The following is a 57,457-nucleotide window of genomic DNA, read 5'->3' as shown; positions in this document are numbered from 1 at the left end:
CGGTTCGGCTCCAGCCGGGCATGCATGAGATACACGTTGTAGCTGTCCCACGCCGAGAGCATGAAGTACAGATCCTCCCCGGTCGACCACGGATGGATGAACCCGCCGTAGGACTTCGGGTAATCGGCGGTGGACACCAGCGGGATCGCGTCCGTCCACGCGCCTTGCGGGCTTGCCGCGGTTCGCAGCACGATCGCGCCCCGCGCGGAATCGAGGTAGACCATCTGCCACTGCTCGGTCTCCCGGTCGTAGCGCACCGAGAGCTCACTGGCGATGCCGAGCACCAGCGGGGTGGCCTCGTTCTCGGCGGCGGGCGCCCAGGTGCCGCCGACCCAATATTGATAGGCGGACTTGTTCAGCACCTGGTACTTCGGCACGCGCGCCAGCGCGATCGTGCCGATGCGTCCGTTGGGGGTGCCGAACATGTAGACGTAGTCACCCTGCGGCACCATCGCCGCGACCTGGAACTTGCCGAGCCCGAACAGGTTCTCCCACTTGGCGTGCTGGTCTTTCTTCCAGGTGCGCCCGCGGTCGTCGGAATAGGCGAGGCCGCCGTAATTGGTCCACCACAGACCCGGTATGCGGCTCCATCTGTTCACCGACATGTAGCTGAGGTACTGCCGGTTCCCGATGGCGAACCCGGAGGTCGGGATGGTGGTGGTCTCCCAGTTCTTGATCTTGCGGCTGCCCAGGATCTCGGCGGCGTGGCAGCGGCTGTCCTGCGCGAAGGTGTCCAACGTCAGGCCGTCGGACAGCTCGCGGTCGGTGCTGAAACCGATGACGTTGCTGCGCCAGTCCTGGTCGTCGTTGCCCGCGCCACCGACGCCCCAGCCCTTGCCGAAGGTGTCGCCGAAAACTACGGCGACTTCGCCGGGTTCGGTCTCCCACATCAGGCCGAGATCGGTTCCGTCGACCTGCCAGCGCATGTCGGTGCGGTTCTGCGAGCCGTGCCCGGTCACCTGCCCGACCAGCCGTACCGAGTCGACGGTCGGCGCGGCCACCGGAGCCGCGAGTGGGCCGGGTTCGGCCGGATGCACCACCTGTGGCGGAGCGGGCTGCGGCTCCTCGCCTGGGCCACCCGGCACCGGGACCGGAATCGGCTCGGTCTCCGGTTTGAACTCGATGCGCGGCAGTTTGACCGGCGAGCCGGAACCGGAGGCAGACCCGGAGCCGTCGCTCGAGCCGGATCCGTTGCCCGAACCGGGTCCCGAAGAGGAGCCGGAGGAACCGGTTCCCTCGTCGGTGCCGGTCTCGGGCGTCGGACTGGGATCGGGATCGGGCGCGGGAGGCGCTGGGTGGTCCCGGATATCCGGGCACGGGTTGTCACAGGGGTTCTCCGGCAGCGGGTCCGGGACGATCCGCGTGTTGTCGTGCGGTGGGTCGGGGACCGGCACCGGAGTGAGTTCGGGAATCGGGACGGGAATGTCGATCTGCGGCGGCAGCGGTGGCGGCGGAGGCTGCGCCGGATCGGGCTCGCGGTTGAGCGGGTCGAAACCGACCTCGCCGCAATTGTTGACCGGCGGCGGTGCCCACGGAAACGGCGCGGCCTGCGCGGCGGGAGTCGGTATGGCGAGGGCGCCGACGAGCAGTGCGCCGAACAACGCGGGTGCACAAGGCGATTTGCTTCCGGATGCGCGCATCAGGTCGGCCCGGCCGCGCGCGTCAGGCGATCGGATGTCCGCTGGCGGACCGGGTCTTCCACGCGCTCAGCAGTTCTCGTACCGCATCGGGGTTGTGCACCGGAGAACCCATGTCGTGTTGACTCCTGTCGGTCGGCTGCTGACGTGCCAACTTACCGGAACAACCGCCGGAAACGGCGACGGCGAATCGAAAAGCCCCGCGTGATGGAACCGGCGCCGGGCCGCGTGCGTCCAAGGACATATGAACGAGATCGAGTACGTGTTCGGTACCGGTGACGGAACCGTGCACGTCTGGACCACCGAGGCCGACCTGGAACTCGGCGGCACGGGCACGGCCGACGCGGTGCGGCTGGACTTCGACGGGGACGGCATCGCCGACGACGCGCTGTGGGACTCGGCCGGCTCGGGCCGGGCCGACATCGCCGCGCTGGATCTCGACGACGACGGCGTGCTCGACCACTTCTTCACCGATCCCACCGGGCTCGGCACGTGGAACCATCAGATCACCGGCCTGCCCGGCGATACGGCGAGCGAGCCGCTGGAGTGGACCGTGCGCACGGAAGCGGAGGCGCAGGATCGTCTGCTCGGCGCAGCACGATTACCGGATTCCCGGCAGGATTCCGATGGTTCGGAGACCGGCGCGTTGCCCGAGCACCTCGCACACTGGCTGAACCGCGACCGGCGCGACCCCGGCGACGATCCGTCGCTCAGCTGACCGCGCGGCGGCGCGTGTTGCATGCGATGGAAACGATTCCCGCGGCGTAGAGGGCGGCCCCGGCCAGCACCACGATCGCCGATCGGCCGTCGTCCGGAACGACCAGGGCCGCGATCACGATCGCCAGCACGAACGCGAGATTGAACACCGTGTCCTGCAGCGCGAACACCTGGCCGCGTCGGGCGTCGTCGATGTCGATCTGCATGGTCGCGTCACCGGTCAACTTGATCGTCTGCCCGGCGAGTCCCAGCAGGAACGCACCGATCAAGAGCAGTTCGTGCGCACGCTCCACCGCGGCGTCCGACTCGGCGAACCCGATCGGCGTGACCAGCGTCAGTTGCACCAGCATCGCGGTGATCAGACCGGCGACCACGGTGCGCGCCCGTCCCAGCCGGGGAATGAGCAGCGGCGCGACGAGGGCGGCCACCAGCATGCCCGAGGCGGTGGCGGCGATCGTGACGCCGAAACCGACGAGGCCTCCGCTGAGTCCGGAGCCGTCCACCGGGGTCTGGCGCAGCACCAGCACCATGATCAGCGTATTCGTGCCGAAGACGATCCGATGGGTGCCGATGCCCAGCATGGCCGTCGTGACCGCTTTCGATTCCCACACCGCCGTGGCCCCGGTGCGCAGACCGGTGGCGATCGCGTGCACGGTGTTCTCGTCCTGTGCCGCGCCGGGCGCTGGGCCGAGCACGCGCGGCCGGAATCCCGCCGCCAGCGCCGCGCCGAGCAGCGAGCCGACACCGCTGATCGCCACCGCGACGGCCGAGGCGAAATCTCCCGCCCCGATCAGCCCGATCACACCCACCGCGACGGCCGCACCCGCACCCGCGCACCCGGAGGCGACCGTGGCCAGCACCGAGTTCATCGGCACCAGCCACGCCTGCGCCAGCACCCGCGGCAGCGCGGCCGAGACGCCGGCCATGACGAATCTGCTGACGCCCACCACCGCCAAGGCCAGCAACAGCAGCGGTGTCTCGCCGACCCCCGCCAGCAGCCCTCCGCTGACCAGCGCGATCAGCACCGCGCGCAGCACGTTGGCCACCAGCAGCACGGAGCGCCGGTCCCAGCGATCCAGCAGCGCGCCCGCATACGGTCCGATCAGCGAATACGGCAGCAGCAGCACCGCGAAGCCCGCCGCGATGGCCAGCGGATCGGTCTGCCGCTCGGGGTTGAACAGGATCGCGCCCGACAACGCCGCTTGGAACATCCCGTCGCCGAATTGCCCGGCGAAACGCACCACTGCCAGCCGCGACACGCCCGGGCTCTGCCGAAGTGTTGCGAGCAGCCCACCCGGCCGTTGCTCCGCGGGAGTGCGGCCTTCGGCGTGACCAGTCGACACGTTCGCGAGCGTACTGTGTTCGCCGACCGGGCCGCACGCTCGCGCGTCGGCGCCTGCAGCTCTTCAGACCCGGTCGACCAGCGTGCTCACCGTCGCACGCATGTCCGGCGCCATCGGCAGCTCGTCGAGCGTGCCCGCGTCGATCCAGGCGAACGCGTCGTGCTCGCCCGGCGCGAGGGCGACGTCGCCCGGCTCCGCCTCCACGACGAAGCTGTATTTCCGCACTTTCGACTTGGTCCGGGTGGCGTAATCGAATCCACCGAGGAAGTCGACGACCGCGCGCATCCGCAGCCCCGTTTCCTCCAGCAATTCCCGTTCGACGCACTCGGCGAATGTCTCCCCCGATTCGACGCCGCCGCCGGGCAGTTCGTACATACCGCCGTGATAGTCGTCGGCGACGCGGCGCACCACCAGAAGCCTGCCCTCGCGGAACACGGCGACGCCCACCACGAAATGCGCGATGCCATCGCGCCGTGCTTCGCTGCGGAGTTGCTGTTCGATCCGGGCGAGGTCATCGAGGTCCAGCACGTCGCTACCTCCGGTTGTCTTTGTGGCGCTTGGCAATCGGGGCCGGCCCGGGATATCCGACCAGGTGGTCCGACGTTTCGACGTACCGGTTGGTTCTGCTCGCCTCCCGTTCACCTTCCGGTCGCTCGCGTAAAATGCCGAGTGCGGCACAATTTACTAGGAATGCGGAGTACCGCGGCGGAAGTGCTCCTACCCTGAATGGCGATCGGTGCACGGTCCCGAGAGGAGGACCATGATGTCCACACTCACGACACCACACATCGATGTCCACCGTGGCGGTGACCGCATGAAGACGCGGGTCTCCTGGCTGGATTCGAAGCATTCGTTCTCCTTCGGGGAGCATTACGATCCCGACAACACCCACCACGGCTTGCTGCTGGTCAACAACGAGGACATCGTCTCGCCCGGGCAGGGATTCGATACCCACCCGCATCGGGATATGGAGATCGTCACCTGGGTGCTCGGCGGCAGCCTGGTGCATCAGGATTCCCTGGGCCACAGCGGTGTCATCTATCCCGGGCTGGCCCAGCGCATGAGCGCGGGCACCGGCATCCTGCACTCGGAGAAGAACGACTCGTGGCGCTTGGACGGCCGCATTCCCGAACACGAGCAGCCGGTGCACTTCGTGCAGATGTGGGTCGTGCCAGACGAGCCGGGGCTGACCCCCGGCTACGAGCAGCTCGAGATCGACGACGCGCTCGCGGGAGGCGATCTGGTCACGGTCGCCTCGGGCCTGCCCCGCTACCGCGATCGCACCGCGATCGCCATCAACAGCAGCCATTCGGCGCTGCACGTGGCGCGCATGGCGAGCGCGGAGCCGGGCGCCGAGCAGGTGATCGAGCTACCCGACGCGCCGTACCTGCATTTGTTCGTAGCGCGCGGCGAGGTGGACATGGAGGGCGTCGGCCCGCTGTATGAGGGGGACGCGGTGCGTTTGACCAGGTCGGGCGGCCAACGGGTGGTGGCGCGGCAGCCTTCGGAAGTTCTGGTTTGGGAGATGCACGCGCGGCTCGGCGCCCAGTAGCCGGTTGGCATTAACATCCGTCCGCGGGATGCGCGATCAGTAGGCGACCGCCGCGCACCCCGGACCACCTCGTCCGGACCGAGCATCGCGAGGCACCGACGGAGAGGAAGTCCATGTCGCAATATCCGCCCCCGCCGCCCGGCCAGTACCCGCCGCCGGGGCAGTATCCACAGCCGCCGGGCGGCCAGTACCCCGGTCAGCCCGCCTACTGGCAGGAATCACCGAAGGGCCGCGGCCTGGCGATCACCGCGCTGGTGCTCGGCATCCTCGCGTTGCTGTTCTTCTGGACGATCATCGGCGGCTATGTCTGCGGCATCTTCGCGGTCATCCTGGGCATCGTCGCCGTATTCAAGGCCCGCGCCGGCACCGCGGGGGGTATGGGCATGGCGATCACCGGTATCGTCCTCGGCGCGCTCGGCATCGTGGGCGCCGTGCTGCTCACCGTCGTGGGTTACAGCTTCTTCGTCAACTCGGGCGGCAAGGACTTCGTGGACTGCGTGAACAAAGCGAACAACGATCAGTCCAAGATCGAGCAGTGCGAGCGCGAGTGGAATCAGAAGCTGCAGGACAAGTACAGCGTCACCCTCACTCCGCCGCCCGCGCCGACGCCCCGGTAGCCGCGGCGCACGCCCGGGTCGTGGCGATCACCTCGGCGAAGTCGCGACGAAAGTCGCGGTCGGGCGCCACGATCCAGGTGCGGTAGCCGCCGTGCTCGTCGGCTGGTGACGGCAGCACGATGTGGCTGCCGGGCAGTGCGATCGACGCGCAGATCCGGAACAGGTCGGCGAACAGCCCGGTGTCCAGGTACGAGTTGTCGGTCGGGCCGGTCAGGAAGGTCCAGCGGTGCGCGCGCGGATGCGCGATGACCGGGCCGGGCCGGACCTCGGGTCCGTCGGCGAGCCGCTCGAGCACCCGACGGCCGAACTCCGCGGGCATCACAACCGCTCCGACCGAGCCGACTTCCAACATGATGCGACCAAGGATCGGGTCCACGAGTCCGTACAGCCCGTGGTCGTCGCGATAGCGACGGCAGCGAGCGAACGCGTCCTGGATCGACGGGAAGTCGGTGGACGCGAGATGCCTGCCCGATTCGATGCGCGATGTACCCATGACGAACAACCTCGCCTCGCAGTGGTGGGACGCGTGCTCGGAAGAATCGATCGCTGTCTCGACCCTAGTCCGGGGCAAGTCGCTTGACAATAGTCACCGTACCGCGCGTCGGAGTGGGCGTAGCATGCCCACACATGGCACCCGTCTCGCCTACCGTTGCCCGCTGGGAGTTGGTGCTTCGGCTGCGTGAACTGCGGGAACAGCGTGGTTTCGACTCCGCGGGCTTCGCGCGGCGGGTGGGCTTCACGCCGGCCAACTGGTCACACGTGGAGAAGGGCAGGCGGGTGCTCACCACCAAGACCATCGGCCCGGTGCTCGAACTGCTCGACGTGGAGGCCGAGGAGCGCGTGGAATTGCTGGCCTTGCTGGAGGCCAGCAAGCAGCGCGGCTGGTGGGCGAAGTCCTCGGCGTTGATCGGACCCGAGCTGCAACGGCTGTACGGCATGGAATACGGCGCGCAGAGCATCCGCAGCTATGACAGCCTCGTCGTACCGGGGTTGTTGCAGACCGAGGACTACGCGCGCGCGCTGATCAGCGCCGATGTGATGATCCGGCCCGTCCAGGTCGAGCAGCTGGTGGCGATTCGGATGCGGCGCCAGGAGCGGTTGCGCGGTGCGGATCCGGTGGAACTGACCGCGGTCTTCGGAGAGGGCACGCTGTTGCAACAGACCGGAGGTCCGGACGTGCTGCGCGGGCAGTTGGAGTATCTGGCCGAGCTGATCGAGGAACTGGACACCGTCGAGGTCCGCGTGATCCCGTTCGCCGCGACCGCGGGCGCGGTGCTCGGCGGATCCAGTTTCCACCTCATCGACTTCGCCGGCGAGCAGCTGCCGACCTTCGGCTGGGTGGAGAGCGCGGTGTTCGGCGGGGCGGTCGAGGACCCGGATCTGGTCCGCGATCTACGCTTCGCCTACCTGCGCGGGGTGGACCAATCGCTTTCGCGAGTGGAGTCATTAGCCCTGATCAGGCGCTATTCCCGCGTGTAAAATCCTGCCCATGGCCATCACCGCACGGCCGGCACGCACCGGCTGGTTCACATCGACCAGATCGAACAATGGCAACCAATGCGTCGAGGTTCGGTTCGATGATGATGCGGTGCTCATCCGTGACAGCAAATATCGCCGCGATCCGGCAAACCGCCCCGCCGAAGAGCCCGTCATCACCGTCACAGCAGCCGAATGGAGCGCGTTCCTCGACGCGGTACGCACCCGCGGGCGATCGAATGGCGAACTGTGCGCGCACCCTGCCGCCGACGGTCACACCGCACTACGCCACGGCGGCGTAACCCTCGTCTACACGCCGGAGGAGTGGAATGCCTTCCTGCTCGGCGCGCACGACGGCGAATTCGATCGGATCGTCTTGCCTGCTTGATCTCCCCGAAGCGGTCGCACGCCGCGCTTGCTCGTCTCGTTCCGTACCGGCTGCATGGGTACGGCGCGGATGAGACGATCGCACCGAAACGGCGTCCGCGTGGCCTGCTCCGCGCCGCCGTCCTGGACGTGAAACCCGACCCTGGGAAAGTCGCGAGAAATTTCGACGGCGGATGTCGAGAACGTCGTGACGGCTCCGTCCCAGGATCGAGCGACCAACCGGGGTCGCGATCCGAAGGGAGAATGTCATGGCCAAGTACCTGCTCCTCAAGCACTACCGAGGCGCCCCGGCGGCCGTCAACGATGTACCGATGGACCAGTGGACGCCCGCCGAGATCGAGGCGCACATCAAGTACATGAACGACTTCGCTGCTCGCCTGGAAGGCACCGGCGAGTTCGTCGACGGCCAAGCGCTGGCACCGGAGGGCGCATGGGTCCGCTATGACGGCGAGGGCAAGCCCCCGGTGACCGACGGCCCGTTCGCGGAGACCAAGGACCTGATCGCGGGCTGGATGATCATCGACGTCGACTCCTACGAGCGCGCCGTCGAGCTGGCAGGCGAGTTGTCCGCGGCGCCGGGCGCGGGCGGCAAGCCCATCCACGAGTGGCTCGAGGTGCGGCCGTTCCTGACCGCCGCGCCGACTGTCATCGAGTGATGGACGCCGGCGCGGTGGACGAGGCTCGATTGCGGGATCTGATCCCGGGTGTCCTGGCGGCCCTCGTCCATCGCGGGGCGGACTTCGCGACCGCGGAGGACGCCGTGCAGGAAGCATTGGTCCGTGCCGTCGAGACGTGGCCGGGCCGACGCCCCGACGACGCCAAAGGCTGGCTGATCACCACGGCGTGGCGGTGCTTCGTCGATCTCGCCCGATCCGACCTCGCGCGGCGCCGCCGCGAACTCCGGGTCTGCGACGAGCCGCCACCGGGACCGACCGCCTCCGTGGACGAAACGCTGCAGCTCTACTTCCTGTGCGCGCACCCGAGCCTCACCCCCGCGTCGGCCGTCGCGCTGACGCTGCGGGCCGTCGGCGGCCTCACCACGCGCCAGATCGCGCAGGCGTACCTGGTGCCCGAAGCGACGATGGCCCAGCGGATCAGCCGGGCCAAACGCACCGTCAGCGGTGTCCGTCTGGATCGTCCCGGCGATCTGCGCACCGTGTCGCGGGTGCTGTACCTGGTGTTCAACGAGGGGTACAGCGGCGACGTGGATCTCGCCGCGGAGGCGATCCGGCTGGCCAGGCAGCTGGTCGCGACCACAGGAGACCCGGAGGTCGCGGGACTGCTCGCCCTGTTCCTCCTGCACCACGCGAGACGCCAGGCCCGCACGCGCGCCGACGGCAGTCTCGTGCCACTGGCCGAACAGGACCGTGGGCTGTGGCGGCGCGACCTGATCGCCGAGGGCGTGGCCGTGCTCCAAGCCGCGCTGGCCCGCGACCGGCTGGGGGAGTTCCAGGCGCAGGCCGCCATCGCGGCCTTGCACGCCGACGCGCAGACCGCCGACGAGACCGACTGGGTGCAGATCGTCGAGTGGTACGACGAACTGGTCCTGCTCACCGACAGCCCCATCGTGCGGCTCAATCGCGCCGTCGCCGTCGGTGCGGCCGACGGACCGCGGGCCGGGCTCGCCGCGCTCGCCGAACTCGACCCGGCGCTCCCCCGGTACACCGCCTCGTCCGCGTATCTCCATGAGCAGGCGGGTGACGTCGCCACGGCGGCGCGGCTCTACGTGGAGGCCGCGGCGCAGGCGCACAACGTCGCCGAGCGCAACCACCTCACGCTCCGGGCGGCCACCCTCCGCCACCGTCTCTCGGCCGAAGGTGGCTGATCGGCCGCACGGTCTCGCCGGCATCGGATGCGGCGACTACTGGACAGGAAAGACGGATGGGACTTGTCGCCCACGGCAGACGCACGCGCTTTGTCGGCATACTGGACATCGTGACTTCCGAACCGACCCGTCCTTCCGGCATCGATCTGTCCTACCTCGACGAGGGCGTGCGGGTACAGGACGACTTGTTCGCGCACGTCAACGGCAAATGGCTGGCAGACCACCAGATCCCCGCCGACCGGGCCGTGGACGGCGCCTTCCGCGCGCTGTACGACCAGGCGGAGCTGGACGTTCAGGCAATCATCCAGAATGCCGCCGCCGCCGACGCCGAACCGGGTAGCGAGGCGCGCAAGATCGGTGACCTGTACTCCAGCTTCATGGACACCGACGCGGTGGGCGCCGCCGGGCTCGCCCCGATCGCCGCCGAACTCGCGGCGATCGCCGAGGTCGGCGACAAGGGGACTTTCGCGGCCCTGCTCGGCCGGTTGCAGCGCACCGGCGTCGGGGGCGCCGTCGCCGTTTTCGTCGACACCGACGACAAGGACTCCAACCGCTATCTGGCGCACGCCACCCAGTCCGGCATCGGCCTGCCCGACGAGTCGTACTACCGGCAGGACGAGTTCGCCGAGATCCGCGCGAAGTACATCGCGCACATCGACCGCATGTTCGCCTTGGCCGCCGCGGACCCGCAGGTCGCCGGACTGCTGCCGGACGGACTCGACACCGTCGGCGCGCGCGTCTTCGAGCTGGAGCGGAAACTGGCCGCAGGCCACTGGGACGTGGTGCGCCGCAGGGACGCCGAACTTCGCTACAATCTGACCACCTTCGACGCGCTGGCGGCGGACAACCCCGAATTCGACTGGGCCGCGTGGACGGCCGCGCTCGCCGAAGGCGTGGACGCGGCAGGGCCCGAGCTGTTCGCCGAGGTGGTGGTCCGCCAGCCCGACTACCTGCGCACGTTCGCGCGGCTGTGGGCCGACGAGCCGCTCGCGGACTGGCAGGCGTGGGCGGCTTGGCGGGTGCTCCGCGCGCGTGCGCCGTATCTGACCGACGCGGTGGTCGAGGAGAACTTCGACTTCTACGGCCGCACGCTCACCGGCGCTGAGGAGAACCGGGAGCGCTGGAAGCGCGGCGTCTCGCTGGTGCAAGACCTGCTCGGCGAGGCGGTCGGAAAACTCTACGTGGCCGAACATTTCCCGCCGGAAGCCAAGGCGCGCATGGTCGAGCTGGTGGCGAACCTGCAGGAGGCCTACCGCCGCAATATCGCCGAACTGGAGTGGATGGGCCAGGGCACCCGGGTCGCCGCGCTGGCGAAGCTGGAGAAGTTCACCCCCAAGATCGGCTACCCGGACAAGTGGCGCGACTACTCGGCCCTGGTGATCGACCCGGCCGATCTGGTCGGCAACTACCGCAGGGGCTACGCGGCCGAACACGATCGGGATCTGAACAAACTCGGCGGCCCGGTCGACCGGGACGAGTGGTTCATGACCCCGCAGACGGTGAACGCCTACTACAACCCGGGCATGAACGAGATCGTCTTCCCGGCCGCCATCCTGCAACCGCCGTTCTTCGACATGAACGCCGACGACGCGGCCAACTACGGTGGCATCGGCGCGGTGATCGGCCACGAGATCGGGCACGGTTTCGACGATCAGGGCGCGAAGTACGACGGCGACGGCAACATGGTGGACTGGTGGACCGACGAGGACCGCGCCGAATTCGCCAAGCGGACTACGGCTCTGATCGAGCAGTACGACGTGCTCTCCCCCAAGGATCTGCCGGACGAGCACACGGTGAACGGCCAGTTCACCATCGGTGAGAACATCGGCGACCTCGGCGGCCTGTCCATCGCGCTGGAGGCATACAAGATCTCGCTCGGCGGCGCTGCCGCCCCGGAGATCGACGGGCTCACCGGACTGCAACGAGTGTTCTACGGCTGGGCGCAGGTGTGGCGCACGAAAGCCCGTGCGGAGGAGGCGATCCGCCGTCTCGCCACCGACCCGCACTCGCCGCCGGAGTTCCGCTGCAATGCGGTCGTGCGCAATATCGACAGCTTCCACGAGGCGTTCGAAGTCGAGCCGGGCGACGCGCTGTACCTGGAACCGGCTGAGCGCGTGAAGATCTGGTAGGCCCCGAGCCGAGGCGGTCCGGGTGACCGCCTCGGTGGCGCGGCGGTCAGCGCAGGCGTTCTTCCGTGCCCGCGTCGAAGAAGAACACGTCCTCGGCTCTGGGCCGCAGGTACAACCGGTCGCCGAGCCGCACCTGGAAGCGGCGGTCGACGCGCGCGACCACCTTCCCGGAGCGGCTGCTCCAGTCCTCGGCGATGCCGTGGCTGTAGACGAACGACTCCGCGCCGAGTTCTTCCAGCAGTTCGGCGTCGACCGCCAGGCCGTCGGCGGGTTCGGCGGTGACCTCCCACGACTCGGGCCGGATCCCGACCACCACCCGGTCGCGGGATTTCGCGCCGGGCGGCAGCGGAATGCGTAGGTCGCCGAGTACCGCCGCACCGTCGCGCACCGGCGCTTCCAACAGGTTCATGCCCGGCGAGCCGATGAATCCCGCGACGAAGGTGTTCACCGGATCGTCGTAGAGCACGCGCGGTGCGGCGATCTGTTGCAGCTTGCCTTCGCGCAGCACCGCTACCCGATCACCCATGGTCATCGCCTCGACCTGGTCGTGGGTGACGTACACCGTGGTGGTGCCGAGCCGTTTCTGCAGTGCCGCGATCTGCGAGCGTGTACTCACCCGCAGTTTCGCGTCCAGGTTGGACAGCGGCTCGTCCATGCAGAACACCTGGGGACGCCGGACGATGGCCCGCCCCATGGCGACTCGCTGCCGCTGCCCGCCGGACAACCGGGCGGGCTTGCGGTCGAGCAAGTGCTCGAGTTCGAGCATCTTCGCCGCTTCGTGGACGCGCACCAGCGTGTCGGCCTTGTTCATGCCCGCGTTGCGCAGGGCGAAGCCCATGTTCTGCGCGACGGTCATGTTGGGATACAGCGCGTAGCTCTGGAACACCATGGCCACGTCCCGTGCCCGCGGCGGTAATCCGGTGACATCCTTGCCGCCGATCAGGATGCGCCCCTGCGCGACGGATTCCAGACCCGCGAGCATGCGCAGGCTGGTCGACTTGCCGCATCCCGACGGACCGACGAGCACGACGAACTCACCGTCGGCGATGTCCAGTTCGAGCTGGTCGACGGCAGGCGCGTGCGCGCCGGGATACCGGTGCGTGACGCCTTCGAACTGCACGGTGGCCATGCTTGTCGGTCTCCTCGGGACGGGCGCTACTTCGGCAGCTTCGGTGTGATCTGCCGATCGATGATCGCTTGCAACTGGGTGGTCACGTTCGCGAACGTGGCGGCTACGTCGGCGTTCTGCAGACCGATCTGCTCCAAGCCGGTGCCGATGATCTGGTCGCCGCCCGGCACGAACACCCGGGCGTAGTCCTGGGACCTGGTCGACGGAAGCTGATCGATCGCGACCTTCGAGTTCGGGTTCTTCGCGAGGAAGTCCTGCTCGCTCGGATCGTTCACGGCCGACTTGCGCACCGGCATGTAGCCCGTTCCCTGCGAGAAGTACGCGGTGTTCTGCGCGTTCGTGACGAACTCGATGAACTTCAGCGCGTTCACCTTTCGCTCGTCGGAGATGCGCGCCGGAATCGCCAGGCCCGCGCCGCCGGTGGTGACGCCGGGTCCGTTCGGATGCGGGAGGAAGGCGGTGCCGAAGGTCAGCTTGCCCTCGGCGTTCTTCTGGATGCCCCGCAGGTCGCCGGTCGAGGCGATGGTCGAAGCGATCACGCCGGTGCCGAAGTCCACCGCGATCTGCGGCTTGATGCCCGCGTACTTCTTGGCGTTGATCATGTTGCGCAGGAACGTGCCCGCCGCGATGGTGCCCGGGTCGTTGAACTTCAGCGTCCACTTGTCCGAGTACGCGCCGCCGAAGGTCCAGTTCGGGCCCTGGAAGGTCCAGGCGAGGTAGTTCTTGGCGTCACCCCAGCCGTGCGCGAGCTTGCCCTCGCCGACGACTTCCTGCAGTTTCGGTCCCCACTCGTCGAACTCCTGCCAGCTCTGCGGGCCGCGGTCGGGCAGGCCGGCCCGGTTCCACACGTCCTTGTTGTAGTAGAACAGCGGGGTCGAGCGGGCGTAGGGCAGCGCGTAGTGCTTGCCGTTGAACAGGTAATCGGCGACCAGCGAGTCGACGTAGTCGTCCAGGCGCACGCCCGCGTCCGCGAAGTGGCCGTCGAGCGGTTCGATGGTGCCGTTCAGCGCGTAGTTGAACCACCAGACGTCGGAGAGCACCACGATGTCCGGCAGATCTCCGCCCGACAGCGCCGCGTTGAACTTCTGCGACACCTCCTCGTAGTTCTTGCCCGCGTCGACCAGGTTCACCGTCAGGTCGGGGTACTTCTCCTGGAAGCGACGGATGAGCTCGGTCTCGAGCTCTTTCGATGTGCCCGGGTGGTTGGACCAGAAGGTCAGGGTCTTGGCGTCGCCGGACTGCTTGCCGCCGCCTCCGGTGCCCGCGCACGCGGTCAACGCCGCACCTGCCGTGAGCGCTCCGGTCAGCCCGAGGAATCCGCGCCGGGTCAGCGCCGGGAACTGTGCAGTGGACACGTGGTTTCTCCTTGATCGGTTAACCCTTGACCGCACCGGAGGTGAGGCCTTTGATCATGTGGCGTTGCAGCACCAGAAAGACCACGAGGATCGGCAGCATGGTCAGCAGAGTTCCCGCCATGACCGGTCCCCAGTTGGTGACGCTCGGGTTCTCGGTGTTCTGCAGCAAGGTCAGGCCGACCGGCAGGGTCGCGACCGTCGTGTCGTCGGCCATCAGGAAGGGCCACAGATACTCGTTCCACTCGTTGACCAGCGTCACCACCGCGAAGGCGACCATGGTCGGTCCGGACATCGGCAGCACCACCCGGGTGAGCAGCCGCCACCAGTTGGCACCGTCCATTCGCGCCGCCTCGATCACTTCCGAGGGCAGTGAGAGGAAGTGATTGCGCATGAGAAAGGTGCCGAAGGCGACACCGCAGAGCGGAACGATGATGCCCTGGAACGTATTCCGCCAACCGAGCTGAGCGATCAGCGCGTAGTTGGAGATCACGGTGATCTGGTTGGGCACCATCAGCGCCGCGATGATCACCAGAAACACCACCGTTTTGCCCGGAAAGCGCAGGAACACCAGGCCGTAGGCGCTGAATACGCCGAGCACGAACTTCACCGCTGAGACGATGCCGGTGACGATCAGCGAATTGCGCAGGAAGGTCCAGAACGGCAGCGTCGTGGTGGCCTCCCGGTAGTTCTCCGGGTGCCAGCTGTGTGGCCAGTACACGGCGGGCTGCACGTAGATGTCCGGCCGGGCTTTGAACGAGGTGATGAAGATCCAGAACAGCGGGACACCCACGATGATCAGCACGCAGGCCATCGCGCCGTAGCCGAGCAGCGTCACCGCCCGCTGTCTGCGCCGGTAGGAAAGCGTCTGCACGCCGGTGTCTTTCACTGCTGTCCTCGATCCATGACGCGCACCTGTACCAGCGTCACCACGAGCAGCACCAGGAACATGATGGTGGCCACGGTCGCGCCGTAGCCGGCCCGGAAATTGCGGAAGGACTCCTGGTAGACCTGGTAGACCATGGTCGTCGTGCCGGTGCCGAGCGGTCCGCCGCGGGTCATCACATTGATGATGTCGAAGACCTGCAACGAATTCAGCAGCACCGTGATGGACAGGAAGAAGGTGGTCGGCCGCAACTGCGGCAGCAAGACCTTGGTGAACGTCGTCCAGCGGCTCGCGCCGTCGATCTGCGCGGCTTCCATCAGGTCGGTCCGGATGCCTTGCAGGGCGGCCAGATAGATGACGAAGGTGTAGCCGAGGTTCTTCCAGACGTAGGTCACCGTCACCATGAACAGCGCCCACCGCGGGTTCTGGTAGAAGTCCGGCACCTCGTGCACGCCGAGCCGGTGCAGCGCGTCCTGGATCAGGCCGAAGCTGGGATCGAAGATGAACTGGAAGGCCACGCCGATGGCGGCGCCGGAGATGACGAACGGCGCGAAGATCGCCGAGCGGACCATATTGCGGCCGAACAGCTTCCGATCCAGCAGCAGCGCCAGCGCCAGTCCGAGCGCCATGCTGCCCGCCACCGCGGCGAGGGTGAAGACCACGGTGTTGCCGACGACGTCCCAGGAGTCCGGCCTGCTCCACCATTCGCGGTAGTTGTCGAAACCGACGAAGGTGGCGACCGGATCGGAGATGTTCCAGTCGAACAGCGACAGCCGGATGTTGTCGATCAGCGGCCGGTAGACGAACAGCGCCAGCAGCGCGAGATTCGGCAGCACCAAGACCAGGAACAGGGCGTAGTCCGGCCAAGGACGGTGGCGCAGACCGCGTCCCGGTGGCTGCGGCAGTACTCGCTCCGGCCTGGTACGCACGGCGGTGACTTTACGGACCGGCGCAAACAGCCGGTTACGATCGCCCGCCGACGCGCTGAACTTCTCGCGCACGGGCCAAGTAGAGCAAAAGCCGAACACTACGATCGGCTACTTCGAGCAATTGATCGTAATGTTCGGCTTCGCGCCGCTGCGGGGTTACCGCGACTTAATTCCAGTCCCCCAGGCCGTCACTCGCGCTGAGCGTGCCGCCCTGGGTGTTCTCCACGATGACGGGGTCGCCGCGGCGCGCGTTCTCGAAGAACCACTTGGCGTCCTCCGTGCTGACGTTCAGGCAGCCGTGGCTGGCGTTGGAGACGCCCTGCTGAGCGACCGACCACGGCGCGGCGTGCACGAAGATGCCGCTGTTGGAGATGCGGGTCGCGTACTCGACCTCGAGCTTGTAGCCCTCGGGGTCGGTGACCGGAACGCCGTAGGTCGACGAATCCATGGTCATCTTGCGCAGCTGCTCGCCGACGATGTAGGTGCCGTTCGGCGTCTCGTGCTTGGGCTTGCCCATCGACGTGGGCATCTCCTTCACCACCTCGCCGTTGCGGGTGATGGTGATGGTGTGGGTGTTGTCGTCCGCGGTGGTCACGAAGGCGTCGCCGATGCGGAAGGAGCTGGTGGTGCCGCCCGCCTGCACCTGCACGTCGGTGTTGTCCGGCCAGAACTCGTCCGGCCGCCAGCGCACCTGCTTGTCGCCGCGCCAGTAGAAGTGTCCCGGCGCGGCCTTGGAGGAGGTGATCTTGATGGCCTTCTCGGCGGCGGCGTGGTCGGTCACCGGTTCCTTGAAGGTGATGATGATCGGCTGCGCGACACCCACGACCTCGCCGTCGGCGATGTTGATCGAGGGCGGGGCGAAGTTCGCCTGCGGCTCGGGTTCGGTGGCGGCGGCGGCCGAGCCGGTGCCGATCCCCGGGATCGGTTCGGCCTGGGCAGGCGCGACGAGCAGAACACCGGCTGCCGCGATCGCGGCGGACAGCAGGACGCCCTCGCGCATCCGGCGGGCTAGCCGCGCTCCCTTGCGCGGAGCAGGCAACGACCCGGTGTGCAAAGCGGCATGCATAGGTTTCTCGTCCATTCCATCTCTCGCGCGCACGCGTACGCACGCGTAGCGAGATATTTCATTTCAGCGCGGAGCCAGAAGAACGCCCCACTGGTATCGAGGGCCCGACCCGTCGTCCATTCCTACCGCCCCGGCGCGCTCCTGAGCCACCTGCGTTTCAGAGTGATGCGTCAACCCTGCTGGTTGTGGTGTGAGTCACAAAGACTTGGATCGGGTATCGAAGCGGGCAAACGTGCCGGTCACGACGGATCGGGCGATCGCGGGCCGGAGTCGCGGGGTACCTGAAAGTTGGTTCACGGCAAACGTATTAGTGACGAAGCTCACTGACGACGTCGAACGAAATCGGACGATGCGGACCCGTCGCGATATTGTGCGGCACCGAGAGGGGGACGCTTCCGCGCGCATACCGCGGCGTGAGCCGCAGGCGTACCCGGCTCAGGATGGTGGCCAGCGCGATCCGCAACTCGTAGTCCGCGAGGGCCGCGCCGACGCAGCGCCGATGGCCGCCGCCGAACGGCGCGAACTCGAAGGGCCGGTAGCGGCGCTGGGTGAAGCGGGCCGGGTCGAAGCGGCCCGGGTCGGTCCAGACTTCGGGATCGGAGTGCAGCAATGGGACCGCTATCCCCATGGTCCGGCCCGGTGCGAGCGCGACGCCGCGCAGCGCGAACGGCTCGGTCAGCCGGCGCAGGATGATCGGCACCGGCGGGTGCAGACGCAGCGTTTCCAGGCAGACGGCGTCGAGGTAGGGCAGTGCGGCCAGCTCCGCCGGGTCGGCCTCCTGACCCGCGTCGCACAGCTCCCGGCGCAGGCGGGCCAGCGCCCGCGGGGCGCGGTGCAGCCGGAACAACGCCCAGACCAGGGTGGTCGCTGTGGTCTCGTGCCCGGCCACCAGCAAGGTGCGTATCTGCTCGCACAGCTCGTCGTCGGCGTCGTCGGGATAAGCGGACAGCAACATGTCGAGCACGTCGGTGTGCGGCTCGGCGGGATGCCCGCGGCGATGTGCGATGTCGGCGCGGATCAACCGATCCAGTCGCTCCCGCGCGGCGCGGAACCGGTCCCACGGGCCGTGCTGTCCGCGGCGCAGCACGGGCAACAGGAGCAACGGCCCGGAGAACGCCGTGATGAAGTCCGTCACCGCGGCGGTGTACTCCGCTTGCCGCCGCGCGTCGCGTGCACCGAACACCACCGTCGCGATCACCCGGAGCGTGAGGGCGCGCGCCGCCGCTCGCGCATCGATGCGCGCGCCAGCCGCCCATTTTTGACCGCTCTCCCCGGCCAGCTCCCGCACGGTGGCCTCCTGGATCAGCGCGCCGTACTCCCGTATCCGGGCACCGTGGAAGGCGGGTGTGAGCAGCGCGCGGTCGCGGCGATGGCGCTCGCCCGAAGCCAGGATCAGCGACGCGGCGCCGACCATCGGTTCGATCGGATTCGGACGCGGCGGCTCGGAGAACGCCACCGGCGAGCGGAACAGCTCGCGTGCGCCGGCGGCCGTCCCGGTGAACAGCACCGCACCGAAGCCGGGAAATCGAACGTAGAACGGGTCACCCTCCCGCGCCCGGCGCCAGCGGAAGTACCGATCGAAATCACCGCCCGCGGCCAAGGCGTGCAATACGGTCGCGCGCGGCACACGCGGTCCGGCGCGGCGGGCACCCGCCTCGGTTCGTAGCATGCGCACATCCATACCGAGGAACACGAGGCCGCGGCCGGAGCGGTTCGACGCTAGCCAGCGGCCTGCTTGTGCTTGCGCACCGTGGCCTGCGCCGTCGCCGCCAGCCGCGCGAGCCTGGCGTCGCCGAGCGCGGTCACCATGCTGCCGAGCCCGTTGGTGATGAACGCGATCGACATGCGGAGATCCGGATCGGCGTACGCGCCGGACCCGCCGACGCCGTAGTGTCCGAACGCGTGCCGGGGCTGCTGCTTGGACATCAGCACCGGGCGGTGATAGCCGAGCGTGAAGTGAATCGGCACACCGAGTACGTAGTCACGGCTGTGGGTGGGCTGCGCCTGGCTGATCGTCTCGATGGTCCGCGGTTCCAGCAACCGCACGATTTGCTCGGGGCCGACACCGTGCACCTTCCGGTCCGAGTGGGCCGCGTACACCACGCCGCCATTGGCCAGGGCGCCGTACATCCGCGCCAGTGCGCGCGCGGAGAACACGCCGTTCCAGCCCGGCATCACCGAGTCGTGCACCCGTGGGTCGCGGACCAGCTCGTCGAAACTCTCCGGCATGCCCGCCTCGGCGAGGCCGCGCACCGGTCCTACCCAGGACAGCACGGAGGAGGCGGTGTTCCAGCGGATGCCAGGCGGGCCGAGGTGGCGGTAGATCTTGGCGATCCGGTGGCGCTCGGATTCCGGGACGCGGAACCAGTACTCGTCCATGCCCAGCGGCTCGGCGATCTCGGTGCGCAGCACCTCGGTGAACGGTGCGCCCGTCGCCCGCTGCACGAGTTCGGCGACCAGCCAGCCGAAGGTGATCGCGTGATAGCCGGAGGTGCGGATGCGCCGGGGGTCGGGCGGGCTCTCGGCCAGCGCACGGACCACGGCGTCGTAGTGCAGGATGCCCTCGCGGCCGGGAACCAGGCCGCGCACCCGGTGCAGACCGGCGCGGTGGCAGAGCACGTCACGAACGGTGATGTCGTCCTTGCCGTGCGCGGCGAACTCCGGCCAGTACTCGGCCATCGGGACGTCGTAGTCGATCAGACCCCGTTCGGCCAAGCGGTGGACGACGGTGGAGGCCACGCCCTTGCCGGTGGAGAAGGTCAGCGCGACGGTGTCGCCGTTCCAGCGCCGCTCCTTGTCCGCCCAGCCTGCCCAGATGTCGACCACGGGCTTGCCGTCGAGGTAGACCGCGAGCGCCCCGCCGCCGCGGGCCGGCTGAGCGAACAGGCCGAAGAACTGATCTGCCAGCCGGATGAAATGCGGATCGACCAGCATTTCGTGCGGTGCCGCCAGCTTTCCGCCTGCCGAGTCGGCGGGCTCGAAGTCGTCCGCCGCCATTGCCGAAACCATGGGGTCACCTCCTGACCGCCGTTAGCCGGGCTGGTCAACCAGGGTAACCCGTTCAATGGGTCTGCCAGAGCCCAAAAGGCGTAGCGAGGCACGCGTCGCCGCTGTCGGCGTTCCACGCGAAGGCCGCCGCGCCCAGGCAGACGACCGTCTGTTCGGCGGTCGTCACCCCCGCTCGCGACCCTTCCAGCGCGATCGAGATCGCGAACGTCCGTACCGCCGGGTCCGTGGTCGAGGTCATGGCGACGGCGTCCGGCCCGAAGCCGACCGCCACGGGAACCCCACCCGCGCCTTCGCTCGCGCCGACACCTCCCGCCGCGCCGATGCCGATGGCCGTCGCGCCCGAGGTCGCGTTGGCGTAACCGACCCCGTCGATCCCGGTGGCGCCCGCCCTGCCGTAGCTATCGGTCGCCGCGCGGCAGGCTGTCGCCCCATCGATCAGGGTGATATCGGTCCCGTGTTCGGATCGGCAGTACACATCGGCGGCGGCCGCCATACCCGGAGCGACGAGGGAGCCTCCCATCGCTGCGGTCGAGCACACGATCGCGCTGATCAGCTTCACCGGGGACTCCTCTCACACCAGAAATCCCACCATACCCAGAGCTGTTGACGGCGGTTCGTTTCCGGCTCCGGCTCGACGCGCGCTCGGTCGATGGTGTATTCATGGCGTGGTATTTCAAGCGCAGCCATGGCAACTTCGGATTTCGGGGGCGTGAGTTCGCCGGCGTTACAGCTCGGGAGGACTGTACGTGTCTCGTCAACTGACCTGGGGGCGTCTCGCCTTCGCCGGACTGGCCATCGCGGCCGGATTGTCGCTGGTCGGCTGCACTTCCACGATCAACGGCACCGCCCAGCCTGCCGTGGACGGGACGATCGACGCGGTATCGGTGACCAACACGCCGAAGCCGTCCTCGGGCAGGCCGACGACGAGCGCCAGCAAGCCGACGACGAGCAAGCCGAGCGGGAGCACCGATTTCGACGCGAGCATCGGCGACTGCGTGAAGCTCGGCGGCACCACCACCAACGCCACCATCGAGAAGGCGTCGTGCGGCAGCCGCGAGTCGAACTACAAGGTGATCGACAAGAAGGCGAAGAGCTCGCAGTGCAGCAGCGACGCCGACAACTACTACGCCGAGACCATCAACGGCATCGAGCAGGGTGCGCTGTGCCTGGACATCGACTGGGTGGTCGGCGGCTGCATGGACGTCGGCGGCGACGACCCCAAGCGCATCGACTGCACCGGTTCGTCGCCGGTGAAGGGCGTCAAGGTGGTCAAGCGCGTGGACAGCGCCGATGACGTGAACGTCTGCGGCAGCGGCACCGGATACGTCTACGACAAGCGCCGTTTCGTCATCTGCGTCCAGGAACTCTGACCCGGACTTCCCAACGCCTGCCTGCCGCTAGGTTGGGGTAGGTGGACACCACCGAGCTACCGCGGCTGCGGTCCGGCACCGGGCGCTGGATTCTGCTGGCCACCATCCTCGGCTCGTCGGTCGCTTCGCTCGACGCGACGGTCGTGAACATCGCCCTGCCGCGGATCGGGGAATCACTGGACACGGACGTCGCCGGGCTGCAGTGGACGTTGAACGGTTACACCCTGACCCTCGCCTCGTTCATCCTGCTCGGCGGCTCGCTCGGCGACAAGCTCGGCCGCCGCCGGGTCTTCGTCTGGGGCACCATCGGTTTCGCGCTCACGTCGGTGCTGTGCGGTGTCGCGACGTCGATCGGACTGCTGATCGCCGCCCGGATCCTGCAGGGCGTCGCGGGCGCGATGCTCACGCCGGGCAGCCTGGCGCTGATCTCCTCGTCCATCGATCGCCGCGATCAGGGCGCGGCGATCGGTCTGTGGTCCGGCTTCGGCGGTGTGGCCGGCGCGCTCGGGCCGTTCCTCGGCGGCTGGCTCATCGAGATCGCGGGCTGGCGGTCGATCTTCTTCCTCAACGTTCCGCTGACCCTCGTCGTCGTGCTGGTCGCGTTGCGGCATGTGCCCGAGAGCCGGGACCCCGACGCCGCTCCCGAACTCGACGTGCCCGGCGCACTGGTGGTGGCGCTGGCGCTCGGCGCGCTGACTCTCGGACTGATCGACAAGATGCCCGTACTCATCGTGGCAGGCGTCGTGCTGCTGGCGGCGTTCGTCGTGATCGAACTGCGCAGCGACCACCCGTTGGTGCCGCCCTCGCTGTTCGGCTCGCGGGTGTTCACCGCGGCGAATCTCGTGACGCTCGCGGTCTACGCCGCGCTCGGTGGCGTGTTCTTCCTGTTGGTGCTGGAACTGCAACTGGTGGCGGGGTACTCGCCGCTGATGTCCGGCGTCGCGACCGTGCCGATCACGCTGATCATGCTGGCGCTGTCGGCTCCCGCCGGACGCTGGGCGCAGCGGCACGGGCCGCGCATTCCGATGACCGCCGGGCCGCTGCTGGCGGCGGCCGGTCTGGTGCTGTTGCTGCGCATCGGGCCCGACACCACATACTTCACCGATGTGCTGCCCGGCGTCCTCGTCTTCGGGTTGGGACTCGCGGCGCTGGTCGCCCCGCTCACCGGTGCGGTGCTCGGCGCGGTGCCCGCGAGCGAGGCGGGCATCGCCTCGGGCGTGAACAATGCCGTCGCGCGCACCGCGCAGCTGCTCGCCGTGGCCGCGCTGCCCGGGCTCGCGGGCATCTCGGGCGCGCTGGGTGATCCGGCCGCCTTCGACAGCGGCTTCGCCACCGCGATGTGGCTGTGTGCGGGCCTGCTGGTGACCGGCGCGGTGCTCGCCGCCGTCTTGCTGCGCCCCGTGCGGCGCGCACCGACGCTCGACAGCGTCGACTGCATGCCACAGTGCGCGGTCGCGGGGCCGGCGGTGGCGCCCAGCGAAAAGTGAGCGGCCCGAACGGATCGCTCCGTCCGGGCCGCCTCGTGGGAGTCGTTCGCGATCAGATCGGGACGTAACCCGCGCCGACGCCGCCGCGCGCGTTGATATCGGCCATGACCGCGCTCATGTTGGTCCCGACCTCAGGACCGAAGCATGCGATGGCCAGGTAGGCGTTCACCATGCCGACCAGCGTCGTACCGACGACGACCGGCGCACCGGAGTCGCCTTCCACCACGCACATCTGGCTCCAGGTCTCGACGTTCGTCCGGAAGACGTCACCCCAGGCGAGACCGCAGGTGTTGCCGGTGGTGCGCCCTTCCTTGCAGACGATCTGCGGGAAGCTGGCCGGTGCGCCGATTCCGGTGATGGTGACGTTGCCGACCCGGTTCACCGGGGTGATCTTGCCCGGATCGAACTGGATGACGGCGTAGTCGAGATCGTGGTTGGAGTAGGCGAAACGGCCGATCACGCCCGAGCCGCGATCGGCTTCGGCGTAGACCTGTGCCCCCGGGTCGCCGCAGTGGCCTGCGGTCAGGCCGACCAGACGTCCCGCGTTGTCGTGGCCGACAGTCGTGACCGTGCACTCGAACTGGTTGTCGATGATGATGCCGGATCCACCGCCCAACACCGGCGGGCCCGGGTCGGCGTTAGCGGCCCCTGTGCCCGTGCCGAGCAGCGCCGCGCCCAGGGCGACGGCGAAGGCGGCGTTGGCCACCTTGGCGAGTTTGCTGAACATGTCCCTCCAGACGTCGGAAGCCCGCACGATATCAATCTGTCGCACCCATCGTGTCAGTAATCGGTCTCGGGCGCGTCACCACTACCGGGTTGTCCCCGCTGCTCCGCGCTTCAATCCTATTTCATACAACTGTGACCAAGTGTATCTTTCGAGCCTAATAGCGATTAGCTATCGCAATTGTGAAAAGGACGTGGACGTTAGTGACTCGGTGATAGTAAGGAGGCGTCGCGTTGGTCTCCGGAAACAAATCTGATTTTCGATGAGAATTATCCAAAGTAATTCGCCGAATCGCCGGATGCGACCCGTCATTCACGCAGTTCGGCTGTAGGTTGTGCCAGAGCTGGGCCGCTCACCTTTGGGGTCGTTCCCAATGTTCCGCGCCTTAACCATTGCTTTTCGGCGACGGTGAGGAACATCTATGACTGCGATCACAAGTGGATGGTGTGTTCTGCACTACTCCGTAGTAAGGTGCGTCAAGCAAACGAGTCGTCGGGGCAGCCAACCGGCGTCGAGGAGGATTAGCCAGTGCAGTCGACCGAGAGTCCACCATCAGGGTCACGGTTCAGTGGTGCGGTCGATTGGACGAGATCTTACTGGCAAGATCATCCGAAGCGTTCGCTGGAGACCTTCGGCAGGCAGATCACGATGGGCTTCGCCGCCGTCGCCGAACTGTTCGTCTCGATATTCCGCAGGCGCTTTCCCTTCGCCGAGTTCGTCCGCCAGTGCGCGTTCATGGCCAGCGTCTCCGCGGCGCCCACCCTGCTGGTCGCCATCCCGATCGGCGTCATCGTCTCCATCCAGGTCGGCTCGGTCGCAGGCCAGGTCGGCGCCACCTCGTTCATCGGCGCGGCCAACGGCCTCGGCATCATCCAGCAGGGCGCCCCGCTGGTCACCTCGCTGATGATCGCGGGCGCCGTCGGCTCCGCGGTCTGCGCCGATCTCGGCTCGCGCACCATCCGCGAGGAGATCGACGCCATGAAGGTGATGGGCGTCGACCCGATGCGCAGGCTGGTCGCTCCGCGCCTCGGCGCCGCCATGCTGGTGAGTGTGCTGCTGTGCGGCTTCGTCGTCTTCGTCGGCTTCCTGACCGGCTATATCTTCAATATCTTCGCGCAGAACGGCACGCCGGGTTCCTACGTCGGCACCTTCTCCTCGTTCGCCGTGACCACCGATCTTCTTGTCGCGCTGATGAAATCGCTGATTTTCGGTCTGCTGGCGGCGATCATCGCCTGCGACACCGGATTGAACACCCGGGGCGGCCCCGGCGGTGTCGCGAACTCGGTGAATTCCGCCGTGGTGAGCTCCGCCATCATGCTGTTCGGGGTGAACCTCATCATCACCCAGGTTTACAACGCACTCTTCCCGTCACAGGTGGTCTGAGCCGGTGTCATCAACCTATGTACCGCCGCTGCTGCGGCCTCTCCAGGCATTCCGGAAATCCGCGCAGGCTCCGGTAGATCTGCTCGCCAGGCTCGGCCACCAGGTGTTCTTCCTGTTGCGCTCGATCGGCTCGATTCCGCTGGCGCTGAAGCACTACCCCAAGGAAGTGTGGCGCCTGCTTTCGGACGTCACCTGGGGCAACGGCAATCTCGTCGTCGGCGGCGGCACCATCGGCGTCGTCGTCATTCTGAGCGCGTTCGGCGGCATGACCGTCGGCATCCAGGGCTACAACTCGCTGAACCTGCTCGGCCTGAGTCCGATCACCGGTGCGATCTCGGCGTTCGCCACTACTCGCGAACTCGGCCCGCTGCTGGCCACGCTGGCCTTCGCCGCTCAGGCGGGCTGCCGCTTCACCGCGCAGCTCGGCGCCATGCGCATCTCCGAGGAGATCGACGCGCTGGAGTCCATCGCCATCCGGCCGCTGCCGTATCTGATCAGCACCAGGATGTTCGCGGCGATGGTCGCCATCATCCCGCTCTACTGCCTCGGCCTCACGATGGCCTACGTCTCCTGCTCGCTGACCGTGCAGCTGATCGGCGGCACCGCCACCGGCACCTACCAGCACTACTTCTATCAGTTCCTCGTTCCGACCGACGTCATCTACTCGCTGATCAAGGCGATCCTGTTCGTCGCGATCACCACGTTCATCCAGTGCTACTACGGCTTCTTCGCCTCCGGTGGCCCCGAGGGCGTCGGTGTGGCCGCGGGCCGCGCGATCAAGATGTGCATCATCGCGGTCGTGTTCGCGAACCTGTTCATGACATTGGCGATCTGGGGCGTCAACCCCGGCATCCGGATCTCGGGGTAGACACCAGATGATCATTGATCCCAGTGGGCGCGGACCCACGATGCGGCAGCTGCTCATCGCAGGCGTGTGCGGTCTGGTCGTGTTCGCGTTGGTGCTCGGCTTCCTGATGCTGCGCTACAAGGGCTACTTCCAGGAGAAGGTCAACGTCACCGCGAACCTGACCACCACGGGTGACGGTCTGCCCGAGCAGGCCGACGTCAAGTTCCGCGGCGTGCTCGTCGGCGCGGTGAAGACCGTCGACGTCGCGGCCAAGGGCGAGCTGCAGAAGGTCCGGATCGAGATGAAGCCGGAGTTCGCCGGTGACATCCCGGCCAACGTGACCGCTCGCGTGGTGCCGAGCAACCTGTTCGCCGTCACCTCCGTCGAACTCGTCTTCAACGGTCCCGCCGACCAGTACCTGCACGAGGGCTCGGTCATCGAGGAAGACCGCAGCAAGGGCACCATCGCGCTGCAGGACACGCTCACCACGGTGCGCAACATCCTCGACAAGATCGATCCGGTGCAGTTCGGCCGGGTGCTCGGCACCCTGTCCCAGGCGCTGGACGGCAGCGGCCGGATGCCCGGCTCCACCGTCGAGCGGCTCGACCGCTGGCTGCTGGCCGTCGACGAGTCGATTCCCGATCTCGGTGTGCTGCTGGGCGACTTCTCCGCCTCGTTCAACGCGCTCAACCAGTCCGCGCCCGAGCTGGTCGACGTGCTCGGCAGCTCGGTGCAGACCGCGCGCACCATCGCCGACCGGCGCAGCGAGCTGGTCTCGCTGATCACCGGCACCAGCGGAACCATCGACACGGTGAACGACCTGTTCGCCCGTAACCCGAACGTGGGCATCGAGGTAACCGCGGGGACCAACGACATGTTCGGCGCCCTCGCCGCCGACCCCGACGCGATCACCAGGAGCCTGCTGAACCTCAGCGAGACCATGCGCCGGATGGACACCACGTTCACCTGGGGTCCGCAGAAGCAGCAGGTCTGGGACGCGGGCATCACGCTGACCCCGTACCGGCCCTACACCGTGGCCGACTGCCCGCGCTACGGCCAGCTGGTCGGACCGAGCTGCTACACCGCTCCCGCCGTGGCCGATGTCGGCGAGCTGCCGGAGCAGCTGAAGCCGCGCGCGCTCGCCTCGGCCGCCGGGCTTCCCCCGGTGGTGCCGATGCCCGGTCTGCCGCTGATCCCCGGCGTCACCACACCGGACCCGAACCGCGCCACCGCGGCAGCCCCGACCGGCGGCGCTCCCGCTCCGTTCGCGGGCACCCCGCTCGAGGGCCTGTTCCCGATGCTGCCGCCGGGCCTGCTCCCGCCGGCCGCGGCCCCCGCGCCCGCGGCTCCGGCCGCCGCGCCCGAGGGCACCCCGTCGGCGGCGCCGATCGCCTACCGGGGTGACGCCGCGATCACCGCGCTGCTCGGCCGCCAGCCGACCACCGCCGAATACCTGCTGCTGAGCACGATCCTGAAGGGCGGAACCATGCAGGTGTCCGACAACGGTGCCGGACGATGAGCATTCGCAAACCGCTGATCGGATTCGGCATCTTCGCCATCGTGTCGATCCTGGTGACGGTGGTGGTGTGGAACACGCTTGCGCGCATCGTCAGCGGCGACACCTACACCTATTCCGCCACGTTCTCCGATGTGCTCGGCCTGCACGAGGGCGACGACGTCCGCATGGCGGGCGTGCGGGTGGGCAAGGTCGAGAAGATCGAGCTGGGCCGCGACGCGCATCTGAAGAAGTCGGTCGCCAAGGTCACCTTCGTGGTGCAGCGCGACCAGACGATCTACAACGACACCAAAGCGCTGGTCCGCTACCAGAACCTGATCGGTCAGCGGTACGTGGCGCTGGCCCCCGGCAAGGGGTCGAATCCGGCTCCGCTGAAGAACAACGGTTCCATCCCGATCGATCGCACCGAGCCGTCGTTCGACATTTCGGGTCTGCTGAACGGGTTCCAGCCGCTGTTCCAGGTGTTGCAGCCCGAGCAGGTCAACCGGCTCTCGGAGACCTTCATCCAGGCTTTGCAGGGCGACGGCGTCTCGCTGAGCGCGTTCATCGTCCAGGCCGCCCAGCTGGCCACCGACTTCCAGCGCAGGGACGCGATCCTGTCCGATGTGATCACCAACCTGTCGGGCGTGATGTCGGGGTTGGCGAAACGAGGTGATGAATTGGAGACCCTGGTGACCCAGACCCGGGCCTTGATCGGCGGGCTGTACGACCAAGGACAGTCATTGCTCGCCTCGACCGAGCAGATCGCGAGCGCCACCACGTCGGTGGTCGGCATGCTCGACCGGATCCAGCCGAGCCTGCGCAACGCGCAGAACTCCACCAGCGCGGCGCTGAAGCTGTTGCTGGACAACGGCGCCAAGCTGGATCAAGCCGCGATCGACCTGCCGAACGTCCTGTCGGCGGCGGGCAGGCACACCTCGGAGGGCGGTTACGCCAACGCCTACCTGTGCGGCCTGGACGTGTCGCTCTACGGCGTCCTGTTCCCCCGCGGTCTGTTCTCCCAGATCGGTGGCACCTCGCACTCGGCGGTGTGCCGCCCATGATGACGAAGCTCAGGTCCAGGTTCGACAGCAACCGGTACTTCTGGTTGGGCATCATCGGCGGCGCCCTCATCGTGGTGCTGCTGCTGGTGTCCAGCGTCTACAAGCTCATCGGCGTCGGCGAGCAGTCGATCAAGGCCGAGTTCGTGCAGGCCGCGGGCATCAGGGTCGGCGACAAGGTGAACATCGCCGGCGTCTCATCGGGGCGGGTGGTCGGCGCCGAGCTCGAGGGCAGTCACGTGCTGCTCACGCTGAGCGTCAGCGACGATGTGAAACTCGGCCCGGACGCGCGCGCCTCGATCAAGATGGCCACGCTGCTCGGCGCGAGGTACGTCGACCTCGAGCCGGGCGATGGCTCCGGGCTGAAGGGCAAGCGGATCCCGATGTCCAACACCTCGGTCCCGTACAACCTGGCCGACGTGGTGCAGGTCGGCACTCCGAAGTTCGAAGCGCTCGACACCAAGAAGCTGGCCGACTCGCTGAACCTGATCAACGAGCAGATGAACGGCTCGCCCCAGCTCACCGCCCAGGCGTTGGACAGCGTCGGCGCGCTGGCCAAGGTGATCGACAGCCGCAAGACCGAGGTGGACGCCCTGCTGAAGGACTTGGACCGGGTCACGCAGATCCTGGGCGACAACCGCAACAGCATCCTGCTGGTGATCACCCAGGGCGAGGCCATCGCCAATCGGGTGATGGAGCGCCAGGCGCTGCTGCGCCAGCTGCTGGACAACGTCGCGACGCTGACCAAGCAGTTGCAGGCGATCGGCGCGGAGAACAACGATCAGCTCGGCCCGACCATCCAGCAGCTGAACACCATGGCCGAGGGCCTGCAGAAGAACAAGGACAACCTGGATCGGATGCTGTCGATCATGCCGCCGACCCTGCGCTACCTGGCGAACTCCTGGGGCGGCAGCGGTCCGTACGGCGATGTCGGCCTGCCGTGGCTGTTCCCGGACAACTGGTTGTGCTTCGCCCAAGTTATCGAGGGGTGCCAGGGATGAAATTCCGCACGGGCTTTCCGCTGAGGACCGTCGCGAAGACGCTTCTGATCAGCGCCGCCGCACTGACGGTCGGCAGTTGCTCGTTGCTGCCGAGTTCGGTGAACGACGCGTTGGGCAACACCCTGCGGATCACCGCCGACTTCGACAACATCGCAGGCATCTACGAGGGCAATCCGATCACGGTGCTCGGGCTCGATGTGGGCAAGGTCGACAAGATCGTGCCCAAGGGCACGCTGGTCGAGGTGCACATGTCCATCGACAAGGACGTGAAGATCCCGAAAGACGCCATCGCCGCGATCGTCTCGCCGTCCATCGTCACCGACCGGCACGTCGAGCTCACTCCCGTCTACACCGGGGGCGCGACCTTGTCCGACGGCGATCATCTGCCCAAGGCCCGCACCAAGACGCCGGTCGAGTTGGACACGATGATCAAGACCATCGACCAGTTCGCCGCCGCGCTGAAGCCGGAGCCTGGTCAGGAGGGCCTCGGCCCGCTGTCGGGCCGGGTGCTGTATCCGATGCTCAACGGCAACGGCGAGAAGATCCGCGACACCCTCAACGCGCTGTCCAGCGCGCTGAAGGTCGGCGTGGACAACAAGGACGCGATCTCCAGCATCATCATCAAGCTGAACGACCTCACCACCATGCTGGCCGAGAACGACCAGTCGGTGCGCGATTTCAGCAACCGGGTGACCCAGATGACCGGCCTGCTCGCCGAGCAGGCACCTGGCTTGCAGGCCACGCTGGACCAGTTGCTCGCCTTCCTGCGGAACACGAGCACCACGCTGACGCAGTACCAGGACCAGTTGCAGGGCACCATGACCGGCCTGACCAACGTGACCCAGCAGCTGCGCGACAACGCCTACGGCCTCACCGAGGTCGCCGACCTGGCGCCGATGGTCATGCAGAACGTCGACAACATCATCAACCGTGAGCACCAGTACGTCCGGCTGCACGCGGTGATCGGCACCGCGCTGTCGGGTGAGATCGTCAGCCTGTTCTGCGAGCGCATCCAGATGAAGGCCGACGGCTGCCGCACCGGAAACATGCAGGACTTCGGGCCCGACTACGGGCTGACCGCCGCACTGCTCGGACTGACGAAATGACGTACCGAATGACGATCAAGGCACGCAGGGCGCTGGTCGCCGTCGCCGCGGTGGCCGGTGTGGCGGTCACCTCCGGCTGCGGGCTCACCGTGGAGAAGCTGCCGCTGCCGAAACCGGGCCAGGGCGGGGAGACCTACACGATCCACGCGGTCTTCGAGAACGCGCTGAATCTGCCCGACCAGGCGAAGGTGAAGATCGGTGGTTCGGACGTCGGCGTGGTCACCGACATCAAGACCAAGAACTTCCAGGCCATCGTGGATCTGACCATTCGCAAGGACATCGAGTTGCCCAAGGGCAGCACGGCGGAACTGCGTCAGGCCACCCCGCTGGGTGACGTGTTCGTGGCGGTGTCCAAGCCCAAGGTCGAGCCCGGTGCGGCAATGCTGCACGACGGCGACACGCTCACCATCGACAGCACCTCCGCGGGCGCGACCGTCGAGCAGTTGCTCATCTCGGTCTCCATGCTGTTCAACGGCGGCGGCATCGCCAGCCTCTCCAAGCTCGGCTCGGAGCTGGACTCCATCGTCGGCGGCCGCGGCGACCAGCTCGCCCACCTGATCACCGAGATGACCGGCGTGGTCGGCAGTTTGAACGCCAACTCCGCGCGGGTGGACAGCGTGCTCGGCGAGTTCAGCACCTTGGCCGACACCATCGAGGGGCGGCGGTCGGAGCTCGGCGAGGTGGCCGACACGCTGCCGCAGATGATCGGCGCCATCGCCGAGAACAACCGGGCCCTCGGTGATCTGCTCACCAAGTTGTCCACCACCAGCGCCGCGCTGGGCGACTACGCGAATACCTCGACCGAGAACCTGAACGGGCTGCTGGACAACACCCGCCAGCTGATGGACGCCATCGCGAAGACCGGTGACGGCTTCGGCGTCCTGCTGGATCGGCTGCGCGTAATTCGGCCGAAGGTGGACGCGACCTTCCGCGGCAGCAGCTTCGCGGTGTACGCGACCGCGACCAACCTGGACATCAGCGCGCTCACCGATCCGCAGCACGGCAAGATCCAGGATCTCAACGACCTGCAGGACTTCGCGGGCAGCCTGATCCAGGTGCTGCAACTCGTGCAGAGTCGAGTGGGGGGTGGACAGCGATGACCTCCGTGCGCAAAGTTCTCGGCAGCAAGATCTTCCTGTCGAACCTGGGTCTGGTGCTCGTGCTGCTGGTCGGCGCCGCGTACCTGCTGGTGAACGTCATGCGGGTGAACCCGCTGCGGTCGGACTACACGGTCACGGTGAATCTGGACCGTTCCGGCGGTCTGCAGCCCGGCAACGACGTGACGTTGCGGGGCTGGCGAATCGGCAAGGTGACCTCGATCGAGCTGACCGATCGCGGCCAGGCCATCGCCGCCACCGCGCAGATCGAGTCGAAGTACAAGATCCCGGTGGACACCCAGATCGCGGTGCAGGCGCTGTCCGGCGCGGGCGAGCAGTACATCGACTTCCGGCCGAACGCCGAGCAGGGGCCGTACCTGCCCAACGGCGCGGTGATCAAGTTCGACCCCGACAAGATCCACACGCCGACGCCGGTGTGGTCGGTGCTGGACAACGCCAGCGCCCTGATCGCGCAGATCAACCCGGATCACTTCCAGGTCATCCTGAACGAGCTGGACATCGCGCTCAGCGGGGGTCCGGATCAGCTGCGCGGCCTGGTCAACGGCATCAGCTTGGCGATGGCAGGCCTGGATTCGCTGCTGCCGCAGACCACGAATCTGATCACCAACCTGCGCACCATCGCCAACACCACCTCCATGGCGCAGCCCGATCTGGCCACGCTGACGCACAACTCCGGAGTGCTGTTCGAGCAGTTCAACAACGCCAACGCGGAACTGCAGCGGGTGCTCGAGCAGGCGCCGGGCCAGCTCACCAGCCTGGGCGCGGTGGTGGACAAGACGGCCGATCCGATCACCAGTCTGGCGACCAACTTCCAGGCGATCACGAAGGCGGCGCAGCTGCGGCTGCCCGCACTGCGCGCGCTGTTCCCCTCGCTCGCACTCGGTGGCGAAGCGCTCGGCATCCCGGCGCACGACGGCGAGTTCCACGCGATGATCGACATCTGGCCGCGGCCGTTCTGCACCTACAACACTCCGAAGATCCGCAACGAGGTCGTGCAGGACGGCACGATCCCGAAGTGGAACTACTGTGAGAACCCGCCGGGTCAGCAGATCCGCGGCGCCGCCAACGCGCCCCGGCCCGATGTGCCGAACAACGGCGCGCACATGCCGCCGGGTGTGGATCCGAACGAGCGGACGCTGCCTCCGGTGCGGTGAGTCGTACCCGGCCCGGCGGTCATCCCGCCGGGCGGGCATACTCGCCGGTGGAACCCGTAAGGTTCGCTGCCGCGGGCCGCTGAAGCCAATCGGTGCGCACCGACGCGCGCCGGGAAAGTGCAGGTTTTATCGATGTCTACCGACGACGCCGAGACCGGCAAGGACGCCGAGACCACGGCCGCCGCCTCCGACAAGGACACCGCAGCGGTGACCGAGAAGTCGCAGGAAGCCGCTGGCGCGGCGAAGCCCGACCTGTCCAAGGCGGAGAAGGCAGACAAGGCCGGGAAATCCACCTCCCTTCCGCTGGTGGCCGCCTTCGTGGCCGGCGTGCTCGCGGTCGCGGCGATCACCGCGGTGGTCGTGTTCTTCTTGCAGGGCAAGGATCGCGGCGACAAGCTCGACGCGATCCGCGATTCGACCAACGCCGCGTGCAAGTTCGGCAAGGACGTCTCGGTCTACGACTACTCGAAGAACCTCGACGACTATTTCGCCACGGTGAAGGCGGGCTCGTCGGGCGAGTTCCTCAAGGAGTTCGACGACGCGACCAAGGCGCTGAAAGACGCCATGGTGCAGGCGCAGGTCAAGTCCTGGGTCGATGACGTGCAGTGCGGCTACCAGTCCGGCGACAAGACCTCGGCCAAGGTGCTGGTGACCCTCACGCAGTATCGGACCAACTTCACCCAGGCCAACCCCGAGCGGCAGTTCGTCGTGGTGATCGCCCAGTTGCAGAAGTCCGGCGACAAGTGGCTGGTCGAGAAGCTCGATTCGCCGATGTTGAAGGGCGCGGGCACCGGCCTTCCCGGCGCTCCCGCACCGGGCGGCGCTCCGGCGCCGGGGCAGCCCGCACCGTCTGGTCAGCCCGCACCGCAGCCGGGTAACTAGCCGAGCGCCTCCGGCGGTGGGCCGAGCCACCACCGCCGGAGGTCATTCGGGCAGCCTGCGCCGCTTCGGCGGGCGCGTCAGAACAGCGTCAGAGCCTGTGGCGCCGACGGCGCGGCCGCCTTCCCCGCGGCCTTGTCCTTCGGCGCTTCCGGCGCCGTCGGCGTTTCCTCCACAGTCACCGCGAGCATTTCCACGGTGTTCGCCTCGGCTACGGCCGCGGTGACCGCGGCCTGCCGAGCCGCTTCTCCGGCCAGTGCGTCGGCCTGCTCGTTGAAGTAGTTGCCGACATGCCCACGGACCCAGCGGAACCGGACCGGTCCCGGCCTGGTCGCGATGGCCCGATCGATCTGCCGGACGAGTTCGACGTTCTTCACCGCGCCACCGGTCGACGTGCGCCAGCCGTTGAGCCGCCACCCCGACACCCACTCCGAGGCGCATTTGATGGCGTAGAGCGAATCGCTCTCGATGAGAAGGGGTTCGGAGCCGGGGTGGGCGACGATCGCCTCCAGCACCGCGCGCAACTCCGCGACCTGGTTGGTCCCGGACGCGGCTCCCCCGCTCGCGGAGGAGCCCTGATGATTGACCCAAGCCCAGCCGATGGCGCCACCGGGATTGCGGAGGCAGGATCCGTCGGTGCTCACGATGATCATGGCTGGCACCCTACGCAATCCGACCGACAAGATCGGTACCGTGGAATTCCTCTATCTCCCTCCGCAACCGGGCCTCGGTACGCCGAAGCGCCGATTTGACCGCGGCGTCCACCAAGCCCCCGCTCAGGCGCCCGATCACACCGCCAAGTGGACTGTACTCCGCCTCGGAGGTCAGTACCGAGCGCCCGTAGCCGAGCGGGTCGAAGCGTAGCCGCAGCGTGCCGGAGAAACGCCCGCGCAGCGTATAACCGATCACCGCGTTGGGGCGGTATTCGGTGATCTCGCAGGTGGTGGTCGGTTGCCAGAGCACGAGACGGGTCGTGGTGGCGAAGACCGCGCCGAGTCCGCGATCCCGGTCGCCGGTCGGTACGAAGTCCGCGATCCCGAACATCCAATCCGGTACGAATAGATGGTTGTCCGTGTAGTTGAAGGCGACCTCGACGGGCGCTCCGACGTCACTCGCGTACTTGATGTGGCCCATAGGCCCTCCCTGTCCCACGACTGGCGTTAAAAGTACTACAGCACTCCTCTTTATTCGAGGGCTCTGCGCGATTTGGTGCGCCGAATCGCAAGATTGCGACCGAGTAGTTGCTTGGGAGAAGATCGCTGCGCCGCGTGCTCAGAGCTGGTCGACGATGTGCTCCGCGATCGGCATGGCCGAGGTCGCCGCAGGTGAGGGTGCGTTGAGCAGATGAATCGAGCGCTCGGTGCGCTCGAGCATGAAGTCGTGCACCAAGGTTCCGTCGCGCAACACCGCTTGCGCGCGAATTCCCGCCTCCCGGGGAAGCAGATCGGCGAGCGTCAGCTCCGGACAATAGCGGCGGCACTGCGCCAGGTATCCCCGCTTGAACAGCGAATTGCGCAGTTCCCGCAGTCCGGTTCGCACGTTGGCCTTGGCGACGCGGTGGAAACCGCTGAATCCGAGCACTTCTCGCGCGTCGCGCAGATCGATGTCGCCTTTGCGGTAGCCCTCCCTGGCGAGGCCGAGCACCGCGTTCGGGCCCACGGTGAGCGCTCCGTCGATCGTCGGGCTCAAATGCACGCCCAGGAAGGGCAATTCGGGATCGGGGATCGGATAGATCAAGGTGCTGACCAGCCCGTTGCGCTCCCGCGGCAGTTGGTAGTACTCACCGCGGAAGGGAACGATGCGAAAATCGGTGCGCAGACCGGCGGCTCGTGCCATCCGGTCGGCTTGCAGTCCCGCACAGACCACCAGGCGGCGAGCTGTCCAGGAACCGGCCGGTCCCGCGGCGGTCACCGCGTCCGAGGTTTCGGTGAGTGTGGTGATCTCGACACCCAGCACGAACTCACCACCCGCGCGGCGGACTTCCTCGGCCAGCGCTTCCGTCACCCGGGTGAAGTCGATGATGCCGGTGTCCGGGACGAACAGGGCGCCGGCGCCGGTCACGTGTGGTTCCCGCCGCGTGAGTTCCGCGGCGTCGATCAGCTCGACGGCCACGCCGTTGACGACGGAACGTTCGTGCAGCGCGAGCATGCGTCCGTACTCGGCGTCGTCGGTGGCGACCAGCAGTTTGCCGCAGACCCGGTACGGAATGCCCTGTGCCGCAGCGAAATCCTTGGTCCAGCGCGCACCCCGGCGACACAGCGTGGCCTTGAGGCTGTCCGGCGGATAGTAGATGCCGGAGTGGATGACGCCGCTGTTGTGCCCGGTTTGATGGACGGCCAGGCGCTCGGCCTTCTCCAACAGCACCAGGCTCGCACCGGGATGGCGCGCCAGGATCCGATGCGCGGTCGCGACGCCGACGATGCCGCCGCCGATGACGCAGAAGTCGTAGGCGCTCATGCCGAGCAGGGTAAGCGGTGGGTCACACCACGGCGGAATCCACCGCGTTCCGCGGGGGTGTGGGCGCGCGTCCGGCGGTTCCGGGGGCGGGGTGACGATCCAGGTGCAAGTCGTGCTCGCCCAGGCTCGGGTCGGAGAACGCCACGCGCACTTCGCCGCGTTGGGTATCGAGGTCGGTGCGCATCGTGGTCACGGTGCTCGCGGCCGGTTGCTCGGAGCGGAGCAGACCGGTGAGCATGGTCAAGGCGTTCGTGTCCACGGTGACCGAAACCGTGTCGGTTTCGACCTCGGTGACTTGCGCGCCGACGTAGGCGTCGCCGAGCCGGACTCTGCCTCCGAGCGGTGCGTGCGCAGGCGGTGTGGTAGGTGAATCGACCTGCGGCTCTATGGTTTCCGGTTCGTATACGCGCGGCGCGGAAATCGATGTCGGCAGGACGAAACTATTGCCGGTCAGCACGGGATAGAAGGCCGTGCCGCGTCCGTGGTCGGTCCGGTGCGGGGCGGCCGGGGGATCGGCGCGGCGATCGAGGTATCGGGGCGCTGCGCATCGGCGATCTGGTGGACGATATAGGCGCCGGCCGCGACGGTCAGGCTGAGACTGGCCGCACCGGCGAGCACGACGGCGGCATGCCGTGCGACCTGGACAGGTCGGTGCGCTGTCACGATGCGTTCCTTTCCCTGCGACGCTGCTCCCCACAGGCGATCAGCACCATGGAAAGCTGTACGCCCGCCCAGATTACCTGTGCCGCCGCAGGGTATACCGCATCGAAGAGATCAGGATCACAGCGAGCGCGCCGCCCGGACGAGCCGATGTCCCCGGCGTTCATGGCGTCGATGTTTCCGTGCACGCACGGGCGGGTAAATATTCGGGAGCGGGCGAGCGCCATTCTCGACTGCCATCTCGAGACACCCGGCCAACGGCGTCCGGCCGTCGACATGAACACGGCGCACCCAAGTGTGGCGCTCGCCCGCTCCGGGTCACACGAACTGGCCCGCTGTCCTTCCTTCGCCCGTCGGACCCGCGAAAGCCTGTGCGATAGTGAGCCATTCCGCGGCGTCCTCGCCGTGTGCCACGAGCGCCAGATCGTCCGGATGGCGGCGCTGGGTCACCAGCAGGCAGAAGTCGAGCGCCGGTCCGGTCACCCGCTGTTCGGCGTCCTCGGGGCCCCATGACCAGACGGTGCGATCCGGCGCGGTGAGCTCGACCCGGAATTCCGCTGCGGGCGGGGTCTTCCCGTGCACGGTGTAGGCGAAGTTCCTGGTGCGCACGCCGATGTGGGCCACGGTGCGCAGCCGAGCCGTAGGCGAGCGGTGCACGCCGAGAGCATCGGCCACATCCTGCCCGTGCGCCCAGGTCTCCATGATGCGCGCGGTGATCATCGACGCCGGGCTCATCGGCGGCCCGAACCACGGCAGTTTGACGCCCGCGGGCACGGCGCGCAGCGCGGCCGTGAGCGACGCGCGCCCACGCCGCCAGCGGTCGAGCAACTCGGCGGGCGGTTCGGTCGCGGCCTTCTCGGCGGCCTCGTCGACGAACGTGAGGGCGCGCGGTCCGGCCTCGGTCAGCAACTGCTGGAAGCGCGTCGCGTCCGCGGTGGCGATCGTCGCGATCTCGTCGGTCCAGGCCAGATGCCCGATCTGATGCGCGATGGTCCAGCCGGGCGCGGGTGTGGTGCGCGCCCATTCCTCGGGCGCCAGTGGGGCGACGAGTCGTTCCAGGTCCGCGCATTCGTCGGCGAAGTCGCCGAGCAGCGCCTCTAGGTCAGCCATCTGTTCCCCTGCCGGTCCCGGGCCCACCGCCTCGTGCGCCACCGTCGTCCAGCATCGCAGCGGGTCTAAAAAAAGGCAAGCATGCTTGTTTTATCTCGGCGGCAACGGGCCGGCTACCAGCCGAAAAGGGTCAGATGGGCTGCTCCCACGACGATGCCGAGGACCGCACCGTGCAGATACAGCAGCCAGGCGTCCTGCTCCACGGAGGCGTAGAACATCTCCATGAACTCCCCTGGCGTGAGCTCGCGCAACTTGCGCGCGGCGAACTCGTCGATGGTCTTGGCCTGCTCCCGGGTGAACTCCTCGTCCTCGACCAGGGTCGGCGCCAAGCCGACGGCGGCGCCCGCCGCGCCCACCGTGAGGTTGTCGAACTGTCGCCGTCCCAGCGCCGCGCGCACCAGCGTGGTGGTCGGCCCGAGCTGACGATGGATCTCGTCGGCGATCAAGCGCTCCAGCAACTGCCTGGTCTTGTCCCCGTTCGGGCCTTCCAGCAGTTCCTTGGACAGGTTCGGCAGCGTCAGCACCTGATAGGCCAGTATGTGCGCCAGATCGGTCGCCGCCTGCGGCTGCCGTTTCGCCAGCAGCGCTTGCTTCCACAGGTACTTGTACCTCGGTTGCGGGTCGCCCGGCTCGAACACCATCTTCACCGCGATGACGTTCACGATCACGCCGATCGCCGCCGAGGCGAGCAGGACGATCACCCAGCCGGGCACCCAGCCCAGCACCGGAATCTGCTGGTGCACGTGCAGGTACAGCGCCAGCAGCACGCCGAAGGGCGCGCCGAGCAGGCCGATGCGCACCATGAAGCGCAGCTCGGGCGCCGCGATGGTGGTGGTCAGGTCCTCGAGGATGGCCGGATTGTCCTGCAGGTAGCGGATCACGAAGCCCTTGATGCCGATCAACTGGTCGACGTTGTCGCCCAGCGACGCGAACGCGCGGCGCGACAGTGCGGGCAGTTCCCGATCCACCCGCTGGTAGATCAATTGCTTGGCGGCGCGCGGCACCGTACGCCACAGGTCCGCGTTCTCCCGGTACATCAGCTCGTCCACCAGCGGGCGCACCTGCTGCCGCGCCAGCACCGCGATGTAGTCGGCGATGCCGTCGAGATCGAGTTCGTGGATGAAGTCCTTGGGGCTGCCGATCCGCATCAGGGCCTTGTCCACGCAGATGCTGGCCATCTTCTCCGCGCGCGCCGGGATGAAGCCCTGGAATCCGAGGCGGCGGCCGTCGCCGGAGAAGGTCGGCAGCACTTGGACCCGGCGCGGGAAGTACGGATAGAGCACATGCAGGCCCGGGATGCGGATGCCGCGGAAGACGATCGGCCAGAACAGCATCAGCACGCCGGTCCAGTTGGTCAGCCATCCCGCGAGCGCGCTGAAGATCGGGAACGTGATCAGGTCGACCACGAATTTCGGCTGCCCGGTCACGCTCTCCCAGTCGATGAACACGCCAGCGGCGAGCGACGACATCGATGGGACTCCTCAAGCCGATCCGGCGGTACCGCCGGTATGAGATACCAAGGTCACAACGTTCTCATTGCCTTGGACGGGGTGTCAACGCGAAGCAGGGACCATCCAGGTCGCGACTTCGCCGTCAGCGAACGGACCGGTCGGGGCGGAACAAACCCATCCGCCCCGGGGTTGAGTAGGCATCGCTCAACTTTTGGAAGGGTCGAAGAACGTGACTACACCACAGAACCTGCCGGTGCTGTTCCTCACCGATCCGATCGTGCTGCCGGGCATGGTCGTGCCCATCGAACTGGACGAATCCGCGCAGGCCGCGATCGACGCCGCGCGCGCCGCAAAGACCGACGCCGTGCTGCTCGCGCCGCGACTGACCGAGGGCTACGCCACTTACGGTGTGGTCGCCACCATCGAACAGGTCGGCCGGATGCGCGGCGGCGCCCCTGCCGCCGTCCTCAAGGCCGAACGGCGCGCCAAGATCGGGCACGGGGTCACCGGTCCCGGCGCCGCGCTGTGGGTCGAGGCCGAGCCGGTCGAGACGCCCGCCGCCGACGGCCGCACCAAGGAACTGGCCGCCGAATACAAGAAGCTGGTCGTCTCGGTGCTGCAACGCCGCGAGGCCTGGCAGATCATCGACGCGGTCAATCAGCTGACCGACCCGTCGGCCATCGCCGACACCGCGGGCTACGCCCCGTACCTGACTTCCGATCAGAAGCGTGAACTGCTCGAGACCCCCGACGTGGCGGCGCGGCTGACCACCCTGATCGAGTGGACCAAAGCGCACATCGCCGAGGCCGAGATCAGCGAGAAGATCAGCGAAGACGTGCGCGAGGGCATGGAGAAGAGCCAGCGCGAATTCCTGCTGCGCCAGCAGCTCAACGCGATCCGCAAGGAACTCGGCGAGGACGAGCCGGACGGCGCGGACGACTACCGCACCCGCGTCGGGCAGGCCGACCTGCCCGACACCGTGCGGGAGGCGGCGCTGCGCGAGGTCGGCAGGCTGGAGCGGGCCAGCGATCAGAGCCCGGAATCCGGCTGGATCCGGACCTGGCTGGACACCGTGCTGGAGTTGCCGTGGACGGTGAAGACCACCGACAGCGCCGACGTCTCGGCCGCCCGCGCGGTGCTCGACGCCGACCACCACGGCTTGGAAGAGGTCAAGGACCGGATGGTCGAGTACCTGGCCGTCCGCGCACGCCGGGCCGCCCGCGGCCTGGAGGTCGTCGGCGGACGCGGGTCCGGCGCGGTGCTGGTGCTGGTCGGCCCGCCCGGCGTCGGCAAGACCTCGCTGGGCGAGTCCGTGGCGCGCGCTCTCGGCCGCAAGTTCGTCCGCGTGGCTTTGGGCGGCGTCCGCGACGAGGCCGAGATCCGCGGTCACCGCCGCACCTATGTCGGCGCCATGCCCGGCCGGATCGTGCGGGCCATGAAGGAGGCCGGTTCGATGAACCCGGTCGTCCTGCTGGACGAGATCGACAAGGTCGGCTCGGACTTCCGCGGCGACCCGGCGGCCGCCCTGCTCGAGGTGCTGGACCCGGCGCAGAACCACACGTTCCGCGACCACTACCTGGATCTGGATCTGGATCTGTCCGACGTGCTGTTCATCGCGACGGCGAACGTCATGGAGACCATCCCCGGCCCGCTGCTGGACCGGATGGAACTGATCACCGTCGACGGCTACACCGAGGACGACAAGGTGGCCATCGCGCGCGACTTCCTGGTGCCGCGGCAGCTGGAGCGCAGCGCGCTGACCGCCGAGGAGGTGGCGGTGAGCGAGGAAGCGCTGCGCGAGATCGCCGCCAACTACACCAGGGAGGCCGGCGTCAGGCAGATGGAGCGGCTGATCGCCAAAGCGCTGCGCAAGGCGGCCACGCGGTTGTCGGAGCGCGAAGCCGGATCGGGTTACGACCCGGAACTGGGTTACGAGGCGACGGTCGAACGTGACGCCGGAACTCTGACGATCGGTCTGGACGACTTGCAGGACTACCTGGGTCGTCCGCGGTTCACTCCCGACTCGGTGGAGCGCACGGCCGTTCCGGGTGTGGCCACCGGCCTCGCCGTGACCGGCGCGGGCGGCGACGTCCTCTACATCGAGGCGAACGCCGCCGAGGGCGAGCGCTCGCTGACGCTCACCGGCCAGCTCGGTGACGTCATGAAGGAGTCGGCACAGATCGCGCTGACCTACGTGCGCTCGCACCTGGAGGAGATCGGCATCGAGCCGTCGGTGCTCGATCGCAATATCCACATCCACTTCCCGGCGGGTGCGGTGCCGAAGGACGGGCCGTCCGCGGGCGTCACGATGGTCACCGCCCTGGTGTCGCTGGCGCTGGGTCGTCAGGTGCGATCGGACGTCGGCATGACCGGTGAGGTCACGCTGAACGGCCGGGTGCTGCCGATCGGCGGCGTGAAGCAGAAGCTGCTCGCCGCCCAGCGGGCCGGATTGAAGACGGTGTTCATCCCGGCGCGCAACGAGCCGGATCTGGATGACGTCCCGGCGGAAGTGCTGGCCGCGCTGGACGTCCGGCCGGTCGCCGACGTGGCCGACATCCTGGCCTACGCGATCGAGCCGGTCGCCGAGCCCGCCTTGGGGCCTGCCTTCGCGGCGACCGCCTGATAGGCGCGGTCGGACGTAGTCCGTCCTCGGCCCGCGCACGGCCGGAGCGAAGGCGGAGGTACGCCTGATAGGCGCGGTCGGACGTAGTCCGTCCTCGGCCCGCGCATGGCCGGAGCGAAGGCGGAGGTAAGTCTGACCACGGCGGAACGGGCCGGGCACGGAGCTATCCGAGCCCGGCCCTTCGCATGTCATCGAGCGGCGGAGCGCCGGAGGGACGTTGTACGGCCGTGGGCGGAAGCACCGGAGCGGCGCATCGCTCGCCGTGCCCGGTGTGGCCAGGTCCGGCCACCGTCGATGCACCTCACCTCGCCGCACCGGGCCCTCTGACCGTCAGGGCCTGCTATTCGTGCCGGTCAAGTCCGTTTCCGCCAGCCGGGTGGTGCCTTGGCCCACCGCGCACAGGACTGGTTCCCGGTCGGAGCTTTCCGCGTAGATCGCGCAGTGGGCAACCACTTGGCGGCGCGTCGCCCCGGTGACGGATGCCTCGATGCGCAACCGGTCGCCTGCGGCGGGGCGCAGGTAGGTGATGGTGACACCTCCGGTGAGGACGTTCGCGCCGAGAACCGTTCCGGCGGCGAAGGTGAGGGCGTTGTCGGCGGCATAGGCGAGCACGCCGCCGTGCACGTAGCCGAATTGCTGGGTCAGTTCGCGGCGCAGCGGGATGATCAGGGTCGCGGCGCCGTCGCCGAACGCGGTGATCTCGGTGCCGATCAGCGTGGCGAACGGCTGCGCGGCGAGTACCTTCTTGGCGCTGTCCAGGTCGAGGGTGCCGGCGGCGGTCACTCGGACAGCTCCCCTGCGGCTGCGGTGCGATCGGCGGCGAGCGCCAGCCAGGCGGCGTCGGCCAGCTCGCCCGCGACTTCGGCAGGGGCGATGCGCATGTCACCGCCCAGCCACTGCCGCGTGTATTCCTGCGCCGGACCCAGCCACAGCGCGTAGACCAGATCGATGGGGAGATCGCGCACCACCCCGTACCCCGCGTGGGTGCGCCACCACCGCGTCACGTCGGACATGAAGCGGCGATTGCTCTCGCTCTCGCGCACTCCTGGCGGCCGCGCGGAGGTGAGTACCGTTGCGCGGTATTGATTTTCGCTCACCCACCGCAGATGCTCGCGCACACCGGCGGTGACGCCTTCGCGCGCGTCGGCGCTGTCGCCGACCACCGCCCAGAAATGTTCCTGATAGTCCGCCAGCGCGTTGACCCACACCTGCCGGTACAGGTCGGCCTTGTCCGGGAAGTGGTGGTAGAGCGCACCGACGCTGGCGCCCGCCGCGTCCCGGATCTGGGTCAGCGTCGCGTCGAGCGCCCCGTGCTCGGCGAACTGGCGCTCGGCCGCCAGTAGCAACCGATCTCGAATCTTCATGTCCAGAATTTAGTTCTGTTTTTCGGGCCGCGCAATGTGCCGGTCGACCGGCGATCGCGCCGGAATTCCGGCCAGGTGTCGCACCCCTGCGGTAAGAACGGCATGTGGCCGGATGGCTGTTGCACGTCGATCTCGATCAGTTCCAGGCGGCGGTGGAATTCCGCCGTCATCCGGAGCTGCGCGGATTGCCGGTCATCGTCGGCGGCCACGGCGATCCCACCGAACCCCGCAAGGTGGTGACCTGCGCGTCCTATCCGGCGCGCGCGTTCGGCGTGCGGGCCGGGATGCCGCTGCGCAGCGCCCAGCGCAAGTGCCCCGACGGCGTGTTCCTTCCCTTGGACATGGCCGCCTACGAGGACGCCTCCGACGAGGTCATGGCCCTGCTGCGCACGTTCCCGGGACGGGTCGAGGTGTGGGGCTGGGACGAGGCGTTCCTCGCCGCCGACACCGACGACCCGGAAGCACTCGCGCGGCGGGTGCGCGACGCGATCGCCGGACTCGACCTGACCTGCTCGATCGGCATCGGGGACAACAAGCTCACCGCCAAGCTCGCGACCGGCTTCGCCAAGTCGGCGGGCAAGTCGTCGGCCGCACCCGCCGCCGATGCGGGCGCCGCCGCGGGCGTCTTCCGGCTCACCGCCGCGAACTGGACCGAGGTGATGGCTCATCGCCCGACCGACGCGCTGTGGGGCATCGGTAACCGCATCGCCGCCCGGCTCGCGGAACTCGGCATTCGAACAGTCGGCGAGCTGATGGCGGCGGACCGGCAGCGTCTGGCCGCCGAATTCGGGCCGAACACCGGTCCTTATCTCTGGGTGCTCGGCCACGGCAAAGGCGATACGGACGTCACCACCGAACCGCGAATCCCCGTCGGCCGCAGCAAATCCGAGACCTTCCCGCAGGACCTCACCGATCCCGGCGAGATCCGCGCCCAGGTCGCGCGGCTGGCCACCGAGGTCGCCGAGGAGATGGCCGCGGCGGGGCGGATCGGCACCCGCGTTTCGGTGACGGTACGCACGAACACCTTCTACACCCGCAGCAAGCAGGAAAAACTGCCCGAACCGACCATCGACGTCGCGCGCATCGCCGAGACCGCGCTGCGCGTCGTCGAACGATTCGACCTCGACCGCCCGGTTCGTCTGCTCGGCGTGCGGTTGGAACTCCTGCCGCAGTAGCTCCCGGACCCGACCGGACGCTCGTATGCTCGTCCGCATGGAGTTCTGGGCGATGGTGGCACACGAATCGGATAGCGGGATCGTCCTGACCCGGCAGCAGGCGGGCGAGGATTTCCTCGGGCCGGGTGACGTGACGATCAAAGTGCACTACTCGAGCGCGAACTACAAGGACGGTCTGGCGATCACCAAGGGCGGCGGTGTGGTGCGCAACTACCCGATCGTCCCCGGGATCGATCTCGTCGGCGAGGTGGTCGAGTCCGCCGACGACGATTTCGCCCCGGGGGACCAGGTGATCGCGCACGGATACGACATCGGCGTGGCGCACAACGGCGGCTTCGCCGAGTACGCCAGGGTGCCCGCCGAATGGGTGGTCAAGCTGGAGGGCCTGAGCATGCGCGACGCGGCCGCGCTCGGCACCGCCGGGTTCACCGCGGCCCTGAGCGTGCAGGCCCTGCTCGATCGCGGTGTCATGCCGGATGCGGGCCCCGTGCTGGTCACCGGCGCGACCGGCGGGGTCGGCAGCGTGAGTATCGATATCCTCTCCGGCCTCGGTTTCGAAGTCGTCGCTTCCACCGGCAAGACCGACGCGAACGATCTGCTCAGCGAGATCGGCGCGAACGAGGTGATCGGCAGGTTGCCGGAGGACCCGAGCGCCAAGCCGCGGCCGTTGACCAAGGCGCGGTGGGCGGCGGCCGTGGACAGCGTCGGCGGCGCGTCGCTGGCCTACGTGCTGAGCGCCATCGGCTACGGCGGCGTGGTCGCGGCCAGCGGGCTCACCGGCGGACCGGAACTGCCCACCACGGTGATGCCGTTCATCCTGCGCGGCGTCACGCTGGAGGGTATCGACTCGGTCAATCTTCCGATCGAGCGCCGCCGCGAAGTGTGGGCCCAGCTCGGCAAAGAGCTCCGCCCGCAGCATCTTTCGGAGCTGACGAACTACGCTCCCATCACCGATGTGGAGAAGGTGCTGCACTCCATCCGCGGCGGCGGCCACCGGGGGCGGACCGTTCTCGGCGTCATGGGCGAATTCTGATCTCTAGCGCTCGGGCGAATTCCCGCCGGATGCGTCAGGGACGTACCGAGACGACGAGGTCGTGAGATCGATCAGCGAAGCCCGGCTCGAGTCGTTCGAGCTGGGCTTCGCCGGTTCTCCCGGCCATGCGCCCGTGCCGCCGCTCTCCTGCCACGCGGCGATCGGACGAGATCCGGCGGATGCCTCGTTCGAACCCCGCCGCGCGGGGGAAGCCGTTGCCGCCGTAGCGAGCGCCGATCCGATACGGTTCTTCCGCATCCACCTACGTGCCCGCTCCGGCCGAGAGGCGAATTTCGTTGTCCACGAATCCGTTCTGGCGTTCGATATCGATAGTGGCGATGTCGGCACTGCTCGCCGCACCCGCGTACGGCCGAGCAGATCCGGCGGGCGACTCGCACCAAGACGGGCTGGACCGCTTCTATCATCAGCCGCTCGAGTGGAAGCCGTGCGGTGTGGAGAACCTGGACAAGGCCGGTGGCGAGTGTGCCGACGTCTCCGTGCCGCTGGACTACGGGCGGCCCGGCGGTCGCACCATCACGTTGGCGATATCCCGGGTGAAGGCGAGCGATCCGGCGCGACGACGCGGCATCCTGGTGTCGAATCCGGGCGGTCCCGGCGGGCAGGGTCTGGACAGTGTGGATCTGCTCGGTGACGTGCTCTCGCCGGAGGTGCTGGCGAGTTACGACCTGATCGGCATGGACCCGCGCGGAGTCGGCGAATCCACCTCGAGCCCGAGGTGCGGGTGGCCGGTCGGCGAGATGGTCCGCTCGGCGGGTCTGGATCCGCTGGGCTTCGTGCACGACACCGTTCAGTCCGCGGGCATGGCCGCGAGCTGCGTCGTTCGCGATCCGGAATTGGTGCGGCAGTTCACCACTCGCAACACGGCGCGGGACATGGACGTCGTCCGAGCCGTCCTGGGCGAGGAGAAGGTCAATTTCTACGGCCTCTCCTACGGCACGTACCTCGGCGCGGTGTTCACCCAGATGTTCCCCGAGCGCAGCGATCGGGTCGTGCTGGACAGCGCGATCGACCCGGACCGGTACTGGACGGGCCTGGTACAGGATTGGGGTCCGGCGGACGAGATCGCTTTGGACGACTGGGCAGTGTGGGCTGCCGCGCGTGACGACGAGTTCCGGCTCGGCGCGACGCCGCAACTGGTGCGCGCGAAGATCGAGGAGCTGGTCCGGATCGCCCACCGTCAGCCGATCGTCATCGACGGCTTCGCGATCGACGACCACTGGTTGCCGTTCATCCTGCACAGCTTGTTGTGGAACTTCCGGCTGAACGAACCGTTGGCCGCGACAGTGCGCGAGATCGCCGACGCCGCGGGCGGTCCGCCCACGACCTCGCGCACGCCGCGGCTGCGCGCCATCGTGGCGGCGCTGCGGGACAACGAGAACTCCGTCCTCGCGGAGATCGCCTGCGGCGATGTCAGCGCGCCCATCGATCCGCTCTGGTACTGGCGCAACATCGAGGAGAACCGCGCCACGCAACCGGTGTTCGGCGCGCTGGCGGGCAATATCCAACCGTGCGCCTTCTGGCCTCGTCCGGTCGAACCGCCGACCGTGGTGCGCAACGCGGTGCCCGTGCTCATCGTGCAGGCGACGGGCGATCCGCGCACTCCCTATGCGCACGGCCTCCGGCTGCACCAGTATCTGTCGCAGTCGCGAATGGTCACCTTGCAAGACGTGCGCATCCACATGACATTCCGGCCGGAGCTGAGCGGTTGCGTGAACAACGCGATCAACACCTACTTCGGCGCGGGAACCATGCCGGACGCCGACACCACCTGTACCGCGGACCGGACGGCGAGCTAGCCGGACGACGGCTCAGGCCGCGGCCGTGACAGGTTCCTCGGCGAACTGGGTGCGGTACAGCTCCGCGTAGCGACCGTCGGCGTTCAGCAGCTGCGGGTGCGTGCCGCGCTCCACGATCCGGCCCTCCTCCAGCACTAGGATCTGGTCGGCGGCGCGGATGGTGGACAGCCGGTGCGCGATCACCAGCGCCGTCCTGCCCTCCAGCGCTTCGGACAGCGCCTCCTGCACGGCGGCTTCCGAGGTCGAGTCGAGCGACGCGGTCGCCTCGTCCAGGATCACCACACGCGGTTGCTTGAGCAGCAGGCGCGCGATGGTCAGGCGCTGGCGCTCACCACCGGAGAGCCGGTAGCCGCGCTCGCCGACCACGGTCTCCAACCCGTCCGGCAGCGACGCGACCAGGTCGCGCAGCCGGGCGCGCTGGAGCGCGTCCCAGAGTTCGTCCTCGGTGGCCTCCGGCCGCGCGAGCAGCAGATTGGCCCTGATGGTGTCGTGGAACAGGTGCCCGTCCTGGGTGACCAGCCCGACCGTGTCGCGGATCGATCCGGTGGTCAGCTCGCGCACGTCCACGCCGTTCAACCGCACCGCGCCCGCGTCGACGTCGTAGAGACGGGAGACCAGCTGCGCGATGGTCGACTTACCCGCGCCCGACGAGCCGACCAGCGCGATCAGCTGACCGGGCTCGGCGCGCAGCGACACGTCGTGCAGCACCTCCACCCCGCCGCGGGTGTCCAGATTCGCCACGTCCTCCAGCGAGGCGAGCGAAACCTTGTCGGCCGACGGATAACCGAAGCTCACCGCGTCCAACTCCACCGCGACCGGACCCGAGGGAACCGGTTTCGCATCCGGCGCGTCCTCGATCAGCGGCTTCAGATCCAGCACTTCGAAGACGCGCTCGAAGCTCACCAGCGCGGCCATGATCTCCATCCGGGCGCTGGCCAGCGCGGTGAGCGGCGTGTAGAGCCTGGTCAGCAGCAGCGACAGCGACACGACCGCGCCCGCCTCCAGTTGCCCCCGCAGGGCGTACCAGCCGCCGAGCCCGTACACCAAGGCGATCGCCAGCGCGGACACCAGCGTGAGCGAGGTGACGAAGACCGTCTGCAGCATCGCGGTGCGCACGCCGATATTCCGCACCCGGCGGGCCCGCAGCGCGAACTCGTCGGACTCCTGCTCCGGACGGCCGAAGAGTTTGACCAGCGTCGCGCCCGGCGCGGAGAAGCGCTCGGTCATCTGGGTGCTCATCGCCGCGTTCAGCCGGGCCGCCTCCCGCTGCAAGTCCGCCAGCCGGTTGCCCATCCGGCGCGCCGGGATCACGAACACCGGAAGCAACACCAGCGCGAGCAATGTGATCTGCCAGGAAATGCTGATCATCACGCCGAGGGTGAGCACGAGGGTCACCAGATTGGCCACCACGCCGGACAAGGTGTCGCTGAACGCGCGCTGGGCGCCGATGACGTCGTTGTTCAAGCGGCTGACCAGCGCGCCGGTCCTGGTCCTTGTGAAGAAGGCGACGGGCATCTTCTGCACGTGGTCGAACACGGCGGTGCGCAGATCGAGAATGAGCCCCTCGCCGATCCGCGCCGACATCCACCGGATCGCCACCCCGAGTCCCGCGTCGAACACCGCGAGCACGCCGATCACCGCCGCGAGGACGACCACCACCCGTGGCGCCGCGCCGCCGACGATGTCGTCGACCACCCGGCCCGCCAGCACCGGAGTCGCCACGGCGAGGACCGCGGACACCACGCTGAACAGCAAGAACGCGGCGATCCGCCGCCGGTGCGGCGCGGCGAACCGGATGATGCGCCCGGCGGTGGCGAGGCGGAACGGCCGCTGTTCCTGCGGCGCGTTCGCCCGCCGGTACATCTGGCTCCACGCCACGGATTCGATGCTCACGTTGTTCTCCCTCTCGCTCCCCACCCATCCAAGACCTGGCCACCGACATTAAGACCTCAACAATGGTTGAGTTCAAGTCGATTCCGGCCCGGCGGCGTTTCCGCTCACGGCGAAACCGGCGGCAACCCAAACCCCTGACGCACTCCGGCTGGGATGAGCCACAAGAGGGCCGCGAACACCCAGCGCCGCAGGCGCTGGAAAAATGAATACCTATGGCGGCACTGCACGGCGGGATCGCGGGTGAGGTCGACACCTCCGAGCGGCGGCGGGCGGAGTACTCCTCGGACGCGTCGAACTATCGAGTTCTCCCGGCAGCGGTCGTCTTTCCCCGGACCGACGCGGACGTCGCGGTCACCTTGGAATTCGCCCGAGCCGAGGGTCTGCCGGTGACCGCGCGCGGCGCGGGAACATCGGTGGCGGGCAACGCGATCGGTCCTGGGCTGGTGCTCGACTTCAGCAGGCATATGAACCGGATCGTGGCGATCGATGCGGACGCGCGCGTGGCCACCGTGCAGCCGGGCGTGGTGCTGTCGGAGTTGCAGCGCGCGGCCCGTCCGCACGGCCTGCGCTTCGGCCCGGACCCTTCGACGCAGAATCGCTGCACGCTCGGCGGCATGATCGGCAACAACGCGTGCGGACCGCGCGCGGTCGCGTGGGGCCGCACCTCCGACACGGTGCGCGAACTGCGCATTCTGGACGGCACCGGGACCGAGAGGACTTTGGCCGCCGACCTGTCCGCGGTGCCGGGCCTCGCGGAATTCAGTCGGACGAATCTCGCGGTGCTGCGCACCGATCTCGGTCGCTTCGACCGCCAGGCATCCGGATACGGTCTGGAACATCTGCTGCCCGAGCGCGGCCCGTCGGCGGCGAAGGCGTTCGTCGGTAGCGAGGGCACCTGCGGCTTGCTGCTGGACGCGACCGTCGAACTGGTCGAGCTGCCCGCGGCCACCGTGCTCACCGTGCTCGGCTACCCGGACATCGCCACCGCGGCCGACGACGTCGCCGCCGTGCTGGCCTGCGCGCCGATCGCGGTGGAGGGCATCGACGCGCGGCTGGTCGACGTGGTCCGTGCGCACCGGGGAACGGTCCCCGACCTGCCGCGCGGCGGCGGTTGGCTGTTCGTGGAGACCGCGGGCGCGACCCAGGCCGACGCGCTGGCCGTCGCACAGCGGCTGTGCCGAACGGCGGGCGCGATGGACAGCAGGATCGTGACCGATCCGGGGACCGCCGCGGCGCTGTGGCGGATCCGGGCCGACGGCGCCGGATTGGCGGGCCGCACGCCCGACGGACAGCCGGCCTGGCCGGGGTGGGAGGACGCGGCCGTCCCACCCGCGCGGCTCGGCGCCTACCTGCGCGATTTCGCCGCCTTGACGCGCGAGCACGGCGTCGACGGGCTGCTGTACGGGCATATCGGCGACGGCTGTATCCACGTCCGGCTCGATCTTCCGATCGCCGACGCGCCGCAGCGCTTCCGCGCCTTCCTGTTCGACGCGGCGGAACTGGTCGTGCGGCACGGGGGTTCGCTGTCCGGCGAGCACGGCGACGGGCGGGCTCGCTCCGAATTGCTCTCGGCGATGTACTCCCCCGCGGTGCTCGACGTCTTCGCCGGGTACAAAGCCTTGTTCGACCCCGGTGACATCTTGAACCCGGGCGTGCTCGTCGCGCCGCGTCCGATCGACGCCGACCTGCGGCTGGCCGGACTCGGCGGCGTCGGCGCGGCGAAGGGCTATGCGCTGGAAGAAGACGACGGCGATATGGGCGTCGCGGTCCATCGCTGCGTCGGCGTCGGCAAATGCCGCGCCGACGGCGGTTTCATGTGCCCGTCCTACCAGGCCACCCGAGACGAGAAGGACAGCACGCGCGGACGGGCGAGGGTGCTGCAGGAGGTGGTGCGCGGCGCGCTGCCCTGGTCGTCGGAGGCCGTCGCCGAGTCGCTCGATCTGTGCCTGTCCTGCCGGGCGTGCCGGTCGGACTGCCCGGCGGGTGTGGACATGGCCACCTACAAGTCGGAGACGCTGTATCGCCGCTACCGCCACCGGCCGCGGCCGATCGACCACTACTCGCTGGGCTGGTTGCCTCGCTGGCTATCCGCGGCGAGTCGCATGCCGCGGGTGGTCAACGCGCTCGCGGGCCGGACCGCGCTGCGTCGAGCCGGGCTGCGGGCGGCGGGCATCGATCCGCGCCGCGACGTGCCGCGCCTGGCCCCGCGCACCTTCCGCCGCATCTGGCGCGATCTGGATCAAGGCGCCCGACTGGCGGAGTCCGTCTACGCACCCGAGGAGCGGGCGGTCACCGGTGGTTCCGGCGAGGTGATGCTGTGGATCGATACCTTCACCGACGCGTTCGACCCGGAGATCGCCTTGGCCGCGGCACGGCTGCTTGCCGCATTGGGCTACCGCGTCCGGATCCCGGAGCAACGCGTCTGCTGTGGTCTCACCTGGATCAGCACCGGGCAACTCGACGGCGCCCGCACGCGGTTGCGGGCCACCTTGACCGCGCTGCAGGAGCACGTCGACGCGGGCGGCGTGGTGGTGGGACTGGAACCGTCCTGCACCGCGGTCCTGCGCGCGGACCTGACGGAACTGTTGCCGGACGATCCCAGATCGGCCAGGACCGCCGCCGCCGTGCGTACCTTCGCCGAGTTCCTCGCCGAACAGCCGACCTGGCGGCCGCCGCAGCGAACCGGTCGGTCGGTGGTGGTCCAGCCGCATTGTCACCAGCACGCCGTTCTCGGATTCGATGCTGATCGCCGTTTATTGGCCAGCATGGGCGTGACGGTGACGGAAATCACCGGTTGCTGCGGTCTGGCGGGAAATTTCGGAATGCAGTCGGGCCATTACGACATTTCGGTCGCAGTGGCCGAGAACGGTGTACTTCCCGCACTGCGCGCCGCGGGCGAGGATGCGATCTTCCTCGCCGACGGCTTCTCCTGCCGCACTCAGGCCGCGGCCCTCTCCGGGCGGCGGGCGCGGCATATCGCGCAATTCCTATTGGGCGAGTGACGTTTTCCAGCGCCCGCCAGCCGGCCGGGCGGGCGCCGCGTGGTTCAGCTGCCGAACGGCAGGGTGCCCGGCGGAATCTGGTAGCCCGAGCTGCCCGCGGAAACTCCGCCCCAGGCGTTGAGCAACCAGTTGAGCAGATTCGTGATCATCAGAGAACCTCCATCATTGCTACAGCCAGCTATTTGCCGAACGAAAACGTTATCGCCGTGAATCTCGTGCCGTTACATCGGATTGCTAAACCATAATGTGCGATGGGCATGAAAAGTCTTATGGTGTGGCTCAGATAATAATCCGCGTCTCCGGGTGGAGGTGGGCGGGGCGCCGCGCGCCGCACGGGGCAGAATGTCTCCGGTGCGGAGCATGACGGTGGAGCCGGAAGCCAGCCGGACCGTGACCGCGGATCGGCCGATCGATCTGGCGTGCACGCTGGCTCCCCTCGGTCGCGGCACCGGCGATCCCTGCCACCGGGTGACCGGCGACGGCGCGCACTGGCACGCCTCCCGTATGCCGACCGGGCCGGTCACCTATCGCCTGGCCCAGTCCGGTCCGTTCGCCGTGCGGGCCTGCGCCTGGGGGCCGGGCGCGGCGGAATTCCTCGCCGGTCTCGAGCACATGCTCTGCCTGGACGAGGACGTCTCGGCGTTCCTCCCGGATCATCCGAAGCTCGTCGATGCCCACCGCCGCTTTCCCGGGCTGCGCATGCTGCGTACGGGTCTGGTGTTCGAAGCCCTGGTGCCGTCGGTGCTGGAACAGAAGGTGCACACCGTCTCCGCACGGGCCTCGTGGCGGAAACTGGTGCGGCAGTATGGTGCACCGGCGCCGGGCCCCGCGCCGGAGGGAATGCGGCTGCCGCCGGACGCGGACACCTGGCGGCGGATTCCCTCCTGGGCCTACCACCGGGCCAACGTCGGACCGCAACGCGCGCAGACCATCGTGCGTGCGGCCCGAATCGCCGAATCGCTGGAGCGCGCGGCACGGGTCGATCCGGTCGAGGCGGCACGAATGCTGCGCAGTGTCCCCGGTATCGGGGTGTGGACCGCCGCGGAGATCGCACAGCGAGTTTTCGGCGACGCGGACGCCTTGTCGGTCGGCGATTACCACCTGGCCGCCGCGGTCGGCTGGACCTTGCTCGGCCGTCCCATCGATGACGATGCGATGGTCGAATATCTGGAGCCGCTGCGGCCACACCGTTACCGCGCGATCCGTCTGCTCGAGATCAGTGGATACTTTCACAAGCCGAAGTTCGGCCCCCGCACCCAGCTGACCGACCACACCTGGCACTGAGTCACAGCTTGCACATCGGCCCCGTGCGCGCTCATTTTTCCGCAGTTTTGCCCACTCTTTATCAGTCGGTTCCGTCCGGAACAAAGCAAAACTAGAAGTAGCCGCGCCATACTCGGCCATCGTCGCATCGAGACCCGAGCGGCGGCGGCAGTCGTATCACCGAGGTATGGCGCGCACCTCATCGTCGAACCACACAACTGCAGGGGGTTGTCAGTGGAGCAGAGGCCACTTGGGGATACACCATGGTCCAGATGCCAGTTCTATCGGCGGGAATGTGATCTGCCCGCCGTTGTGGATCCGCCCGAACTCGGGCGGATCGTGATGCGCGCCGGGTCGGTGTGGGGCTTGACCATGCCGAGCAGCCTGGGACAGGCGGTCAAAGCGCACCTGCAGAGCAAGAACGTCCGGCTCGGCCCGATCCTGGCTCATCCGCGCTCGAACCGTTGGACCTTCCTGATCGCGCCGGATCTGCCGGAGAACGACACGCGCCTGTTCGCACAGCTGTTCCGGCTCAACGTTTCCGTCGCTCGCGCCGGGTCGACGATCGCTTTGCCGTCCCCGACGGCGGCGGTCGGCGGTATCCGCTCCTGGGTAGTCCCGCCGCGCAATAGGTTTCGCCCATCGGGCCGGGTGGTGGTCGCGGCCATCCGCGCGTGGGCGGAACCCGCGCCGCGCCGCCGCTGATCCGCATCGCTCGGATCGCGTGCCCGTCCGGTTTTCGTCGGTTGTTCGCCCGACAGCCTCGGTCGGCGGCGGTACTATCGGGCGCGCGTGCGTGCGTCCAGCGGTGGTGCTGGGTTTCTCGGTCCGTGCACACGTCTCCCACGGCAGATAGCGAAGGAGTTCGTTTCGTGAGCATTCAAGGCAACGCGAACATCGACCTGACCGGCGCCACGTGGCGAAAAGCCGGGGAGGGTTCGGGCAACGACAGTGTCGAAGTGGCGCTGCTCGCCGACGGACACGTGGGAATGCGCAACGGGAACGACCCCGAGGGGCCGGTGCTGATCTTCACGCCGGCCGAGTGGGCCGCCTTCACCGCCGGCGTGCAGGACGGTGAGTTCGACCGGCCACGATAGGGCACGGCCGCTTTCGAAGATCACGGAATGACACATATTCGGCAACGAAAAGACGTTTGCCGAGGCCGCGAACGGGTAGCCCATTACCTGTGGACCGAGGGCTCAAGAGCTCCCATTCCCGGTACCGGAAATTACGGCCGGGCGACTGGGTGGAATGGCTGATCGTCGCGCTGTTGTTCGCGGTGTCGGCGGTCGGGGTCTTCGTCCTCACCAGCTCACTGCTGTCGGCGCTGCTCGTCGGCCTGCTGGTGTGGATCGTGGCCCTCGGTGTCGTGGCCATACTGTAAGGGTGCGCCGACCGGCCGGGGATCGCCCCGGCCGGTTGTCCGGCGTCCTAGCGGCGGAACAGCTTGTTGCCCAACCAGACCAGCGGGTCGTACTTGCGGTCGGCCACCCGTTCCTTCATCGGGATCAACGCGTTGTCGGTGATCTTGATGTGTTCGGGGCAGACCTCGGTGCAGCATTTGGTGATGTTGCACAGACCGAGCCCGTGCTCGTCCTGGGCGAGCTCGGTCCGGTCGCCGACGTCCAGCGGATGCATCTCCAATTCGCTGATCCGCATCAAATAGCGCGGCCCGGCGAACGCTTTCTTGTTCTCCTCGTGGTCACGCACCACGTGACAGGTGTTCTGGCACAGGAAGCACTCGATGCACTTGCGGAACTCCTGTGAGCGTTCCACGTCGACCTGCTTCATCCGGTACTCGCCCGGTTTGAGATCGGCGGGCGGCGTGAAAGAGGGTATTTCTCGCGCCTTTTCGTAATTGAACGACACGTCCGTCACGAGGTCCTTGATCACGGGGAACGTGCGCATCGGCGTCACCGTGATCACTTCGTCCTGGGTGAAGGTGGACATCCGGGTCATGCACAGCAGCCGCGGCCGCCCGTTCACTTCGGCCGAGCACGAACCGCATTTGCCCGCCTTGCAGTTCCAGCGCACGGCCAGATCGGGCGCCTGGGTGGCCTGTAGCCGGTGGATGATGTCGAGTACGACCTCGCCCTCGTTCACCAGCACGGTGAAATCCTGCAGTTCTCCGCCGTCGAGATCGCCGCGCCATACGCGGAATTTGGCGTCGTAACCCATCGTTACGCCTCTCGCTCCGTCGAATGCCCGGCCGCGGCCGGGTGCCCGGCGAGTTCATCCGGGGTGTAGTACTTCTCGAGCTCGCCGAGATCGAAGAGGGCGAGCAGGTCCGGCCGCATCGGAATCTGATCCTTGCGTGTCACGGTGACGCCGGGGATCGGGTCGCCAGCCGTGCCCGGGTCCACCGCGCAGACCAGCAGTTTGTTCCGCCAGTCCGGGTCCATCGACGGGTGGTCGTCCCGGGTGTGCCCGCCGCGGCTCTCGGTCCGCAGCAGCGCCGCGTGCGCCACGCATTCGCTGACCAGCAGCATGTTCTGCAGGTCGAGCGCGAGATGCCAGCCGGGGTTGAACTGGCGGTGGCCCTCCACCGTCACCTGGCGGAACCGGGCACGCAGCTCGGCGAGCTTGTCGATCGCCTCGCGCACTTCGTGTTCCTTGCGGATGATGCCGACCAGATCGTTCATCGTCTGCTGCAAATCGGTGTGCAAGGTGTAGGGGTTTTCCCCTTTGCCGTCCGCGGGTGGATCGAACGGCGCCACGGCGGCCTGCGCGGCCTTCGAGACATCGTCCTCCGCGACCGACGGCCGCTCGCCGAGCTGTTCCACGTAAGCGGCGGCCCCGAGCCCGGCCCGGCGGCCGAATACCAGCAGGTCGGACAGCGAATTGCCGCCGAGACGGTTGGATCCGTGCATGCCGCCGGAACACTCGCCCGCGGCGAACAGGCCGGGCACCGTGGCCGCACCGGTATCCGGATCGACCTCGACCCCGCCCATCACATAGTGACAGGTGGGCCCGACCTCCATCGGCTCCTTGGTGATGTCCACGTCCGCCAGCTCTTTGAACTGATGGTGCATCGAAGGCAGCCGCCGCACGATCTCCTCGGCGGGCATCCGGGAAGCGATGTCGAGGTAGACGCCGCCGTGCTCGGTGCCGCGCCCGGCTTTGACCTCCTCGTTGATGGCGCGCGCGACCTCGTCGCGCGGCAGCAGGTCCGGCGTGCGGCGCGCGGAGTCGTTGTCGCGCAGCCACTGGTCGGCCTCTTCCTCGGTCTCGGCGTACTGCCCCTTGAAGACCGGCGGAATGTAGTCGAACATGAACCGCTTGCCCTCGGTGTTCTTCAGCACCCCGCCGTCGCCGCGCACGCCCTCGGTGACCAGGATGCCCTTCACGCTGGGCGGCCAGACCATGCCGGTGGGGTGGAACTGCAGGAACTCCATGTTGATCAGCGTCGCGCCCGCGCGCAGCGCCAGCGCGTGCCCGTCGCCGGTGTACTCCCAGGAGTTCGAGGTCACCTTGTAGGACTTGCCGATGCCGCCGGTCGCCAGGACCACCGCGGGGGTCTCGAACAGGATGAAGCGGCCGGATTCGCGCCAGTAGCCGAACGCGCCGGAGATGCGGTCACCGTCCTTGAGCAATTCGGTGATGGTGCATTCGGCGAAGACTTTGATGCGCTTCTCGTAGTCACCGGTCTCGGCGAAATCCTCCTGTTGCAGCGAGACGATCTTCTGCTGCATGGTGCGGATGATCTCCAGGCCGGTCCGGTCGCCGACATGCGCGAGCCGCGGGTAGGTGTGGCCGCCGAAATTACGCTGGCTGATGCGGCCGTCCGCCGTCCGGTCGAACAGCGCTCCGTAGGTCTCCAGTTCCCAAACGCGATCGGGCGCTTCCTGGGCATGCAATTCCGCCATGCGCCAGTTGTTCAGGAACTTGCCGCCGCGCATCGTGTCCCGGAAATGGACCTGCCAATTGTCC

The 57,457-nt window shown here is 68.0% G+C and carries 53 protein-coding genes (1 of these 53 cut by a window edge); 28 read left to right on the top strand and 25 right to left on the bottom strand.

Translation table 11 applies throughout. The annotated features are described in order from the left end of the window. On the bottom strand, nt 1-1,640 hold the 5' portion of the coding sequence (locus ON21_RS29785) for a glycoside hydrolase family 183 protein (protein ID WP_051021473.1). Its footprint begins 34 nt before the window's first position; the window shows 1,640 of its 1,674 coding nt (coding positions 1-1,640); it begins with the start codon at nt 1,638-1,640; its stop codon lies off the left edge, out of view. Nucleotides 1,641-1,881: 241 nt separating this feature from the next. On the opposite strand from ON21_RS29785, the gene ON21_RS38770 reads away from it, so the two are divergent. Further along, complete coding sequence (locus ON21_RS38770) at nt 1,882-2,355, top strand: hypothetical protein (RefSeq protein ID WP_051021472.1); 474 nt, start codon at nt 1,882-1,884, stop codon at nt 2,353-2,355. Here ON21_RS38770 and ON21_RS29775 read toward each other — a convergent pair. Together ON21_RS29775 and ON21_RS29770 are read right to left on the bottom strand one after the other, a co-directional pair. Beyond that, a complete protein-coding gene (locus ON21_RS29775; RefSeq protein WP_039803401.1) occupies nt 2,348-3,643 on the bottom strand; it encodes an MFS transporter in 1,296 nt (431 codons plus the stop codon). The genes ON21_RS38770 and ON21_RS29775 overlap by 8 nt on opposite strands. A 117-nt stretch (nt 3,644-3,760) precedes the next feature. Next, entirely contained in the window at nt 3,761-4,225 is a 465-nt protein-coding gene (locus ON21_RS29770; RefSeq protein ID WP_039803378.1) for an NUDIX domain-containing protein, read from the bottom strand. Nucleotides 4,226-4,460: 235 nt separating this feature from the next. Between ON21_RS29770 and ON21_RS29765 the strand changes: the two genes are divergently transcribed. Next, complete coding sequence (locus ON21_RS29765) at nt 4,461-5,249, top strand: pirin family protein (protein WP_039803399.1); 789 nt, start codon at nt 4,461-4,463, stop codon at nt 5,247-5,249. Between the two features lie 113 nt (nt 5,250-5,362). After that, the gene (locus tag ON21_RS29760) at nt 5,363-5,866 is read left to right on the top strand and encodes a DUF4190 domain-containing protein (protein ID WP_039803377.1); all 504 of its coding nucleotides are present in this window, start codon (nt 5,363-5,365) and stop codon (nt 5,864-5,866) included. Here ON21_RS29760 and ON21_RS29755 read toward each other — a convergent pair. Beyond that, nucleotides 5,835-6,359, bottom strand: coding sequence for a hypothetical protein (locus ON21_RS29755; RefSeq protein ID WP_039803374.1), 525 nt, complete (start codon nt 6,357-6,359; stop codon nt 5,835-5,837). The two genes, ON21_RS29760 and ON21_RS29755, sit on opposite strands and share 32 nt — an antisense overlap. A gap of 134 nt (nt 6,360-6,493) precedes the next feature. Between ON21_RS29755 and ON21_RS29750 the strand changes: the two genes are divergently transcribed. From ON21_RS29750 to ON21_RS29730, 5 genes are all read left to right on the top strand, one after another. Continuing rightward, nucleotides 6,494-7,345, top strand: coding sequence for a Scr1 family TA system antitoxin-like transcriptional regulator (locus tag ON21_RS29750; protein WP_039803372.1), 852 nt, complete (start codon nt 6,494-6,496; stop codon nt 7,343-7,345). Nucleotides 7,346-7,355: 10 nt separating this feature from the next. After that, entirely contained in the window at nt 7,356-7,730 is a 375-nt protein-coding gene (locus ON21_RS29745; protein ID WP_039803371.1) for a DUF397 domain-containing protein, read from the top strand. A 247-nt stretch (nt 7,731-7,977) separates the two neighbouring features. After that, the gene (locus ON21_RS29740; RefSeq protein WP_039803369.1) at nt 7,978-8,385 is read left to right on the top strand and encodes a YciI family protein; all 408 of its coding nucleotides are present in this window, start codon (nt 7,978-7,980) and stop codon (nt 8,383-8,385) included. Beyond that, nucleotides 8,385-9,554 carry an RNA polymerase sigma factor gene (locus tag ON21_RS29735; RefSeq protein ID WP_039803367.1) on the top strand — a complete coding sequence of 390 codons (1,170 nt, stop codon included), beginning with the start codon at nt 8,385-8,387 and terminating at the stop codon, nt 9,552-9,554. The genes ON21_RS29740 and ON21_RS29735 overlap by 1 nt, the downstream gene beginning before the upstream one ends. A 56-nt stretch (nt 9,555-9,610) precedes the next feature. Then, entirely contained in the window at nt 9,611-11,683 is a 2,073-nt protein-coding gene (locus tag ON21_RS29730) for a M13 family metallopeptidase (protein ID WP_083880963.1), read from the top strand. 46 nt (nt 11,684-11,729) lie between these two features. Here ON21_RS29730 and ON21_RS29725 read toward each other — a convergent pair whose 3' ends face one another. From ON21_RS29725 to ON21_RS29690, 8 genes are all read right to left on the bottom strand, one after another. Further along, nucleotides 11,730-12,812: an ABC transporter ATP-binding protein gene (locus ON21_RS29725; RefSeq protein WP_039803365.1), complete on the bottom strand. Its 1,083-nt coding sequence runs from the start codon at nt 12,810-12,812 to the stop codon at nt 11,730-11,732. A 26-nt stretch (nt 12,813-12,838) separates the two neighbouring features. After that, nucleotides 12,839-14,167 carry an ABC transporter substrate-binding protein gene (locus tag ON21_RS29720; RefSeq protein WP_083880962.1) on the bottom strand — a complete coding sequence of 443 codons (1,329 nt, stop codon included), beginning with the start codon at nt 14,165-14,167 and terminating at the stop codon, nt 12,839-12,841. A gap of 19 nt (nt 14,168-14,186) precedes the next feature. After that, nucleotides 14,187-14,978 carry a carbohydrate ABC transporter permease gene (locus ON21_RS29715; RefSeq protein ID WP_245562788.1) on the bottom strand — a complete coding sequence of 264 codons (792 nt, stop codon included), beginning with the start codon at nt 14,976-14,978 and terminating at the stop codon, nt 14,187-14,189. A 71-nt stretch (nt 14,979-15,049) separates the two neighbouring features. After that, nucleotides 15,050-15,979, bottom strand: a complete 930-nt coding sequence (locus tag ON21_RS29710; RefSeq protein ID WP_039803395.1) for a carbohydrate ABC transporter permease — start codon at nt 15,977-15,979, stop codon at nt 15,050-15,052. 166 nt (nt 15,980-16,145) lie between these two features. Beyond that, nucleotides 16,146-17,045, bottom strand: coding sequence for a L,D-transpeptidase (locus ON21_RS29705; protein WP_169332744.1), 900 nt, complete (start codon nt 17,043-17,045; stop codon nt 16,146-16,148). 307 nt (nt 17,046-17,352) lie between these two features. Further along, entirely contained in the window at nt 17,353-18,714 is a 1,362-nt protein-coding gene (locus tag ON21_RS29700; RefSeq protein ID WP_051021478.1) for a cytochrome P450, read from the bottom strand. A gap of 50 nt (nt 18,715-18,764) precedes the next feature. Then, nucleotides 18,765-19,979 (bottom strand): serine hydrolase domain-containing protein, encoded by a 1,215-nt coding sequence (locus ON21_RS29695; RefSeq protein WP_086006504.1) that lies wholly within the window; start codon nt 19,977-19,979, stop codon nt 18,765-18,767. 127 nt (nt 19,980-20,106) lie between these two features. Further along, the gene (locus ON21_RS29690) at nt 20,107-20,613 is read right to left on the bottom strand and encodes a DUF6764 family protein (RefSeq protein ID WP_039803359.1); all 507 of its coding nucleotides are present in this window, start codon (nt 20,611-20,613) and stop codon (nt 20,107-20,109) included. A gap of 187 nt (nt 20,614-20,800) precedes the next feature. On the opposite strand from ON21_RS29690, the gene lppU reads away from it, so the two are divergent. Both lppU and ON21_RS29680 read left to right on the top strand, forming a co-directional pair. Then, nucleotides 20,801-21,424 carry an LppU family putative lipoprotein gene (gene lppU, locus ON21_RS29685; RefSeq protein WP_039803357.1) on the top strand — a complete coding sequence of 208 codons (624 nt, stop codon included), beginning with the start codon at nt 20,801-20,803 and terminating at the stop codon, nt 21,422-21,424. A gap of 41 nt (nt 21,425-21,465) precedes the next feature. Then, complete coding sequence (locus tag ON21_RS29680; RefSeq protein ID WP_039803355.1) at nt 21,466-22,911, top strand: MFS transporter; 1,446 nt, start codon at nt 21,466-21,468, stop codon at nt 22,909-22,911. Nucleotides 22,912-22,963: 52 nt separating this feature from the next. On the opposite strand, the gene ON21_RS29675 is transcribed toward ON21_RS29680, so the two are convergent. Further along, nucleotides 22,964-23,638: a S1 family peptidase gene (locus tag ON21_RS29675; protein ID WP_039803353.1), complete on the bottom strand. Its 675-nt coding sequence runs from the start codon at nt 23,636-23,638 to the stop codon at nt 22,964-22,966. A 525-nt stretch (nt 23,639-24,163) separates the two neighbouring features. Here ON21_RS29675 and ON21_RS29670 point away from each other — a divergent pair. From ON21_RS29670 to ON21_RS29630, 9 genes are all read left to right on the top strand, one after another. Next, complete coding sequence (locus ON21_RS29670; protein ID WP_039803351.1) at nt 24,164-25,018, top strand: MlaE family ABC transporter permease; 855 nt, start codon at nt 24,164-24,166, stop codon at nt 25,016-25,018. A gap of 4 nt (nt 25,019-25,022) precedes the next feature. Beyond that, nucleotides 25,023-25,886, top strand: coding sequence for an ABC transporter permease (locus tag ON21_RS29665; RefSeq protein WP_039803349.1), 864 nt, complete (start codon nt 25,023-25,025; stop codon nt 25,884-25,886). A gap of 7 nt (nt 25,887-25,893) precedes the next feature. Further along, nucleotides 25,894-27,384, top strand: a complete 1,491-nt coding sequence (locus ON21_RS29660; RefSeq protein WP_039803347.1) for an MlaD family protein — start codon at nt 25,894-25,896, stop codon at nt 27,382-27,384. Next, on the top strand, nt 27,381-28,424 hold the full coding sequence (locus ON21_RS29655; RefSeq protein WP_039803345.1) for an MCE family protein: 1,044 nt from the start codon (nt 27,381-27,383) through the stop codon (nt 28,422-28,424). The genes ON21_RS29660 and ON21_RS29655 overlap by 4 nt, the downstream gene beginning before the upstream one ends. Beyond that, the gene (locus ON21_RS29650) at nt 28,424-29,422 is read left to right on the top strand and encodes an MCE family protein (protein ID WP_039803343.1); all 999 of its coding nucleotides are present in this window, start codon (nt 28,424-28,426) and stop codon (nt 29,420-29,422) included. Before ON21_RS29655 ends, ON21_RS29650 begins: the two co-directional genes overlap by 1 nt. Further along, nucleotides 29,419-30,528, top strand: a complete 1,110-nt coding sequence (locus ON21_RS29645) for an MlaD family protein (RefSeq protein WP_039803341.1) — start codon at nt 29,419-29,421, stop codon at nt 30,526-30,528. Before ON21_RS29650 ends, ON21_RS29645 begins: the two co-directional genes overlap by 4 nt. 8 nt (nt 30,529-30,536) lie before the next feature. Further along, the gene (locus tag ON21_RS29640) at nt 30,537-31,628 is read left to right on the top strand and encodes an MCE family protein (protein ID WP_039803339.1); all 1,092 of its coding nucleotides are present in this window, start codon (nt 30,537-30,539) and stop codon (nt 31,626-31,628) included. Further along, nucleotides 31,625-32,800 (top strand): MlaD family protein, encoded by a 1,176-nt coding sequence (locus ON21_RS29635; RefSeq protein WP_039803337.1) that lies wholly within the window; start codon nt 31,625-31,627, stop codon nt 32,798-32,800. The genes ON21_RS29640 and ON21_RS29635 overlap by 4 nt, the downstream gene beginning before the upstream one ends. Nucleotides 32,801-32,932: 132 nt before the next feature. Then, the gene (locus ON21_RS29630; RefSeq protein WP_039803335.1) at nt 32,933-33,682 is read left to right on the top strand and encodes a hypothetical protein; all 750 of its coding nucleotides are present in this window, start codon (nt 32,933-32,935) and stop codon (nt 33,680-33,682) included. A gap of 77 nt (nt 33,683-33,759) precedes the next feature. Here ON21_RS29630 and ON21_RS29625 read toward each other — a convergent pair whose 3' ends face one another. The 7 genes from ON21_RS29625 to ON21_RS29600 form a co-directional block, all read right to left on the bottom strand. After that, a complete protein-coding gene (locus tag ON21_RS29625) occupies nt 33,760-34,332 on the bottom strand; it encodes a ribonuclease H family protein (protein WP_039803333.1) in 573 nt (190 codons plus the stop codon). Nucleotides 34,333-34,342: 10 nt separating this feature from the next. Further along, nucleotides 34,343-34,813 (bottom strand): SRPBCC family protein, encoded by a 471-nt coding sequence (locus ON21_RS29620; RefSeq protein WP_039803331.1) that lies wholly within the window; start codon nt 34,811-34,813, stop codon nt 34,343-34,345. 138 nt (nt 34,814-34,951) lie between these two features. Further along, complete coding sequence (gene lhgD / locus ON21_RS29615) at nt 34,952-36,136, bottom strand: L-2-hydroxyglutarate dehydrogenase (RefSeq protein WP_039803329.1); 1,185 nt, start codon at nt 36,134-36,136, stop codon at nt 34,952-34,954. A 22-nt stretch (nt 36,137-36,158) separates the two neighbouring features. Next, nucleotides 36,159-36,593: a hypothetical protein gene (locus tag ON21_RS29610; RefSeq protein WP_039803327.1), complete on the bottom strand. Its 435-nt coding sequence runs from the start codon at nt 36,591-36,593 to the stop codon at nt 36,159-36,161. Next, complete coding sequence (locus tag ON21_RS38765; protein WP_157171008.1) at nt 36,587-36,799, bottom strand: hypothetical protein; 213 nt, start codon at nt 36,797-36,799, stop codon at nt 36,587-36,589. Before ON21_RS38765 ends, ON21_RS29610 begins: the two co-directional genes overlap by 7 nt. 315 nt (nt 36,800-37,114) lie before the next feature. Continuing rightward, complete coding sequence (locus tag ON21_RS29605) at nt 37,115-37,906, bottom strand: TIGR03084 family metal-binding protein (protein WP_039803325.1); 792 nt, start codon at nt 37,904-37,906, stop codon at nt 37,115-37,117. 113 nt (nt 37,907-38,019) lie between these two features. Further along, on the bottom strand, nt 38,020-39,375 hold the full coding sequence (locus ON21_RS29600; RefSeq protein WP_039803323.1) for a DUF445 domain-containing protein: 1,356 nt from the start codon (nt 39,373-39,375) through the stop codon (nt 38,020-38,022). A gap of 271 nt (nt 39,376-39,646) precedes the next feature. Between ON21_RS29600 and lon the strand changes: the two genes are divergently transcribed. Then, complete coding sequence (gene lon / locus ON21_RS29595; protein ID WP_051021477.1) at nt 39,647-41,980, top strand: endopeptidase La; 2,334 nt, start codon at nt 39,647-39,649, stop codon at nt 41,978-41,980. 330 nt (nt 41,981-42,310) lie between these two features. Here the strand turns inward: lon and ON21_RS29590 are convergent, their stop codons facing one another. Next, on the bottom strand, nt 42,311-42,763 hold the full coding sequence (locus ON21_RS29590; protein ID WP_039803320.1) for a PaaI family thioesterase: 453 nt from the start codon (nt 42,761-42,763) through the stop codon (nt 42,311-42,313). Continuing rightward, the gene (locus tag ON21_RS29585; RefSeq protein ID WP_039803318.1) at nt 42,760-43,344 is read right to left on the bottom strand and encodes a TetR/AcrR family transcriptional regulator; all 585 of its coding nucleotides are present in this window, start codon (nt 43,342-43,344) and stop codon (nt 42,760-42,762) included. Before ON21_RS29585 ends, ON21_RS29590 begins: the two co-directional genes overlap by 4 nt. Nucleotides 43,345-43,448: 104 nt before the next feature. On the opposite strand from ON21_RS29585, the gene ON21_RS29580 reads away from it, so the two are divergent. The 3 genes from ON21_RS29580 (at nt 43,449) to ON21_RS29565 (ending at nt 47,369) form a co-directional block, all read left to right on the top strand. Further along, complete coding sequence (locus ON21_RS29580; protein WP_039803316.1) at nt 43,449-44,519, top strand: DNA polymerase IV; 1,071 nt, start codon at nt 43,449-43,451, stop codon at nt 44,517-44,519. 37 nt (nt 44,520-44,556) lie between these two features. Then, on the top strand, nt 44,557-45,552 hold the full coding sequence (locus ON21_RS29575) for an oxidoreductase (RefSeq protein ID WP_039803389.1): 996 nt from the start codon (nt 44,557-44,559) through the stop codon (nt 45,550-45,552). Nucleotides 45,553-45,890: 338 nt separating this feature from the next. Further along, nucleotides 45,891-47,369 carry an alpha/beta hydrolase gene (locus ON21_RS29565; RefSeq protein ID WP_051021476.1) on the top strand — a complete coding sequence of 493 codons (1,479 nt, stop codon included), beginning with the start codon at nt 45,891-45,893 and terminating at the stop codon, nt 47,367-47,369. A 12-nt stretch (nt 47,370-47,381) separates the two neighbouring features. On the opposite strand, the gene ON21_RS29560 is transcribed toward ON21_RS29565, so the two are convergent. Then, nucleotides 47,382-49,262 (bottom strand): ABC transporter ATP-binding protein, encoded by a 1,881-nt coding sequence (locus ON21_RS29560; RefSeq protein WP_039803386.1) that lies wholly within the window; start codon nt 49,260-49,262, stop codon nt 47,382-47,384. Between the two features lie 212 nt (nt 49,263-49,474). Between ON21_RS29560 and ON21_RS29555 the strand changes: the two genes are divergently transcribed. The 5 genes from ON21_RS29555 (at nt 49,475) to ON21_RS29535 (ending at nt 54,911) form a co-directional block, all read left to right on the top strand. Further along, nucleotides 49,475-52,264: an FAD-binding and (Fe-S)-binding domain-containing protein gene (locus tag ON21_RS29555; RefSeq protein ID WP_039803312.1), complete on the top strand. Its 2,790-nt coding sequence runs from the start codon at nt 49,475-49,477 to the stop codon at nt 52,262-52,264. Nucleotides 52,265-52,624: 360 nt separating this feature from the next. Beyond that, nucleotides 52,625-53,548, top strand: a complete 924-nt coding sequence (locus tag ON21_RS29550) for a DNA-3-methyladenine glycosylase family protein (protein WP_039803311.1) — start codon at nt 52,625-52,627, stop codon at nt 53,546-53,548. A gap of 291 nt (nt 53,549-53,839) precedes the next feature. Further along, nucleotides 53,840-54,232 carry a DNA-directed RNA polymerase subunit beta gene (locus ON21_RS29545; protein ID WP_245562786.1) on the top strand — a complete coding sequence of 131 codons (393 nt, stop codon included), beginning with the start codon at nt 53,840-53,842 and terminating at the stop codon, nt 54,230-54,232. Between the two features lie 167 nt (nt 54,233-54,399). Then, a complete protein-coding gene (locus ON21_RS29540) occupies nt 54,400-54,624 on the top strand; it encodes a DUF397 domain-containing protein (RefSeq protein WP_083880959.1) in 225 nt (74 codons plus the stop codon). 89 nt (nt 54,625-54,713) lie between these two features. Further along, on the top strand, nt 54,714-54,911 hold the full coding sequence (locus ON21_RS29535; protein WP_039803307.1) for a hypothetical protein: 198 nt from the start codon (nt 54,714-54,716) through the stop codon (nt 54,909-54,911). A 47-nt stretch (nt 54,912-54,958) separates the two neighbouring features. Here ON21_RS29535 and ON21_RS29530 read toward each other — a convergent pair whose 3' ends face one another. Both ON21_RS29530 and ON21_RS29525 read right to left on the bottom strand, forming a co-directional pair. After that, nucleotides 54,959-55,705 (bottom strand): succinate dehydrogenase/fumarate reductase iron-sulfur subunit, encoded by a 747-nt coding sequence (locus tag ON21_RS29530; protein WP_039803305.1) that lies wholly within the window; start codon nt 55,703-55,705, stop codon nt 54,959-54,961. Nucleotides 55,706-55,707: 2 nt separating this feature from the next. Beyond that, nucleotides 55,708-57,457 (bottom strand): fumarate reductase/succinate dehydrogenase flavoprotein subunit (locus tag ON21_RS29525; RefSeq protein ID WP_039803304.1); only part of this gene is annotated, 1,750 nt, incomplete at its 5' end.

Source organism: Nocardia araoensis NBRC 100135 (genome assembly GCF_000308435.1).
Classification (GTDB): Bacteria; Actinomycetota; Actinomycetes; order Mycobacteriales; family Mycobacteriaceae; genus Nocardia; species Nocardia araoensis.
Note: the sequence above shows the minus strand (reverse complement) of the source record. Positions and strands in the feature narration are given on the sequence as shown.

What these genes read in the sequence shown, in the direction of transcription:
- ON21_RS29605 (WP_039803325.1), bottom strand. Translation starts at nt 37,906, where the DNA reads ATGGCTGACCTAGAGGCGCTGCTCGGCGACTTCGCCGACGAATGCGCG.
- ON21_RS29555 (WP_039803312.1), top strand. Translation starts at nt 49,475, where the DNA reads ATGGCGGCACTGCACGGCGGGATCGCGGGTGAGGTCGACACCTCCGAG.
- ON21_RS29645 (WP_039803341.1), top strand. Translation starts at nt 29,419, where the DNA reads ATGAAATTCCGCACGGGCTTTCCGCTGAGGACCGTCGCGAAGACGCTT.
- ON21_RS29705 (WP_169332744.1), bottom strand. Translation starts at nt 17,045, where the DNA reads ATGCATGCCGCTTTGCACACCGGGTCGTTGCCTGCTCCGCGCAAGGGA.
- ON21_RS29635 (WP_039803337.1), top strand. Translation starts at nt 31,625, where the DNA reads ATGACCTCCGTGCGCAAAGTTCTCGGCAGCAAGATCTTCCTGTCGAAC.
- ON21_RS29640 (WP_039803339.1), top strand. Translation starts at nt 30,537, where the DNA reads ATGACGATCAAGGCACGCAGGGCGCTGGTCGCCGTCGCCGCGGTGGCC.
- ON21_RS29655 (WP_039803345.1), top strand. Translation starts at nt 27,381, where the DNA reads ATGAGCATTCGCAAACCGCTGATCGGATTCGGCATCTTCGCCATCGTG.
- ON21_RS29740 (WP_039803369.1), top strand. Translation starts at nt 7,978, where the DNA reads ATGGCCAAGTACCTGCTCCTCAAGCACTACCGAGGCGCCCCGGCGGCC.
- ON21_RS38770 (WP_051021472.1), top strand. Translation starts at nt 1,882, where the DNA reads ATGAACGAGATCGAGTACGTGTTCGGTACCGGTGACGGAACCGTGCAC.
- ON21_RS29755 (WP_039803374.1), bottom strand. Translation starts at nt 6,359, where the DNA reads ATGGGTACATCGCGCATCGAATCGGGCAGGCATCTCGCGTCCACCGAC.
- ON21_RS29695 (WP_086006504.1), bottom strand. Translation starts at nt 19,979, where the DNA reads ATGCTGGTCGATCCGCATTTCATCCGGCTGGCAGATCAGTTCTTCGGC.
- ON21_RS29585 (WP_039803318.1), bottom strand. Translation starts at nt 43,344, where the DNA reads ATGAAGATTCGAGATCGGTTGCTACTGGCGGCCGAGCGCCAGTTCGCC.
- lhgD (WP_039803329.1), bottom strand. Translation starts at nt 36,136, where the DNA reads ATGAGCGCCTACGACTTCTGCGTCATCGGCGGCGGCATCGTCGGCGTC.
- ON21_RS29735 (WP_039803367.1), top strand. Translation starts at nt 8,385, where the DNA reads ATGGACGCCGGCGCGGTGGACGAGGCTCGATTGCGGGATCTGATCCCG.
- ON21_RS29660 (WP_039803347.1), top strand. Translation starts at nt 25,894, where the DNA reads ATGATCATTGATCCCAGTGGGCGCGGACCCACGATGCGGCAGCTGCTC.
- ON21_RS29725 (WP_039803365.1), bottom strand. Translation starts at nt 12,812, where the DNA reads ATGGCCACCGTGCAGTTCGAAGGCGTCACGCACCGGTATCCCGGCGCG.
- ON21_RS29530 (WP_039803305.1), bottom strand. Translation starts at nt 55,705, where the DNA reads ATGGGTTACGACGCCAAATTCCGCGTATGGCGCGGCGATCTCGACGGC.
- ON21_RS29565 (WP_051021476.1), top strand. Translation starts at nt 45,891, where the DNA reads ATGTCGGCACTGCTCGCCGCACCCGCGTACGGCCGAGCAGATCCGGCG.
- ON21_RS29620 (WP_039803331.1), bottom strand. Translation starts at nt 34,813, where the DNA reads ATGGGCCACATCAAGTACGCGAGTGACGTCGGAGCGCCCGTCGAGGTC.
- ON21_RS29745 (WP_039803371.1), top strand. Translation starts at nt 7,356, where the DNA reads ATGGCCATCACCGCACGGCCGGCACGCACCGGCTGGTTCACATCGACC.
- lon (WP_051021477.1), top strand. Translation starts at nt 39,647, where the DNA reads ATGGTCGTGCCCATCGAACTGGACGAATCCGCGCAGGCCGCGATCGAC.
- ON21_RS29650 (WP_039803343.1), top strand. Translation starts at nt 28,424, where the DNA reads ATGACGAAGCTCAGGTCCAGGTTCGACAGCAACCGGTACTTCTGGTTG.
- ON21_RS29630 (WP_039803335.1), top strand. Translation starts at nt 32,933, where the DNA reads ATGTCTACCGACGACGCCGAGACCGGCAAGGACGCCGAGACCACGGCC.
- ON21_RS29715 (WP_245562788.1), bottom strand. Translation starts at nt 14,978, where the DNA reads ATGGCCTGCGTGCTGATCATCGTGGGTGTCCCGCTGTTCTGGATCTTC.
- ON21_RS29600 (WP_039803323.1), bottom strand. Translation starts at nt 39,375, where the DNA reads ATGTCGTCGCTCGCCGCTGGCGTGTTCATCGACTGGGAGAGCGTGACC.
- ON21_RS29765 (WP_039803399.1), top strand. Translation starts at nt 4,461, where the DNA reads ATGTCCACACTCACGACACCACACATCGATGTCCACCGTGGCGGTGAC.
- ON21_RS29675 (WP_039803353.1), bottom strand. Translation starts at nt 23,638, where the DNA reads ATGTTCAGCAAACTCGCCAAGGTGGCCAACGCCGCCTTCGCCGTCGCC.
- ON21_RS29550 (WP_039803311.1), top strand. Translation starts at nt 52,625, where the DNA reads ATGACGGTGGAGCCGGAAGCCAGCCGGACCGTGACCGCGGATCGGCCG.
- ON21_RS29625 (WP_039803333.1), bottom strand. Translation starts at nt 34,332, where the DNA reads ATGATCATCGTGAGCACCGACGGATCCTGCCTCCGCAATCCCGGTGGC.
- ON21_RS29700 (WP_051021478.1), bottom strand. Translation starts at nt 18,714, where the DNA reads ATGCTACGAACCGAGGCGGGTGCCCGCCGCGCCGGACCGCGTGTGCCG.
- ON21_RS29750 (WP_039803372.1), top strand. Translation starts at nt 6,494, where the DNA reads ATGGCACCCGTCTCGCCTACCGTTGCCCGCTGGGAGTTGGTGCTTCGG.
- ON21_RS29730 (WP_083880963.1), top strand. Translation starts at nt 9,611, where the DNA reads ATGGGACTTGTCGCCCACGGCAGACGCACGCGCTTTGTCGGCATACTG.
- ON21_RS29760 (WP_039803377.1), top strand. Translation starts at nt 5,363, where the DNA reads ATGTCGCAATATCCGCCCCCGCCGCCCGGCCAGTACCCGCCGCCGGGG.
- ON21_RS29575 (WP_039803389.1), top strand. Translation starts at nt 44,557, where the DNA reads ATGGAGTTCTGGGCGATGGTGGCACACGAATCGGATAGCGGGATCGTC.